This window comes from Escherichia sp. E4930, from assembly GCF_005845405.1.
Lineage (GTDB): Bacteria > Pseudomonadota > Gammaproteobacteria > Enterobacterales > Enterobacteriaceae > Escherichia.
On sequence record NZ_VCDZ01000013.1, the window covers coordinates 1 to 57,671 of the forward strand.

At 49.3% G+C, this 57,671-nt stretch carries 44 protein-coding genes, 1 tRNA gene and 8 pseudogenes (1 of these 53 running past the window's edge); 24 read left to right on the top strand and 29 right to left on the bottom strand.

Annotation, left to right across the window (positions count from 1 at the left end; all coding sequences use genetic code 11):
• Positions 1-391: 391 nt before the first annotated feature.
• Positions 392-1,903 carry a leucyl aminopeptidase gene (pepA, locus tag FFT88_RS15170; RefSeq protein WP_000397144.1) on the bottom strand — a complete coding sequence of 504 codons (1,512 nt, stop codon included), beginning with the start codon at positions 1,901-1,903 and terminating at the stop codon, positions 392-394.
• Between the two features lie 153 nt (positions 1,904-2,056).
• On the opposite strand from pepA, the gene ytgA reads away from it, so the two are divergent.
• The 3 genes from ytgA (at position 2,057) to lptG (ending at position 4,352) form a co-directional block, all read left to right on the top strand.
• A complete protein-coding gene (gene ytgA, locus FFT88_RS25620) occupies positions 2,057-2,107 on the top strand; it encodes a protein YtgA (protein WP_211180521.1) in 51 nt (16 codons plus the stop codon).
• 62 nt (positions 2,108-2,169) lie between these two features.
• Positions 2,170-3,270, top strand: a complete 1,101-nt coding sequence (gene lptF / locus FFT88_RS15175; RefSeq protein ID WP_105290081.1) for an LPS export ABC transporter permease LptF — start codon at positions 2,170-2,172, stop codon at positions 3,268-3,270.
• Positions 3,270-4,352, top strand: a complete 1,083-nt coding sequence (lptG, locus tag FFT88_RS15180; RefSeq protein ID WP_105290080.1) for an LPS export ABC transporter permease LptG — start codon at positions 3,270-3,272, stop codon at positions 4,350-4,352. Before lptF ends, lptG begins: the two co-directional genes overlap by 1 nt.
• A 125-nt stretch (positions 4,353-4,477) precedes the next feature.
• Here the strand turns inward: lptG and FFT88_RS15185 are convergent, their stop codons facing one another.
• Complete coding sequence (locus FFT88_RS15185) at positions 4,478-5,980, bottom strand: helicase HerA-like C-terminal domain-containing protein (RefSeq protein WP_130206088.1); 1,503 nt, start codon at positions 5,978-5,980, stop codon at positions 4,478-4,480.
• A gap of 109 nt (positions 5,981-6,089) precedes the next feature.
• Positions 6,090-6,276: pseudogene (locus FFT88_RS15190) on the bottom strand (alcohol dehydrogenase); the annotation flags it as partial.
• A 193-nt stretch (positions 6,277-6,469) separates the two neighbouring features.
• Here FFT88_RS15190 and FFT88_RS15195 point away from each other — a divergent pair.
• From FFT88_RS15195 to FFT88_RS15225, 7 genes and pseudogenes are all read left to right on the top strand, one after another.
• A tRNA-Leu gene (locus FFT88_RS15195) sits at positions 6,470-6,553 on the top strand.
• Positions 6,554-6,742: 189 nt separating this feature from the next.
• Positions 6,743-6,850 (top strand): annotated as a pseudogene (locus FFT88_RS15200) (Arm DNA-binding domain-containing protein); the annotation flags it as partial.
• A gap of 248 nt (positions 6,851-7,098) precedes the next feature.
• Complete coding sequence (dptF, locus tag FFT88_RS15205) at positions 7,099-8,748, top strand: DNA phosphorothioation-dependent restriction protein DptF (protein ID WP_135404008.1); 1,650 nt, start codon at positions 7,099-7,101, stop codon at positions 8,746-8,748.
• Between the two features lie 4 nt (positions 8,749-8,752).
• On the top strand, positions 8,753-10,075 hold the full coding sequence (gene dptG / locus FFT88_RS15210; protein ID WP_135404009.1) for a DNA phosphorothioation-dependent restriction protein DptG: 1,323 nt from the start codon (positions 8,753-8,755) through the stop codon (positions 10,073-10,075).
• The gene (dptH, locus tag FFT88_RS15215; RefSeq protein WP_135404010.1) at positions 10,056-15,161 is read left to right on the top strand and encodes a DNA phosphorothioation-dependent restriction protein DptH; all 5,106 of its coding nucleotides are present in this window, start codon (positions 10,056-10,058) and stop codon (positions 15,159-15,161) included. The genes dptG and dptH overlap by 20 nt, the downstream gene beginning before the upstream one ends.
• Complete coding sequence (locus tag FFT88_RS15220) at positions 15,161-15,664, top strand: hypothetical protein (RefSeq protein ID WP_135404011.1); 504 nt, start codon at positions 15,161-15,163, stop codon at positions 15,662-15,664. The genes dptH and FFT88_RS15220 overlap by 1 nt, the downstream gene beginning before the upstream one ends.
• Before the next feature lie 2 nt (positions 15,665-15,666).
• The gene (locus tag FFT88_RS15225; RefSeq protein WP_135404012.1) at positions 15,667-16,875 is read left to right on the top strand and encodes a DGQHR domain-containing protein; all 1,209 of its coding nucleotides are present in this window, start codon (positions 15,667-15,669) and stop codon (positions 16,873-16,875) included.
• A gap of 49 nt (positions 16,876-16,924) precedes the next feature.
• On the opposite strand, the gene dndE is transcribed toward FFT88_RS15225, so the two are convergent.
• Genes dndE through dndB form a run of 4 tightly spaced genes read right to left on the bottom strand, consistent with a single transcriptional unit; the run spans position 16,925 to position 21,999 of the window.
• On the bottom strand, positions 16,925-17,284 hold the full coding sequence (gene dndE, locus FFT88_RS15230; protein WP_135404013.1) for a DNA sulfur modification protein DndE: 360 nt from the start codon (positions 17,282-17,284) through the stop codon (positions 16,925-16,927).
• Positions 17,284-19,293 carry a DNA sulfur modification protein DndD gene (dndD, locus tag FFT88_RS15235; RefSeq protein WP_135404014.1) on the bottom strand — a complete coding sequence of 670 codons (2,010 nt, stop codon included), beginning with the start codon at positions 19,291-19,293 and terminating at the stop codon, positions 17,284-17,286. The genes dndE and dndD overlap by 1 nt, the downstream gene beginning before the upstream one ends.
• On the bottom strand, positions 19,283-20,917 hold the full coding sequence (gene dndC, locus FFT88_RS15240; protein ID WP_135404015.1) for a DNA phosphorothioation system sulfurtransferase DndC: 1,635 nt from the start codon (positions 20,915-20,917) through the stop codon (positions 19,283-19,285). Before dndC ends, dndD begins: the two co-directional genes overlap by 11 nt.
• Positions 20,914-21,999: a DNA sulfur modification protein DndB gene (gene dndB / locus FFT88_RS15245; protein WP_000179015.1), complete on the bottom strand. Its 1,086-nt coding sequence runs from the start codon at positions 21,997-21,999 to the stop codon at positions 20,914-20,916. The genes dndC and dndB overlap by 4 nt, the downstream gene beginning before the upstream one ends.
• A 299-nt stretch (positions 22,000-22,298) precedes the next feature.
• On the opposite strand from dndB, the pseudogene FFT88_RS15250 reads away from it, so the two are divergent.
• Positions 22,299-23,466: pseudogene (locus tag FFT88_RS15250) on the top strand (IS3 family transposase).
• Positions 23,467-23,502: 36 nt separating this feature from the next.
• Here the strand turns inward: FFT88_RS15250 and FFT88_RS15255 are convergent.
• Positions 23,503-24,609, bottom strand: coding sequence for an N-acetylneuraminate epimerase (locus tag FFT88_RS15255; RefSeq protein ID WP_135404016.1), 1,107 nt, complete (start codon positions 24,607-24,609; stop codon positions 23,503-23,505).
• 458 nt (positions 24,610-25,067) lie between these two features.
• Here FFT88_RS15255 and uxuA point away from each other — a divergent pair, with 458 nt between their 5' ends.
• The 4 genes from uxuA (at position 25,068) to iraD (ending at position 29,632) form a co-directional block, all read left to right on the top strand.
• On the top strand, positions 25,068-26,252 hold the full coding sequence (gene uxuA, locus FFT88_RS15260) for a mannonate dehydratase (RefSeq protein ID WP_000438591.1): 1,185 nt from the start codon (positions 25,068-25,070) through the stop codon (positions 26,250-26,252).
• Between the two features lie 80 nt (positions 26,253-26,332).
• A complete protein-coding gene (locus FFT88_RS15265; protein ID WP_023486721.1) occupies positions 26,333-27,793 on the top strand; it encodes a fructuronate reductase in 1,461 nt (486 codons plus the stop codon).
• Positions 27,794-28,061: 268 nt separating this feature from the next.
• Positions 28,062-28,835, top strand: coding sequence for a Uxu operon transcriptional regulator (gene uxuR, locus FFT88_RS15270; protein ID WP_130216613.1), 774 nt, complete (start codon positions 28,062-28,064; stop codon positions 28,833-28,835).
• 413 nt (positions 28,836-29,248) lie between these two features.
• Positions 29,249-29,632 carry an anti-adapter protein IraD gene (gene iraD, locus FFT88_RS15275; RefSeq protein ID WP_033555723.1) on the top strand — a complete coding sequence of 128 codons (384 nt, stop codon included), beginning with the start codon at positions 29,249-29,251 and terminating at the stop codon, positions 29,630-29,632.
• Between the two features lie 47 nt (positions 29,633-29,679).
• On the opposite strand, the pseudogene FFT88_RS15280 reads toward iraD, so the two are convergent.
• From FFT88_RS15280 to FFT88_RS15300, 5 genes and pseudogenes are all read right to left on the bottom strand, one after another.
• Positions 29,680-30,051 (bottom strand): annotated as a pseudogene (locus FFT88_RS15280) (putative PEP-binding protein); the annotation flags it as partial.
• Positions 30,052-30,057: 6 nt separating this feature from the next.
• Positions 30,058-30,969, bottom strand: a complete 912-nt coding sequence (gene hypT, locus FFT88_RS15285) for a hypochlorite stress DNA-binding transcriptional regulator HypT (protein ID WP_135404017.1) — start codon at positions 30,967-30,969, stop codon at positions 30,058-30,060.
• Between the two features lie 64 nt (positions 30,970-31,033).
• The gene (gene iadA / locus FFT88_RS15290; protein WP_135404018.1) at positions 31,034-32,206 is read right to left on the bottom strand and encodes a beta-aspartyl-peptidase; all 1,173 of its coding nucleotides are present in this window, start codon (positions 32,204-32,206) and stop codon (positions 31,034-31,036) included.
• A 12-nt stretch (positions 32,207-32,218) separates the two neighbouring features.
• Entirely contained in the window at positions 32,219-32,680 is a 462-nt protein-coding gene (locus FFT88_RS15295) for a YjiG family protein (protein WP_000211971.1), read from the bottom strand.
• Positions 32,677-33,360 (bottom strand): nucleoside recognition domain-containing protein, encoded by a 684-nt coding sequence (locus FFT88_RS15300; protein ID WP_135404019.1) that lies wholly within the window; start codon positions 33,358-33,360, stop codon positions 32,677-32,679. The genes FFT88_RS15295 and FFT88_RS15300 overlap by 4 nt, the downstream gene beginning before the upstream one ends.
• 250 nt (positions 33,361-33,610) lie before the next feature.
• On the opposite strand from FFT88_RS15300, the gene kptA reads away from it, so the two are divergent.
• Complete coding sequence (gene kptA, locus FFT88_RS15305) at positions 33,611-34,165, top strand: RNA 2'-phosphotransferase (RefSeq protein WP_135404020.1); 555 nt, start codon at positions 33,611-33,613, stop codon at positions 34,163-34,165.
• Positions 34,166-34,192: 27 nt separating this feature from the next.
• On the opposite strand, the gene FFT88_RS15310 is transcribed toward kptA, so the two are convergent.
• The 6 genes from FFT88_RS15310 to FFT88_RS15335 all read right to left on the bottom strand — a co-directional run bounded on the left by FFT88_RS15310 (position 34,193) and on the right by FFT88_RS15335 (position 39,928).
• Positions 34,193-35,356 (bottom strand): MFS transporter, encoded by a 1,164-nt coding sequence (locus FFT88_RS15310; protein WP_135404021.1) that lies wholly within the window; start codon positions 35,354-35,356, stop codon positions 34,193-34,195.
• A gap of 76 nt (positions 35,357-35,432) precedes the next feature.
• Positions 35,433-36,272 carry a YjiK family protein gene (locus tag FFT88_RS15315; protein ID WP_135404022.1) on the bottom strand — a complete coding sequence of 280 codons (840 nt, stop codon included), beginning with the start codon at positions 36,270-36,272 and terminating at the stop codon, positions 35,433-35,435.
• 75 nt (positions 36,273-36,347) lie between these two features.
• Positions 36,348-36,605, bottom strand: coding sequence for a DUF3343 domain-containing protein (locus tag FFT88_RS15320; RefSeq protein WP_135404023.1), 258 nt, complete (start codon positions 36,603-36,605; stop codon positions 36,348-36,350).
• Complete coding sequence (gene yjiL, locus FFT88_RS15325) at positions 36,602-37,369, bottom strand: putative 2-hydroxyacyl-CoA dehydratase activator YjiL (RefSeq protein WP_135404024.1); 768 nt, start codon at positions 37,367-37,369, stop codon at positions 36,602-36,604. Before yjiL ends, FFT88_RS15320 begins: the two co-directional genes overlap by 4 nt.
• Before the next feature lie 9 nt (positions 37,370-37,378).
• Positions 37,379-38,530: a double-cubane-cluster-containing anaerobic reductase gene (locus FFT88_RS15330; protein WP_135404025.1), complete on the bottom strand. Its 1,152-nt coding sequence runs from the start codon at positions 38,528-38,530 to the stop codon at positions 37,379-37,381.
• A gap of 117 nt (positions 38,531-38,647) precedes the next feature.
• Positions 38,648-39,928: a DUF445 domain-containing protein gene (locus FFT88_RS15335; RefSeq protein ID WP_135404026.1), complete on the bottom strand. Its 1,281-nt coding sequence runs from the start codon at positions 39,926-39,928 to the stop codon at positions 38,648-38,650.
• Positions 39,929-40,112: 184 nt separating this feature from the next.
• Between FFT88_RS15335 and FFT88_RS15340 the strand changes: the two genes are divergently transcribed.
• A complete protein-coding gene (locus FFT88_RS15340) occupies positions 40,113-41,057 on the top strand; it encodes an Rpn family recombination-promoting nuclease/putative transposase (RefSeq protein WP_135404027.1) in 945 nt (314 codons plus the stop codon).
• Positions 41,058-41,298: 241 nt separating this feature from the next.
• On the opposite strand, the gene FFT88_RS15345 is transcribed toward FFT88_RS15340, so the two are convergent.
• Positions 41,299-42,711, bottom strand: coding sequence for a PLP-dependent aminotransferase family protein (locus tag FFT88_RS15345; protein ID WP_135404028.1), 1,413 nt, complete (start codon positions 42,709-42,711; stop codon positions 41,299-41,301).
• Positions 42,712-42,887: 176 nt separating this feature from the next.
• Here FFT88_RS15345 and FFT88_RS15350 point away from each other — a divergent pair, with 176 nt between their 5' ends.
• The 3 genes and pseudogenes from FFT88_RS15350 (at position 42,888) to FFT88_RS25630 (ending at position 45,242) form a co-directional block, all read left to right on the top strand.
• A complete protein-coding gene (locus tag FFT88_RS15350; RefSeq protein WP_097291447.1) occupies positions 42,888-43,052 on the top strand; it encodes a DUF1127 domain-containing protein in 165 nt (54 codons plus the stop codon).
• 96 nt (positions 43,053-43,148) lie between these two features.
• Positions 43,149-44,031 (top strand): annotated as a pseudogene (locus FFT88_RS25625) (DUF262 domain-containing protein).
• Positions 44,032-44,078: 47 nt separating this feature from the next.
• Complete coding sequence (locus tag FFT88_RS25630; RefSeq protein WP_135404029.1) at positions 44,079-45,242, top strand: DUF1524 domain-containing protein; 1,164 nt, start codon at positions 44,079-44,081, stop codon at positions 45,240-45,242.
• A gap of 43 nt (positions 45,243-45,285) precedes the next feature.
• Here FFT88_RS25630 and FFT88_RS25635 read toward each other — a convergent pair.
• Positions 45,286-45,420 (bottom strand): annotated as a pseudogene (locus FFT88_RS25635) (hypothetical protein); the annotation flags it as partial.
• Between the two features lie 92 nt (positions 45,421-45,512).
• Here FFT88_RS25635 and FFT88_RS25640 point away from each other — a divergent pair.
• Positions 45,513-45,625: pseudogene (locus FFT88_RS25640) on the top strand (cell filamentation protein Fic); the annotation flags it as partial.
• Positions 45,626-45,697: 72 nt separating this feature from the next.
• Here FFT88_RS25640 and FFT88_RS15370 read toward each other — a convergent pair.
• The 8 genes and pseudogenes from FFT88_RS15370 to FFT88_RS15405 form a co-directional block, all read right to left on the bottom strand.
• Positions 45,698-47,548, bottom strand: a pseudogene (locus tag FFT88_RS15370) (3'-5' exonuclease).
• Between the two features lie 331 nt (positions 47,549-47,879).
• Complete coding sequence (yjiA, locus tag FFT88_RS15375) at positions 47,880-48,836, bottom strand: GTPase (protein WP_135404030.1); 957 nt, start codon at positions 48,834-48,836, stop codon at positions 47,880-47,882.
• Between the two features lie 10 nt (positions 48,837-48,846).
• Positions 48,847-49,050, bottom strand: a complete 204-nt coding sequence (locus FFT88_RS15380) for a YbdD/YjiX family protein (protein WP_000467859.1) — start codon at positions 49,048-49,050, stop codon at positions 48,847-48,849.
• Between the two features lie 49 nt (positions 49,051-49,099).
• Positions 49,100-51,250: a pyruvate/proton symporter BtsT gene (btsT, locus tag FFT88_RS15385; RefSeq protein WP_135404031.1), complete on the bottom strand. Its 2,151-nt coding sequence runs from the start codon at positions 51,248-51,250 to the stop codon at positions 49,100-49,102.
• Positions 51,251-51,751: 501 nt separating this feature from the next.
• Positions 51,752-53,017, bottom strand: a complete 1,266-nt coding sequence (locus FFT88_RS15390; RefSeq protein WP_135404032.1) for an FAD/NAD(P)-binding oxidoreductase — start codon at positions 53,015-53,017, stop codon at positions 51,752-51,754.
• On the bottom strand, positions 52,998-53,261 hold the full coding sequence (locus FFT88_RS15395; protein WP_135404033.1) for a 2Fe-2S iron-sulfur cluster-binding protein: 264 nt from the start codon (positions 53,259-53,261) through the stop codon (positions 52,998-53,000). Before FFT88_RS15395 ends, FFT88_RS15390 begins: the two co-directional genes overlap by 20 nt.
• The gene (locus tag FFT88_RS15400) at positions 53,258-54,367 is read right to left on the bottom strand and encodes an FAD-dependent oxidoreductase (RefSeq protein WP_135404034.1); all 1,110 of its coding nucleotides are present in this window, start codon (positions 54,365-54,367) and stop codon (positions 53,258-53,260) included. The genes FFT88_RS15395 and FFT88_RS15400 overlap by 4 nt, the downstream gene beginning before the upstream one ends.
• Positions 54,364-55,311 (bottom strand): 4-hydroxyproline epimerase, encoded by a 948-nt coding sequence (locus FFT88_RS15405; protein WP_130221704.1) that lies wholly within the window; start codon positions 55,309-55,311, stop codon positions 54,364-54,366. The genes FFT88_RS15400 and FFT88_RS15405 overlap by 4 nt, the downstream gene beginning before the upstream one ends.
• A gap of 311 nt (positions 55,312-55,622) precedes the next feature.
• Here FFT88_RS15405 and FFT88_RS15410 point away from each other — a divergent pair, with 311 nt between their 5' ends.
• The 3 genes from FFT88_RS15410 to FFT88_RS15420 form a co-directional block, all read left to right on the top strand.
• Positions 55,623-56,450: an AraC family transcriptional regulator gene (locus tag FFT88_RS15410; RefSeq protein ID WP_130221703.1), complete on the top strand. Its 828-nt coding sequence runs from the start codon at positions 55,623-55,625 to the stop codon at positions 56,448-56,450.
• 151 nt (positions 56,451-56,601) lie between these two features.
• Positions 56,602-57,522: a dihydrodipicolinate synthase family protein gene (locus FFT88_RS15415; RefSeq protein ID WP_135404035.1), complete on the top strand. Its 921-nt coding sequence runs from the start codon at positions 56,602-56,604 to the stop codon at positions 57,520-57,522.
• Positions 57,523-57,536: 14 nt separating this feature from the next.
• Positions 57,537-57,671: the beginning of an aldehyde dehydrogenase (NADP(+)) gene (locus tag FFT88_RS15420; RefSeq protein WP_135404036.1), read on the top strand. It continues 1,476 nt past the right edge of the window; 135 of the gene's 1,611 nt are visible here — the first part of the coding sequence; its start codon is at positions 57,537-57,539; the stop codon falls past the right edge of the window.

The window sequence follows — 57,671 nt, forward strand, 5'->3', positions numbered from 1 at the left end:
GTGGTGTCATTGTCCAGGTAGAACGTTGCGTTTTCATATATGGGGCTTCTTGTGGTGGATTTAAATATGCATCTGGTAATACACAGCATTGCCTGATGCGACGCTGCCGCGTCTTATCAGGCCTACGAGTTCAGTGCTGTGTGTCGGTCGGATAAGGCGTTCACGCCGCATCCGACAATAATAGCGTTGCCTGATGCGACGCTGCCGCGTCTTATCAGGCCTGCGAGTTCAGTGCTGTGTAGGTCGGATAAAGCGTTCACGCCGCATCCTACAATAACAGCATTGCCTGATGCGACGCTGCCGCGTCTTATCAGGCCTACGAGTTCAGTGCTGTGTAGGTCGGATAAGGCGTTCACGCCGCATCCGACAATAACAACTTTGCCTGATGCAATTACTCTTCGCCGTTAAACCCGGCGCGATTCAACAGGAACTGTGCCAGCAACGCCACCGGACGACCGGTTGCGCCTTTTGCTTTACCAGAACGCCAGGCGGTTCCTGCAATATCCAGGTGCGCCCAGTTGTACTTGCGGGTAAAGCGCGACAGGAAGCAACCTGCGGTAATTGCCCCACCAGGACGACCGCCAATGTTCGCCATATCGGCAAAATTGGACTCCAGCTGTTCCTGATACTCGTCACCCAGCGGTAAACGCCATGCGCGGTCACCGGATTGTTCAGACGCGGCAATCAGTTCATGGGCCAGCGGATTGTGGTTCGCCATCAGACCAGTAATATGATGACCCAGCGCGATCACGCAGGCACCGGTCAGCGTCGCCACGTCAATCACCGCTTCCGGCTCAAAACGCTCAACGTAAGTTAACACGTCGCACAGTACCAGGCGGCCTTCGGCGTCGGTATTCAGCACTTCTACGGTTTGACCGGACATGGTGGTTAACACATCGCCCGGACGATAGGCACGACCGCCAGGCATGTTTTCGCAGCCTGCCAGCACGCCGATAACGTTAATCGGCAGTTGCAGCTCTGCGACCATCCGCATCACGCCGTAAACCGCTGCCGCGCCGCACATATCGTACTTCATCTCATCCATGCCTTCGGAAGGCTTGATGGAGATACCGCCGGAGTCGAAGGTTAAACCTTTACCGACCAGCACGATTGGGCGTGCATCTTCCGACGCGTTGCCTTTGTACTCAATCACCGACATCAGCGATTCGTTTTGTGAACCCTGACCGACCGCCAGATAGGAATGCATCCCCAGCTCTTTCATCTGCTGTTCGCCGATAACGCGGGTGATAACATTCTTGCTGTAGCTGTCAGCCAGCTGGCGCGCTTGTGAAGCGAGATAAGCGGCGTTACAAATATTCGGCGGCATATTGCCGAGATCTTTTGCTGCTTTAATCCCGGCGGCAATCGCCAGACCGTGCTGGATCGCGCGCTCCCCGCTGGTCAGTTCACGGCGGGTCGGCACGTTGAACACCATTTTACGCAGCGGACGACGCGGTTCGCTCTTGTTCGTTTTCAGCTGATCGAAACTGTAGAGCGTCTCTTTTGCCGTCTCGACAGCCTGGCGCACTTTCCAGTAGTTGTTACGGCCTTTAACGTGCAGCTCGGTCAGGAAGCAGACCGCTTCCATCGAGCCAGTATCATTCAGCGTATTAATGGTTTTCTGAATCACCTGCTTATACTGGCGCTCATCCAGCTCACGTTCTTTACCGCAACCAATAAGAAGGATGCGCTCAGAAAGCACGTTCGGCACATGGTGGAGCAACAGTGTCTGCCCCGGTTTTCCTTCCAGTTCGCCCCGGCGCAGCAGGGCGCTGATGTACCCATCGCTGATTTTATCGAGCTGTTCTGCAATCGGAGAAAGGCGACGTGGTTCGAAGACGCCCACGACGATGCAGGCACTCCGCTGTTTCTCCGGGCTACCGCTTTTTACACTAAACTCCATGCACTACGCTCCTGAATCTTAAAGACAACGGCGGTGGCTACAGATAGAATTGCAAGCTTTCGTAACTCATGTCCGCTGTTGCGATGACTTCGTGTTAATCTTAACGTTATTACGGCATTGGCACGTCAGAACAAAATCTGAGAGGTGAATCCGTTGAGTATAATTATCTTAGCGACGATTTCGACGACTCAAGAGAATAAATGACGTTTAAGCCATGAAACAAGCTAAAATCCTGCAAAAGACGAGTTTTTACGGGCGTATTTAAAGTGATAATCATAAGATATCTGGTGCGGGAGACGCTCAAAAGCCAGCTGGCGATACTCTTCATCTTGCTTTTGATCTTCTTCTGTCAAAAGTTAGTGAGGATCCTCGGCGCAGCGGTTGACGGCGATATTCCGGCGAATCTGGTGCTCTCCCTGTTGGGGCTGGGCGTGCCGGAAATGGCGCAGCTTATCCTGCCATTAAGCCTGTTCCTCGGGCTGCTGATGACGCTGGGCAAACTGTATACCGAAAGTGAAATTACGGTAATGCATGCCTGCGGCCTGAGCAAAGCGGTTCTGGTGAAAGCGGCGATGGTTCTCGCGGTGTTCACGGCGATTGTCGCGGCGGTTAACGTGATGTGGGCGGGGCCGTGGTCATCGCGCCATCAGGATGAAGTGCTGGCAGAAGCGAAAGCTAACCCAGGCATGGCGGCGCTGGCGCAAGGGCAATTCCAGCAAGCGACTAATGGCAGCTCAGTGCTGTTCATTGAAAGTGTTGATGGCAGCGATTTCAAAGATGTGTTCCTCGCGCAAATTCGACCAAAAGGTAACGCGCGTCCTTCTGTGGTGGTGGCCGATTCCGGACATTTAACGCAACTGCGCGACGGATCCCAGGTCGTCAGCCTCAACCAGGGAACGCGCTTCGAAGGCACTGCACTGTTACGTGATTTCCGCATTACGGACTTCCAGGATTATCAGGCGATCATTGGTCACCAGGCGGTGGCGCTCGACCCGAACGATACCGACCAGATGGACATGCGCACATTGTGGAACACCGACACCGATCGTGCCCGCGCAGAACTGAACTGGCGTATCACGCTGGTATTCACCGTGTTTATGATGGCGCTCATGGTTGTGCCTCTGAGCGTGGTTAACCCGCGTCAGGGACGTGTCCTGTCGATGCTGCCAGCCATGCTGCTATATCTGCTTTTCTTCCTGATCCAGACCTCCCTTAAATCGAACGGCGGTAAAGGTAAGCTGGACCCGACGCTGTGGATGTGGACCGTTAACCTGATTTATCTGGCTTTGGCGATTGTTCTCAACCTTTGGGACACCGTGCCGGTCCGCCGCCTGCGCGCCAGTTTTTCGCGTAAAGGAGCGGTGTGATGCAACCTTTTGGTGTTCTTGACCGCTATATCGGTAAAACCATTTTCACCACCATCATGATGACGCTGTTCATGCTGGTGTCGCTCTCCGGCATTATCAAGTTTGTCGATCAGCTGAAAAAAGCCGGGCAGGGGAGTTACGACGCGGTAGGCGCGGGAATGTATACCCTGTTGAGCGTGCCGAAAGATGTGCAAATCTTCTTCCCGATGGCGGCCCTGCTGGGCGCGTTGCTCGGACTGGGGATGCTGGCACAGCGCAGCGAACTGGTGGTGATGCAGGCTTCTGGTTTTACCCGCATGCAAGTCGCGTTGTCAGTAATGAAAACCGCCATTCCACTGGTTTTGCTGACGATGGCGATTGGCGAATGGGTCGCGCCGCAGGGCGAACAGATGGCGCGTAACTACCGCGCGCAGGCGATGTACGGTGGTTCGTTGCTCTCTACTCAACAAGGTTTATGGGCCAAAGATGGTGACAACTTTGTCTATATTGAGCGAGTAAAAGGTGACGAAGAGTTAGGTGGTATCAGTATTTATGCCTTTAACGAGAATCGTCGTCTGCAATCCGTTCGCTATGCCGCTTCCGCGAAGTTTGACCCTGAACATAAAGTCTGGCGTCTGTCGCAGGTTGATGAATCTGACCTGACCAATCCAAAACAGATAACCGGTTCGCAGACGGTGAGCGGCACCTGGAAAACCAACCTCACGCCGGACAAACTGGGCGTGGTGGCGCTGGATCCGGATGCGCTCTCCATCAGTGGTTTGCACAACTACGTGAAGTATCTGAAGTCGAGCGGTCAGGACGCCGGGCGCTACCAGCTTAATATGTGGAGCAAAATCTTCCAGCCGCTATCCGTGGCGGTAATGATGCTGATGGCGCTGTCATTTATCTTCGGCCCGCTGCGCAGCGTGCCGATGGGCGTGCGCGTGGTCACTGGTATTAGCTTCGGTTTTGTGTTCTACGTACTGGACCAGATCTTCGGCCCGCTGACGTTGGTTTACGGCATCCCGCCGATTATTGGCGCATTGTTGCCAAGCGCCAGCTTCTTCTTGATCAGCCTGTGGCTGTTAATGAGAAAATCGTAACCTGATGAACGAATAAAGGGAGCATAAGCTCCCTTTATTATTGTTAGCAAAGTGGCGTAGGCCTGATAAGCGTAGTGCATCAGGCAAAGGCAAGCTGGTGTGAGAGAACACAAACAGCGCCTGACTTACCTTTTTCTCCCCCCAAGCAAACTCCCCAGCACACCGCGTACAATCTGATTCGTCACCTGGCGGGCGGCGCTTTTCGCCATTGTTTGCACCACGCCATCTTTCTTCCCGCCGCGTGGTCCGGTAGTGCCAAACAAAATATCCTTCAACCCACCCAGAATACCGTCATCTTCACTTATCTCTTTCCCTTTGGCCGGAGGGGTATTTTGCTGCTCGGTGCTTGCCTGTACGCCTTTTTGCAACATCTCATAGGCGGATTCCCGGTCCACGTCATCTTCATACTTGCCATACACCGGGGAGTGATTAATCAAGCCATTACGCTCATCTTCTGTCACCGGCCCCATCCGTGAACAAGGCGCGATCACCATCGCACGCTCCACCACAGAAGGACTTCCTTTCGCATCCAGAAAAGAGATCAACGCTTCGCCGGTTCCTAGTTCCTGAATCGCCTTTTCCGTATCAAATGCAGGATTAGGTCGCATGGTTTGCGCTGCCGTCTTCACCGCTTTCTGGTCTTTCGGTGTAAAGGCGCGCAGAGCGTGCTGAACGCGATTACCCAACTGCCCAAGCACGTTGTCCGGAATATCAGAAGGGTTTTGCGAAACAAACCAGACGCCCACGCCTTTTGAACGGATAAGCCTTATTACCTGTTCAATCTTATCCAGCAGCACCTGCGGCGCATCGTTAAACAACAGATGCGCTTCGTCGAAGAAAAACACCAGTTTCGGTTTATCCAGATCGCCTGCTTCCGGCAGTTGCTCATACAACTCTGAAAGCATCCACAACAGGCTGGCGGCGTACAGTTTAGGCATCTGGTAGAGTTTTTCGGCGCTAAGGATATTGATAACACCCTTACCGTTGGCATCAGTACGCATCCAGTCTTTGATATCCAGCATCGGCTCACCAAAGAAATGCGTTGCCCCTTGCTGTTCCAGCGTCAGTAATCCGCGCTGGATGGCACCAACCGATGCGCTACTAATATTACCGTACTGATTCTGGAATGATTTGGCGTTATCACCGATGTATTGGGTAATCGCCCGCAAATCTTTAAAGTCGAGAAGCAACAATCCCTGATCGTCAGCAATACGGAAAATGATATTCAGGACGCCAGATTGCACATCGTTGAGATTCAACAAACGCGCCAGCAACAACGGCCCGAGATCCGATACCGTTGCCCGCACTGGATGACCTTTCTCACCAAAAATATCCCATACCACCACTGGATTCGCATGTGGTTGCCAGTCGTTGACGCCGATATTTTTCAACCGAGCGAGCAGTTTTTCCGAGGTCGTACCTTCTGCCGCAACTCCGGTCAAATCACCTTTTACATCGGCCATAAACACCGGAACGCCGATTTCTGACAGAGATTCCGCCAGTTTTTGCAGCGTGACAGTTTTACCTGTCCCCGTTGCGCCAGTAATCAGTCCGTGACGGTTAGCCATAGCGGGTAGTAAAAACAGTTCTGTGTCCGGCGTGCGGGCAATTAAACGTGGTTCGCTCATGAGATTTCCTCCAGTTCCCTGTCTGGAGTATAGGCACGGTTAAAAAGTTTTCACCACTAAATTCAGCCGATTGCGAGATATCTTAAAGGCCTGGCAGAAGTGAACCAACAAAGCCTCCACAATTCATAATTGTAGGCACCGCACCTTGCCAGAAGTTGATTTGATTATCGCGAATACAGGCGCCGCAGTGACCACGGCTGCGCGGCGCTACCCTGGGCAACCACGCGGCGAATCACCTTATGTTCGGTAATTAGCGGATATTGCGAGAATCCCTAATCGTTATTGATTATCGACATGCTTTTGTCGTTCACTGGTGTTGCCCGGGAAGTGTAGAGCATGGTAGGGCGGGGCCTGGAGTGTGACAAAGGTTACACATCGCTGTATGCAATGCTGAAAATTTCAGCACTTAGCGAGGTGCGAGCAAGCTGGCGCTTGCATGGTGGCGTGCGACAGGTATAATCCACAACGTTTTCCGCATACCTCTTCAGTGCCGAAGTGGCGAAATCGGTAGACGCAGTTGATTCAAAATCAACCGTAGAAATACGTGCCGGTTCGAGTCCGCCTTCGGCACCATATCGTATGCAAATCGAGTCGCTCAAGGGCGACTTTTTTTGTGTCTGGAATCCAGCAGTTATCTACCTTTTTCGCTATTTTAACTCTCTCAGGGGCAACCTATATCAACGTACATCTACCAACACATGTTGGTATAGATGATGGTATTTCCGGTTCGATAATGCTTGTACCAACAGGGAGGGGATAAGCATGGCGTTAACAGATATAAAAATCAGAACAGCCAAGCCAACGGATAAGCAATACAAACTGACCGATGGCAGCGGTATGCACTTGCTTGTCCATCCTAATATTAGCCGTTTGACTATGCAAAAATCAGTCTGGGTAATATTTAGCGTATATGTTTAATTAATATACAACTAATCAACCAGCTTCCAACGTGGAGCTGGTTGATGGATTTGACCCGCCATCTCTGGATGTGTTTTGTGTACGGATAGGCAAAGATACAATTTTCAAATTGCTTGTAATAAATGTCTCAAAGAGACTATAGATATCAGCGGATTGCTTTTATAGAATAGGTGTAATCTTACTTTTGAGAACATGAAGTTATGAGCGCAATCACATTACGTAAAGCGTTGGGTGTACTTGCGAAGTCATCTTCGTTTTCCGTCACCACCGTTACACATCGCCAGAAGGACGAGTTCGACCAGTTGAAAGAACAACTCTTTGTAAAACAAGAGATTGAGACTGAATTACAACGTTATTTAGAAATTGCTAAGTCTGGCGAAATCATTTTTCTGTGCGGTAGTAGCGGGGATGGGAAGTCCGAGATTTTAACCCGTTGCCAATCAAATCCGCGTTATCAGCGGCGATTTAATTTTCATCTGGATGCAACGCATAGCTTTGCCCCGCGACAATCAGCCATTGATGCTTTGAATGATTTATTTGCGAATCATCATCAGCAATCATCTCCATTGCTCATTGGTATCAACACCGGAATGCTCGCTAATTTTGCTAGAGAAGGAGCTAAATGCCATCAGGTGATCCGATCGGCTATTGACTCATTTTTATCGGCGCAGCACGACGCAAGCCGCCCTTACCGTAACGAGAATTGTTCTTTTTTTGATTTTGAACACTACCCTAAATTTCAGTTTAACGAAAATAAAAATTATTCACCATTTATTAAAACTTTATTAGATAACTTAACTCGCGATGATGACAATAACTTATTTCAGGTTATTTTTCGGCGCGATGAATCAGTTAATCCAGAGCTAAAAGAGGTCGTGAATTTTAAATTGCTTTGCATGCCTGGCGTGCAGAATGTATTAATTACACAACTCTTTAAAGCTCGATTAATTAAAGACCAGTTCGTAACTACCAGAACACTGTTGGATTTTTTGCATCACCTGCTGATGGGACCTGGCTACTTATTTGATAACCTCTTCACCGGTGAAGAAAATGATTTGATTGAAAAAGTTTGCGATTTTGATCCCGCTAGATTGCACACTTATGAACTTGATCAGTTTGTTCTGCGCTATGAACTGGGACTGGTTGACGCTGAGCTAGATGATTTTTTAGTCGCACTTGAGTCGTTGCATATTAAGTTTGATCGCCAGTGCGTTAAGCCAGGCGATGCAACTTCATTGATCCGGCTTTTTTGGCTGCTACAACACGAATCATTGGGAAATGATTATCATCGGAAATTTTCCGCGTTCTTTAACGAGTCGGTGTTTGAACGTTACTCAGAAATCTGGCACTTGCATAGAAATTACACAGCAGATCCAGAGCAAAAAAGATCACTGAATCGCTTCTATGCATTTGAACTCATCGCGGGTATCCAGCGTTATGCGAACCGCAAAGCGCCTGAATTAAGTATGCAAAAAGAAGAGTTCTTTTTGGGTGAATTTGGTGGGGTTAAAATAACCGCGCCGGTAGAGGTTAAGCCTAATTGGGATGCCATCCGCAATAAACATACTGCCCATCCAACCGGTTTCGATGTCTATTTAAAAGTGGGGGGAAATCCACTGCCGCATATCCATATCGGACTTAATCTTTTTGAACTATTGGACAAACTGAATAATGGCTATCGTCCGAATAAATACGATAAAAACGCTATTGTGTTACTCGATGAAATTGTTGAGTTGATTGCAGGGCAGGCTAAATTCAGCCGCGAAATCAAATTTTATGACGGCGGACAACGGGTTTATCGTGCAAAGGCTGATGACGATATGATCACTATTAGCGGTATGGAGGGTTAGCAGAATGTACCCTATCGCAACTGAGTTAAAGGTGGGTAACAATCAACTGGATAGCTACCTGCCAGTACGCAATAAAAATAATGATGTTAACTGGCAATTTGTTACTGGCCTGGTCCTTAGCTATGCCCTGAAACGCAAAATCGAAGCCTACGATCCTGACCAATTCCGTGAAGATTGTAAAATACATATGCAGGAGTTGCTTGATGAGCCTGCATTCTGGTCCGTGCTGGAACGGATGTATTTTTCCAGTCAGGATATTTTCCGTGTCTCCCCACTTTTTTTACTTTTTCACGCCCAGTTTAATGGTGAAAAAATAAGTGCGGGCTCAACGGCAGATAAACGACTTGGCACGTTGTTTGCCAATTTAATGGGCGATTTCAGCCTTCGTTACCCTATACAGGACAGACTGAATTTCATTGAGCAGCAAATGCTGAATAAGCTCAATGAAAAGATAATGCTGTTGGGGAAAGGACCGTTTGCCGAAGAGCAACCGTATCTTCCGTATATGGTAAAGTGTTTTCAGTCTGATCTGGCATTTCTGGCAGAACATCCACAGTACCTTTTACAGGAATTGACCAACACCCTACGCTTGTACGCTTTTAGCTGGTGCGCTCAACTGGCGCTCAATATTGACAATTGGCAGGATGGCGAACCACAAAGCAAATCACTGTTTTTTATTCTTGATAGCGAAAAAGCGAGCTCCGAACGGGAAAAGGTGAAACGTTATGGCTATAAGCTGTTCGCCAGCCAGAGCGAAAAACTGTTCCCGGTGCTCTCTGCTCTAGAGGTTTTGCAGTGGGGAAAAGGACAGAAAAAGCGTCCGTTATGGCAGATTTATCAAGACACTCTGAATGATTCAGACTCATCTGCCCGAGTACTAAATGACCTTAATGTTTATTTGCAGGATTTTATTGTGGATCGAGGCCTCCCGCTTCGTGACCGCGCAACAAACCTAGAAAGTGCTTTCAAACAGCTATTATCCGTTGCGGTAGAGCAATTCCAAGATAAAAAAACTAACCGTGCGGATATAAATAAGAACTACGTTAAGGAGCTGGAAAGCCAGATTTGCACTGACTTCATTCAGGTCCGTGGTCGGTCAGGGAAAGTGTTGGTGCTGAATCAGGATCGTCTTCTGTTGCTGACCAATCTCACTGTGGGCAAAAATGACAAGCTCCGCCTACACGAACTGCTGCGTGGTTTTGAACAACGCGGTTTTTATCTGGATAACCAGTCGTCGCAAACGCTGGTGGCGTTTTATGAACGCATGGGAAATGTAGAGCGAATGAGTGATAGTGGAGACGCCGTGTATGTCCGTAAAACAGTATGAAACCTATCTGGCAGAAACTTTTATTGAATGGGTCGGTGGCATCATTCAGCCCGGCGAGCGCTACCAGTTCAAATCTCCCGATCCCGATAATGCCCTAAAACTGTGGGAAGCATTCGTCTCTCTGGCGGACGGCAATCAGTTGGAAATTGCGCCAGGGCAATATATTGATTGCCTCTCCTGCAATGGTGTTCAACTTATTCCTGTGCTGCACGGAGTCGAGGCTCCAGCATTCACAGAAAACTACATTTCTCATTTGCGCGATGAAGTTGCAGGGCGCAGCGGCGTGTTTGCCCAAACAGCGTTGTTGATTATTCACAACAGTATGCTCGATACCCTGATTAATAGCACGAAAGATGTGGCTGCACCAGATGCTATCTGGTATCCAGAAACTTTCAGTCATCAACTGGAAAAGCTCATTACCACTGACAGTAACCGTTCGGAATTGTCCCGCTGTTTGCTGGAGGATCAACTGGCAACGGTACTGGATGAAGGCGCGACCGTATTTGGTTTCTCGTCTTTGTATCGCTTGCTGGATGATGGAAATCTGGATTTCTCCGAACTTCATTTGTTTAAAGATGATGAACTACTGAACTATAGCCGGAAGCAACTACGCACCCGACTGAATGAAAACCGGAAATTGTATCGGCAGATAGACGATTGTGTTGAACGCTATAGTGGACAGCTGGAGAATGTGCTGCCTGAGTTTAGTACAAAATTTATTCAGGAGCATTTTTACGATAAAAATGACTGGCGTGAGCTCGATTTCTCTGACTACAGGAAAGAGAAAGAAGAGAACATCAAACAAAAACTGGTGCTGGAGGACGTTTCCGTCAAAAACGGCGAGATTTGGCAACGGGCGAAAAGCTCTAGTAAGGCAGGTAAACGTGACATCAGTCTGCTGGTGCAGGTGCAGCCGGGGAAATCAACTGCTGAGCTGGAGTTCCGTTTTCAGGGTAGTGATCTTCAGGATCATCAGATAAAGATTGCCCACAATCGCCAATTAAAGAATGTACCTTTCTGGAGCACCAGTCGGGCGGGCGGCAAGATTTCCCGCATTAAGGCATTGGTGCCTTTTGACGGGCATCCCTGCTTCTTTAGTCTCGAGCTGATCAACCGCAATCATTCAGCCGAAGAGTATAAATTTCGCCTGTTGTTAGTCGAGCAGGGACAATTCTGGCTAAACGATATTCAGCACTTCTACCGAGTTGAGCCAGGTAAAGATCAAATAACCCTGCAACTGGAAGATAACACGCTGCGTATTGCCGAGTCTGGTAACCTGATCTATACGTTGGATGACGGGAATGAAGACATCGACTGCCAGCATTATGCTCAGGTGAATTTTGAGACGCTGGCAAATCAAAGTGACTTGGTTCAGTTTGCGCTCGTTTCCGGTGATTCCCGTCTGTCATTTAACGTCGAGGGACCGGGAGCAGAAGAAGGGTTAACGCTGCCGTTGCTTTTTGACCAAAGTCGTTTCAATAAGTTGTTCAAAGAAGAGGGCAATGCAACCTGGAACCGATTAAAAAGTCGCATCATACTCGATAATACTGAACACAAGGTCGTCGGAGTACGCCAGCAGTTGTTGATGCAGGAAGCCTTATTAATTGAGCAACGTTTGCTGGGGACGGGAAATGACGATAGCGAGTTTGCGCTGGATGAACTCCTTGCCAGCTATCCTGATCTCCATAACGCCTATGAGCAGTTATTTGCCTACTATCATCGTCGTAACACCCTGCCGAGTCTGGTATCGTGGTCAGCGGAATATCGCACACTGGTCAGGTACATTGTTACTACGTTTGAACAGTCACTCCAGCAAATCGGCCTGAGTAGAGCGCTAACAGCGCAGGAAAAGCGTCTTCTGCATCTTGGAATCTGCCGCAATGATAGCCATGAGCGCATCTCACCACTGCACCCATTAGTGCTGGCCTACCATCTACAACTGGCAGACGCTATCGTTACTGAGTCGGAACAGAACGATTCGGCTTCATTTGCCACACTACCGCCGATCACTCTTGATCGCCTGATGGTTTCCGGTTTAATGCCGTTTGTTTACCACAGTGAACATGAATACGCGCAACTACAGCCGGTGGAAGAAAACCGCTTCTGGATTGATGTGGTTCCTCAGCGGAAAGTTAGCCATGACTATGTTAAACGTCTGGTAAAAGACAAACTCAATGAGTTCACGGACGCTTACGCCCGATTGTTCCAGAGCACTGAAAACAGTGCATTGATTATTAATGCCATTAATCAAGGGAACGCCAAAGAACTGTTTCTGGGATTAGTAGAATATTTTAAGCAAGAAAAAGAGCACGCTATTTCGGTTCATGTGAACTGCTACGATGAACGTTTGCTACCCAATATGTTCGATCACTTTGCCGAAAGTGGTAGTTATGAGCAGCTTAAAAACGATCTCGATCTGAACAGTGGCGTATGGCGAGCTGAAGCCGATATGTTGATCGATCTGCTGCGTAGCCGGTTAACGTTCAGCAAGTTTGTCCTGCCGTCAGAAAGCGACAAGCTGGCCTATGCTCATCTGGCATTTTTCACTAATACAGTACCTGTGGATTGTCGCCAGATCCGCATTGAAGATGCGTCCAGCGGAGTATTGTGTCATGGGTTGATTGCTGGGGAAGGTGCTGAAACACAGGGGGATGCTTACTTTACCGCGTTTGGACTGCGTGATGTGGATACTGAGCCTTACTGCGCCCTGCGTCTTGCCCGACTAATCGGTTGCCTGTGGCAACCCGCACGTCAAAGTAACAGCCAATATCATGGACAAGGGATCGGTCTGGCTGTGAGTGGCAATTTTAAACAGCTACTCAATTACTCCTACAATAGCGCGCTCTGGACCACCATTATTGATCCAAAAGTCACTCTCGACTTTTTCACCAGTCAGAAAGATGTGGTGCTTATCCACTATTCTGACCAGTACACCAGTTGCGCAGGCTACGATGCCGTCACCGTCACGAAGCAGGTTGATTTGTTCCTGCGGTTGCTCCAGACCGGAAGCCCGTCAGGGCAACCTGCTATTGATAGTCAGCATTTGCTGGCTGAATTTAATGCCTTTAACGGCGAATGGCTGCTGAAAATGCTGCGCTCCAGTGAAAGAGAGCGTAAAGAGAAGCACGGCATTATAGGTGCGTACAAATTTGTGCAATCTATGTTGCAGCAGTCCGATATTTGCTGGATTCCGTTATCGGTGGCCGAAATGATCCGCGTGTCCGGGAATGTCGGACTGAAAATGAAAGAGAGCGATTTGTCGAGAAATTTACAGGGTTATCGTAAAGGTGCGATCTCTGATGATGTGCTCTTTGTTGGTTTCAAAGAAAACCGCCTCTATCTGTTGCCGCTGGAAGTTAAAACTGGGGCGCGGCCTGACTACAGCTATGCGGGCCAACAGGCTCGTGAGCTGAAACGTTATTTACAGCAGGACATTCTGGAACCACAAACGCTGGCATCACAATTGTACCGGGCGCTCTTTATTCGTCAGGTGCTGATGCAGGTGGAGAAACTGCGTCTGTATGGTGTGCTGGACAGCAACAAACTGGCTCCCTTGCTCGAGCGACGCGAATGGTGGTTAACGGGCGACTATCAGTTAGGTGAGTTGACCAATTATGCGGACGGCTTCGTCGTGGCGCATGTGGACAGCGCAACCTGCTTCGATCTCTCTTATAAAGAGACAGCGGAGAATATCTTACAGATCGAAATCCCTTATTCACTGCTGCCTTCGTTGATTGCTGCTCAGGGGGATGAACCACCGCTGGCAGAACGTTACCGGGTGCCGGAAAAATACCGGCTTAAGCCAGAGTGTGATGCCAGTCCGACACAACCCGAAGCCGTGGTAGAAGTCACCACGCCAACTACTGCACAACTCGTTTCGGAACCAGAGTCGTTACCGCCTGCTGTACCGGCGGCAACCCCTGATATTAGCAATACTCCATTACAGATCCTGTTTGGTTATGATGCTGCGCGTCAGAGCCCGTTACATTGGGAGCCAACCAACACCGCGAAGTTCATGAATACCAATACCGGCATTATTGGAACGATGGGGACCGGTAAAACCCAGTTTACTAAATCGCTGGTCACACAGTTGATGCGTAATCAGTCCTGTAATGTTGATGGTAAACCTATCGGTTTGCTGATCTTCGACTACAAATCAGACTATGTGGATGAGGCTTTTCTTGATGCAACGGGTGCTAAAAAGTACAAGTTGTTTAAGTTGCCTTACAACCCTTTATCTCTATTTGGCGACACGCCAATGCTACCAATCCACACCGCTGGTGGACTATCGGAAACGATGGCGAAAGCCTATGGACTGGGCCATAAACAGCAGCTCAAATTAGAAAATCTGATTTTAGAATGCTACGAAGCGGCAGGTATTTCGCCGGAAGATCCGACTACATGGTCACGGACTGCGCCGACAATTGAAGATGTATGGCAGCGCTTCCTCGATCAGGAGAAGGTTGAAGAAGATTCGCTTTACGCAGCACTTTCTAAACTGGCGCGTTACAAGATATTCGAGACCATCCCGGAAAAGATGACCAGCTTGTACGAATTGATTGAAGGCGTCACCGTGATCGAACTAGCTGGTTACCCGCCAGAAGTGCAAAACTTGGTAGTCGCACTTACGCTGGATCTGTTTTACGCGCAGATGCAAAAGCGCGGTAAACCGGTGGTGCGGGGGGACTATCGTCAACTCACCAAAATGATTCTGGTGGACGAAGCCGATAACTTTATGCGTCAGGATTTTTCTAGCCTGCGTAAGATCCTTAAAGAAGGTCGTGAGTATGGCGTTGGAGCGATCCTGTCAACGCAGGAGATAACCCATTTTAAAACTGGGGAAAATAATTATGCCTCATATATTTTAACCTGGGTGATCCATCGTGTTTCTGAGATTAGGAACGCGGATATCAAGGCGGTATTTAACGTCGATGATAAAGGTGAGCAGGAGTCTTTGATGGGGCAGATTCGGCAGCTTGAGAAGCACTTTAGCCTGTATGTTGATGGGGATAAAAAGGTTAAAAAGATGCGTGATAAGGCATTTTGGGAATTGCAATTTGAATTGCATACAAAGGGGATTGAATAATGATAAAAAAAAGGCCTAACCCTTGGGGGGACGTTTTGGATGAGTTTTCGTCTCGTTTATGCAATGCTATAAAAAGCCCTGCGTTTTTAGTTTATTTTTTTATTGGTGTCATTTTCATTGGTGGTGTTGGTATTTGGTTACCATACTTCTCTTCAGATGACCCGAATCCAGTTTTTATGGAAAGTCAAAATGTATTTACTTATTCTTTTGCAATATTGGGCACCTTAGCTATAGAGGTTATGCTAAGTTCGTCTGTTAGCAAGTATTTGAAATCATTGGGACTGTTAATCGGAGCTATAGCATTATTTTTTTGTGGGCTTGGATATTATGATATAAAGCATGGTAATTCAATTTCTCTGAATATTGGAGCATTTTTAACATTGCTCCTTTTTTTGTTGGCAAATGTTAATGATGAGAAATTTGATCATGATGATTCTCCTTCCCCAGCCTCCCCAGTAGGTTTTGAAAGTGCTAGAAAAGACCTGATAAAAGATAAGGAATAACGATGAATAATTATCCTTTGCGCTTGCCTGCATTGAAAATAGTACAGCCACTAGGTGAGTTTTATGTTACGTCAATAAGTGCAGAAACACTATTGGAAGTTACTTATACAATTAAAGCTGAAATATTGGATGATGAAGATGAGGCATCCCCTGGTTATTTAGGTGGGGTGATTAATAAATTGGTAGGTAATCAACGGAAAAGAACTCCAAAACGATTGGAGGAAATTCGGGCCTATACAGAAACAGTTGATGCAAGTTTTCCAAATTCTATTATTCTAGGGGTTAATTATCTCGAAGATGGTGGGCTGGAAACAAATCCTGAAGAAAGATGGTATGTAGAAAGCGTTGGAAATGATTTTTATAATATAGTTATTCCATCTTCTAAGAAATTAGCCTCAATAATTGATGGTCAGCATAGAGTATTCGGTTTTGAAAATTCAAAAGCGAAAAATATGGAGCTATTATGCTCAGTTTATCTAGACTTGCCTTTAGCATATCATGCTCGAATATTTACGAATATAAACATCAATCAAAAAAGAGTTGATAAAAATTTAGCTTATAATTTATTTCAATTTGATATAGAGCAAGGAGAACCAGAAACTTGGTCGCCGGAAACTTTAGCAGTCTACTTTGCTAGGGTTTTAGAAAAAGATGTAGATTCTCCTTTTAAAGGGAAAATCAAACTTGGTGTTGAAAACTCATCATCATCAACATCTATATCAATGGCGTCAGTAATAGATGGGATTCTATCGTTGATTACAAATAATCCTAAGTCAGATAGAGAGTTACTTCATACTAAAAAAATAGGTGATGGACGTAACAGAGCTATGCTTTCTGGAGTTAAAAGTAATGCACCATTAAGAGAGCTTTATATAAAGAATCAGGACAAAACCATCTTCAATATAATTAATGGTTTTTTCTTGATTGTAAGTAAATATTTAGGTGAATATAAAGTTTTTAATAAAACATTAGGAGTGCATGCAGCATTTGATTTCTTAAGGATAATTTTGAATAAAAATATTGAATTTACTCCGACTATGGCTGTTCGCTGTGCTAATGTTAATTTCAATGATTCATTTTTTGGTGTTCAAACGAAACTAAGAGTTAGGCTAAAGAACATTTTGTTGCTTGCTTCAGGTGTTGTTGACATTGTAGAACTTGAAGTAAAAGATCCAGACGAGTTACAAGAATATATTCGTGTCCTGAAGTAAAGAAAAATACGACAGTCATTGTAAACGTGTACAATGACTGTCGATATATTTAATTTTTTAACGCAAGCGCTATATCTTTTATGCTTTTATAATTTCTCAATGCAGCAATCCCATCTTCAACATGCGCCGCCCACGCCTTAATCATCGCCTTCTGATCCAATTGCGGATAAAGCATCTTTAACACCAGCTCTGTAGCTTGTAGTGTTTCCCCCAGCCACGTAATTTTATCCAGCACTAGTGAACCATCCAGCTTCTTACTATCCCGCTCAGGCGAATAACGAAACTCACTCTCCACCGAGCGGAAAAATGCCAGTCGAGCAGCGACATTGGGCGTAATCCCAGTATATCCTTTTAACTTTTTGAGCTGGTCTTCAGTCTGACGACTAAGCACCATTCGATTCGGGAGCATCAGACAGCCTCCTTGGTTAATTCCCAGAAATAGCCAGGTTTCAGCGCAGATGATTTGGTATGTGCATTAAACACAATCTCATAAGCATGAGAAATATCATCACGCAGTCGATCGACGAAATAACGCTCGTCCACTTCAGTATCGGTGGATAGCAGCACAACCTGATGGCTGGCCTCCGGGAAATAATGATTAATCAATTTATCCCGATGCTGAGAATCCAGACGCCCTAACGGTGTATCAATAATCACCGGGAAATCACGCCCAGAGGTTTTTGCCAGCGCCTCAAGAATGGCAATCGCATAAATCTGCTTTTCACCCGCAGAAAGTAGCTTACGATTAATCACCGAACCCTTTTCATCCACCAGTTCAACATCAAATGTCTGCGGATTTATGTGCGCATTAAGCTGTAAATCCTCTTTACGAGCCAGCTTGTGGTAGGCAATTTCAAAGTTAGCAGATAATTTTTTCACTCGCGCCTGCGTAAGTACATCGCTGTAGTAATCGAGCAGGTTAATGGTTTCCTGCGCATTTTTAAATGCGCTGCTCAAACCATGTTGGCTACGGGTGATGTCATGTGCTTTCTGTACCTGACGAACACAGTCCAGTTGCTGCTGTTTCGTCCGTTTAGCCTCTTCCAGCAATGAGCGGTATTTTTGCCGCTGTTTTTCACGCTTATGGTCGAGCTCGCGTAATGCTGCAAAGAGATCCATTAACTGCTCGTCTTCCGGGGCACGAGCAATATTAGCTGCGGCCTGCTCCAGTTGTTGTTCAATATCCGCTAATTGTTGGCGGTACATATCAAAACGCTGCCATGCTTTTTTGCTGTCTTGCTCAATGGACTGCTGGAGCATACCGGCTTCACGTTCAGAAATATCAAACAGCAAATCACCTTTTGGTTTGGCTGCCATATATGCTTCCAAAATATTGGTAATCGCTTCGGTAGCAATGGCTCTTGTACTGCTTTCACTGCTGGAACGGAACGCAATATCATTTTTGAGTTGAGTTAAAAATTGATTTAACTCCGTCTCAAAATTTTTCGCCTGCTTGATCTGCGCTTCAATGGCAATTTTTTCCAGCAACCGCGACAACGTATTAGGCGCTAACGCATAGGGCAACGATCCATCGCATTCCTGTCGTAACGCTTTTTCCAGACGCTCTTTTTCTTTTAACAGCGTTTCAACTTTCTGTTTTTCCTGTGCTTTGGACTGGGCAAATGCACCGCCCTGTGCATTTAACAATCCCTCATGGCGAATAATGTCTTGGGATAAAAATTCAATCCGCGAGTTGACGAAGTCGGCCTCTTCCAGCAATTTCTCAGCCTGACCGGCAAGCGTTTTAATCTTTGTCTCAAGCGCTTCGACCTGCTGTTGCTGGGAGCCACCTAACTGTGCGGTTTGTTGGCGTTTGACAAAAATCATCAGGTCATTTTGCAGTCTGGCGATCAGATCCAGTCCTAACAAACGACGCACTGCTGTACGCAGAATATTGCCGGATTCATCTTCCGCCAACTCCGCAATCTTCTCTCCATCAAAAAAGAAAAGATCGGCAACACCGTGAGGAATTAATTCATTCAAAAACCCTTGGCACTGGTCATAACTGAGTTCACTTCGCGGTTGTCCATCCTGCTGCAAAGAGAGGCGATCTTTCTTTCCTTTCTTCCAACTACGCGTGACGGTGAATTCAGTCTCATGACCGTTTTGATTGTAGGTAAAGGTCAGTTCTACTGCGGCCTCATCCGGACGCTCTGCTGTATACGTCCCGTTGTGCACCAGTGCTCCGAGTTGTTCAACATACTCCTGCTGCTGCATTGCCGGGCCAAACGCTAAACGCCCATACAGTGCCAGTCGAATTGCCGACAAAATAGATGTTTTCCCTGCACCATTTAAACCACCAAATAGAACAATCGGGCGAGGATTTACTTCATGCGGACGCTTTCTTGGAGCAAGGTCAATTGTGTGAGTACCGTTAAATACTCGAAAATTATGTAACACTAATTGTTTAATGAGCACGTTCGTTTTCCTCCTCGACCAAAACAGAGGATTCACTGGCGTCTACAATTCTGCGCTGTAGAACCTGAAGTTCAGCTTCCAGCTTGGTGACTTCTTCCTGATGAATATCCCGGTCGTTACGTTTTTGTAGTGTTGCTTGTTGCTGTTGGATCTCTTCGAGGCTGCCCCAGTCCTGTTTTAGAATGGTACCAAGCTTGTCAAAAATCCCCTGACGACGGCTTAACCCTTCCATTGATACTTCCAGTTCAATTAGCTTCATGACCATCTCGGGTGCAACATCAAACCCCTGAGCTATCTGTACCAACAAATCTGCATCGCTGGCATCAAAGCGTGATTGATCATCAACTACCCAGTCCAGATCCCGTTGATACACCTCGCGGTAAATCCCCGGCAACGTATCGTACCAGTCTGGCTCATTAGGATCCTTCAACCACTCTTGGCGGATAGCGTGCAGTTCCGGCTCGGTGATTAACGTAATCGTGTGGCCCTGGGCGTTTAAATCACGCTCAATTTCCAGTAAGTCTTTTAACCATTGCTGGCGATATTTGAGCCAGTAGGGGCCAGGAACATGCTTACGCTCTGCACTGCGATCTTCACCGTCTTTAGCGTACTGATAGCTCACCTTACCGGTACGGCGTTTATAGTTGCGATAGGTGTCTTTATTCACCGGATCGGTGGTAAACGCCAGCAGATCACGATATTTCAGCAATGGCGACATCCACTCTTCGCCATTTTTGATCAGACTTTCCATCGCTTTATCTTTGGTGACTACGGTACAGGTCCAGCATCCAAAGCGAGAGTTCCCGCAAGAGGGAGTACTTTCGTCTATTACCAAGGGACACTCACCCTGTGCGGAAGAGTCCATATACAGCGTCCACAGAGGACGATTGTTTCCACCCCACGGGCTTTCCCATTCGTCGATATCTTCAGGAGCATAGCGGAACGCGCCGCGCAGCAGTTTCCAGACGTCTTCTACATCCCAGGTATCAATAGGGGTATAGATAAACGCATTTGCCAGTGTGGTATGCCGGGCCAAGCGTGAGCCATCAATTTTGTGCTTTGCGATGACCTGCGCACGGGAGGCACTCTCACTACTACGTGAGCCGAGGACAACAATCACTTCATCAAACTGGCTGATCTTTACTTTAATAAAGTCGCTCACCGGATTGATTTTCATACGCTCGGTACACCAGCGAAAACTACGGGTTGGGGCCGGATAACCTTTCCCCAGTAAATTGACCCAGAAGGTTTCATTAGTTTTAGGCGTTACTGCATGTTGAGTGATCGGCAGGCCATTACGTTTTGCGCCTGCCTCAATCTGCAACATCGTTTTCTTAATTAAATCTACTACTACTGGTGTTTCCACCAGCGTATCGGATGACACTACAAAAACGTCTTTGCTGCGCATTTCCGGGGGCAGGCCAAGCAGGGCCAGATACACTAGCGTGATCACGGCGGAAGAATCTTTCCCACCGCTATAGCCAATTACCCACGGACGCTTATCCGCACAATAAATTCTCTGAACCTCGGCAACATATTCGGCCAGAGGGCGTCCAGCGAACTGCTCCTGATTAATAAAATCTTCGTATTCGGCCAAATCATAGGCCTGAACTAATTTACTCATAAGACAACCATTTGAGCTTCAAGCTCCTGTTCTTCAGGAGTGAGAGGAATTGAGAGTGCGTTTTTTAGCGCATTGCAGGTGAGCTGGATCGCCGTACTGGTTTTGCTCAACTTGCCGTGCTGCATCGCACGTTTGATAAGATCCGGATTGTTTCTGCGCCAGTTAAACGCTTTGAGTGCAGCAATTTTATCAGGCCACTGCTCAGGGTAATCTGTCAGCAGTGTATACCCCAGTTGTCCGAGTGCCTGCAAACCAATACCGTGAGCATGAACATAGTCCTGACGTAGTTGAACCGGTGAAACTTCCTTTTTTGCGGCTAACTGCCAGTCCGGCATTACATGATAAATAGCCTGCCAATAGCGAGTTGCTATCTGGGTACATTCTTCAAAATCGCTCTCTTTAGGATCTTTTCCCAGCAACGCACGGGTAGCTTGTTTGATGCTGCTTAATGTAAATAATTTATTTGACCGCTGACTTATACTGGATTTTTCCAACTCAGTCATTCCGACAAACGGCTCTACGGACATTGCCAGATAACGCGCCAGATTTGAACTGGCATCCCGATGATCATACAACGATGCCAACGATGGGCTGGGACGAATAGCATATTTATTCAGATCGGCAAACATCTGTTGGCTGCGTTTTAATCCTTCATCGACAAAAAACAGCACAGGAATGTTATCCTGCCCCAGTTCCGGGCGAGCGTCTAAAGCGTCTTCAATCGCTTTACGACGATGCTGACCGTCGTTGATCAAGATTTGCGCGTCCATCGGTACACATAACGTCCCTAGATTATTCGTGCCGGGAAACTCATCAAACTGGACGTCAACGGCAATGGATGCTGTTAGTGCAGAGAATACATAATCTTTGGGGTTTTCAAGAAGATACCGCACCATTTCGGGGATGCGAGATTTATTGAGGGTGCGTTGCGCCCGCAACTCCGGGGGGACATCATTTTCATCAAAGCTAAAAATTTTGGGGATGATACGCATCGGGCATGTGGCAATGTAGAAGGGGCGACCCGCCTGAATGCCACGTATAGCCGGAAACGAGTAGCAGTAGTCTGCATCAACACTAGCCATGCTGTAATCCGTAAAAAATTAAATGAATTTGAGTTACGTAATATTTTACGTAACACTGGATAAAAATTACAGCTTTTTTACGTAATAAATTGCGTACTATTTTCAGATATACCCGCTAATTAGCTTTATACTTAATACACTCGTACAGATACGGTGTGTTCTGCAGAACACTCTCTTTTCCCTAGGGGCAATGGCTGTTGTAACTCACCCAGCAGTTTTGTCAGCACTGAAGTGGCACACTGAATTTGGCCACCTGAACAGAGGTGATATGCTCACCTCAGAACAACACAGGTGCTCCAATGAAAAAAAGAAATTTCAGCGCAGAGTTTAAACGCGAATCCGCTCAACTGGTTGTTGACCAGAACTACACGGTGGCAGATGCCGCCAAAGCTATGGATGTCGGCCTTTCAACAATGACAAGATGGGTCAAACAACTGCGTGATGAGCATCAGGGCAAAACACCAAAAGCCTCTCCGATGACACCAGAACAAATCGAAATATGTGAGCTGAGGAAAAAGCTACAACGCATTGAAATGGAGAATGAAATATTAAAAAAGGCTACAGCGCTCTTGATGTCAGACTCCCTGAACAGTTCTCGATAATCGGGAAACTCAGAGCGCACTATTCAGTGTTCACACTCTGCCATGTGTTCGGGGTTCATCGCAGCCGCTACAGATACTGGAAAAACCGTCCTGATAAACCAGACGGCAGACGGGCTGTATTACGCAGTCAGGTACTTGAGCTACATGGCATCAGCCACGGTTCGGCCGGAGCAAGAAACATCGCCACAATGGCAACCCGGAGAGGCTACCAGATGGGACGCTGGCTTGCTGGCAGGCTCATGAAAGAGCTGGGCTGGTCAGCTGTAAGCAGCCGACTCACCGCTATAAACGTGGTGGTCATGAACATGTTGCTATCCCTAACTACCTTGAACGGTAGTTCGCCGTGACCGAGCCAAATCAGGTGTGGTGCGGTGATGTGACCTATATCTGGACGGGTAAGCGCTGGGCGTACCTCGCCGTTGTTCTCGACCTGTTCGCAAGAAAACCAGTGGGCTGGGCCATGTCGTTCTCGCCGGACAGCAGGCTCACCATGAAAGCGCTGGAAATGGCATGGGAAACCCGTGGTAAGCCCGGCGGGGTCATGTTCCACAACGATCAGGGCAGTCATTATACGAGCAGGCAGTTCCGGCAGTTACTGTGGCGATACCAGATCAGGCAGAGTATGAGCCGGCGCGGAAACTGCTGGGATAACAGCTCAATGGAACGCTTCTTCAGAAGTCTGAAGAACGAGTGGATGCCGGTGGTGGATTACGTAAGCTTCAGCGAGGCAGCTCACGCCATAACGGACTATATCGTTGGATATTACAGCGCACTAAGACCGCACGAATATAACGGTGGGTTACCCCCACACGAATCGGAAAATCGATACTGGAAAAACTCTAACGCGGTGGCCAGTTTTTGTTGACCACTTCAATTTTCAGGCAATGGATACCCTGAAAAGTTAGTTTTGCACAGTAACTTTATTATCTCTCACTGAGAGCAACACTGAATCTGCCACAGCTTTACCCCCCGCAGTTTCACCGCCAATAATCAATAGACTATTATTCCAGGGCAATGATACTCCGTAGGCCCGACTTTGCGTCAGTTCGCCAGATTTCTCCCATTTCCCGTTATGCCACAGATAAATATCAGCACTATATGATTTTTTCAGGCCTTCATGCGCATAGTTCTTACCGTTCTGATAATTTTCCCGTGAACCTTTGAATCCGGCACCTCCGGCAAATATAAGAAAGTCATTGCTTATCCCCGCAAAACCGCCAGCGACGCCATCTGGTGATGAGACGGGAGGAAGCTTATTCCATTTTACGTTATTGCCGGTAAGATCAAGTTCAAATACGGCATCCGTTCGCAATCCTGGTTTGGCTTCGCCATTAATAAGCCAGGTTTTATCACCTTTATTCACAACCGCCGCACCAGCCGTCCCGTACCAGGGCGATTCGCCAGCGTAACTCCATTGCTGTGTTGAGGGATCAAAAGACAACAGAAACTTATTGAAGAAATAATCTTCTGCTTTTTTGTCAAAATAGTGGCCGTTGATTTTATCTATAGCTTTTGAATCTTTTCCAGCTTCTTTGAGATCTTCAAAATAGCCATTGAAGATATTCTGGTTAACACCGCCAGTAACATAAGCCTTGCCGTTGTGCACAAAAGTCACATGACCTGCCATGCCCATCGGCGCGTGTGACATCAATTTAATCCAGGTATTAGTTGCTGGGCTATATTTGTACACATCGTTGAACACCCTGGTTAAACCTTGTTGGTTTTTGCCAACACCGCCAAATACATACAAATCACCATCAATAAATGCGGACGTTGATTGATCTCTTGCGCCACCGGGGAATTCAGCCAGAGCTGTCCATTTTTTATCTTTGGCTTGCGTATCCAGCTTGTACCATGCCGTACCAGCGCTACCTAAACCAATGTAGACAGTGTCGTTATCAATTGCACCAGTACCACTTTTAAATGGCACTGGAATTTCCGGTAATACAGACGCGTTCGCGGCAAATGATGCCATCATGATAGCAAGCGCCGTTATTGTTCTCTTCATTGTGAATTACTCCTGCTCGCTGGGATTCAAATGTTTCACCATGTGCCTGTATACCTTTTATACCAAAACTAAATAGCAATCTTTGCAACAACATCAGTTTTGTTGTGTCGGTCACAACTTATGCAATGGGAGAGCAGGTTAATCCATTGTTATGTTGGACGACACGTTATGTAAATTGGTCAACCATTATTGCGATGAATGTCACATCCCCCGCTCACTAACTGCCGTTCTTCCTTTGTTGTCATTTGCGTCAACCGGCAGGAGAGTAGATTTCTTGTGATGTGGTTAACCAATTTTAGATTTCAGGTTGACATGTATTACCAAAAGGTAGAACTTATACGCCATCTCATCCGATGCAACGCCACGGCTGCGGTCTGGTCGTTCATTCGGATACCTAAACAACTCCGGGGTTCCGCGTCTCTTCGCTGTTGAACCCACTACGTGAAAGAGGAATAAACATGGAACAGACCTGGCGCTGGTACGGCCCTAACGATCCGGTTTCTTTAGCTGATGTCCGTCAGGCGGGCGCAACTGGCGTGGTTACCGCGCTGCACCATATCCCGAACGGTGAAGTATGGTCCGTTGAAGAGATCCTCAAACGCAAGGCTATCGTTGAAGATGCAGGCCTGGTGTGGTCTGTCGTAGAAAGCGTGCCAATTCACGAAGATATCAAAACCCATACCGGCAACTATGAGCAGTGGATCGCTAACTATCAGCAGACTCTGCGCAACCTGGCGCAGTGCGGTATTCGCACCGTGTGCTACAACTTCATGCCGGTGCTCGACTGGACCCGTACTGACCTCGAATACGTGCTGCCAGACGGCTCCAAAGCTCTGCGCTTCGACCAGATCGAATTCGCTGCATTCGAAATGCACATCCTGAAGCGTCCAGGCGCGGAAGCGGATTACACCGAAGAAGAAATTGCTCAGGCTGCTGTTCGCTTTGCCACCATGAGCGACGAAGACAAAGCGCGTCTGACCCGTAACATCATTGCTGGCCTGCCGGGCGCGGAAGAAGGGTATACCCTCGACCAGTTCCGTAAGCACCTGGAGCTGTACAAAGATATCGACAAAGCGAAGCTGCGCGAAAACTTTGCCGTCTTCCTGAAAGCGATCATTCCAGTTGCCGAAGAAGTTGGCGTGCGTATGGCTGTTCACCCGGACGATCCGCCGCGCCCGATCCTCGGCCTGCCGCGTATCGTTTCCACCATTGAAGATATGCAGTGGATGGTTGATACCGTAAACAGCATGGCGAACGGTTTCACTATGTGCACCGGTTCCTACGGCGTGCGTGCTGACAACGATCTGGTTGATATGATCAAGCAGTTCGGTCCGCGTATTTACTTCACCCATCTGCGCTCCACCATGCGTGAAGATAACCCGAAAACCTTCCACGAAGCGGCGCACCTGAACGGTGACGTTGATATGTACGAAGTGGTGAAAGCGATTGTTGAAGAAGAACACCGTCGTAAAGCGGAAGGCAAAGAAGACCTGATCCCGATGCGTCCGGACCACGGTCATCAGATGCTGGACGACCTGAAGAAGAAAACCAACCCTGGTTACTCCGCAATTGGTCGTCTGAAAGGCCTGGCCGAAGTTCGCGGTGTCGAACTGGCGATCCAGCGCGCTTTCTTTAGCCGTTAATATCCACCGGCATGGCTGCGCGCCGTGCCGGTTCCTTCTTCCTTGCCGTCACTCTCTGAAGACGGATTCTGGAGTTTACGATGACTACTATTGTTGACAGCAATCTGCCGGTTGCCCGCCCGTCATGGGATCATTCTCGTCTGGAATCACGCATTGTGCATCTCGGTTGCGGGGCGTTTCACCGCGCGCACCAGGCGTTGTATACCCATCACCTGCTGGAAAGCACCGACAGCGATTGGGGTATCTGCGAAGTTAACCTGATGCCAGGCAACGACCGCGTGCTGATCGAAAACCTGAAAAAACAGCAACTGCTGTACACCGTGGCGGAAAAAGGCGCGGAAAGCACCGAACTGAAAATTATCGGTTCGATGAAAGAAGCCCTGCATCCGGAAATCGACGGTTGCGAAGGTATTCTCAACGCGATGGCGCGTCCGCAAACGGCGATTGTCTCCCTGACGGTCACGGAAAAAGGCTACTGCGCTGATGCGGCGAGCGGTCAGCTGGATCTCAATAACCCGCTGATCAAGCACGATCTGGAAAACCCGACTGCGCCGAAGTCCGCGATTGGTTACATCGTAGAAGCCCTGCGCCTGCGTCGTGAAAAAGGGCTGAAAGCGTTCACGGTGATGTCCTGCGACAACGTACGTGAAAACGGTCATGTGGCGAAGGTTGCGGTTCTGGGGCTGGCTCAGGCGCGCGATCCGCAGCTGGCGGCATGGATTGAAGAGAACGTCACCTTCCCGTGCACCATGGTTGACCGCATCGTTCCGGCGGCTACCCCAGAAACTTTGCAGGAAATTGCTGACCAGCTGGGCGTTTATGACCCGTGCGCCATTGCCTGCGAACCATTCCGTCAGTGGGTAATTGAAGATAACTTCGTTAATGGTCGTCCGGACTGGGATAAAGTCGGCGCGCAGTTTGTTGCCGATGTTGTGCCGTTCGAAATGATGAAACTGCGTATGCTTAACGGCAGCCACTCTTTCCTGGCATACCTCGGTTACCTCGGCGGCTATGAAACCATTGCCGATACCATGACTAACCCGGATTATCGCAAAGCGGCCTTTGCCCTGATGATGCAGGAACAAGCACCAACGCTGTCGATGCCGGAAGGGACTGATCTGAACGCCTATGCGACGCTGCTGATCGAGCGTTTCAGCAACCCGTCTCTGCGTCACCGTACCTGGCAGATTGCGATGGACGGCAGCCAGAAGTTACCGCAGCGTTTGCTGGACCCGGTGCGTTTGCACCTGCAAAACGGCGGTAGCTGGCGTCACCTGGCGCTTGGCGTAGCGGGCTGGATGCGTTACACCCAGGGCGTGGATGAGCAGGGTAATGTCATTGACGTGGTAGACCCGATGCTGGCCGAGTTCCAGAAGATCAATGCGCAGTATCAGGGCGCAGACCGCGTGAAAGCGTTGCTGGGCCTGAGCGGTATCTTTGCCGATGATCTGCCGCAAAATGCAGACTTTGTTGGCGCGGTGACTGCGGCATATCAGCAGCTGTGCGAGCGCGGCGCGCGTGAGTGTGTGGCTGCACTGTAACTGACTGATTACCCTACAGACTTACTGGTCAATCAAAAACATATTTGGTTGACCAGTTTTCGTTTTTTGCCCACCTGTACGTGCCAACTTCCAGTGCTAATGGTATAGTTTGAAATTAACGGTCAACGTAAAATTGCCCGGTAAGCAAGCCTGTCGGGCCTACGGATCAATCGCAATTTATTGAATACGCACTCTTTGTAGGCCGAATAAGGCGTTCACGCCGCATCCGGCAATAATTTGATTAATCGCATCTAACGGACACAACATCATGAAATCTGCCACCTCTGCGCAAAGACCTTACCAGGAAGTTGGGGCGATGATCCGCGATCTGATCCTTAAGACGCCGTACAATCCTGGCGAACGGCTACCGCCGGAACGTGAAATCGCAGAAATGCTGGATGTCACCCGCACGGTGGTGCGTGAGGCACTGATCATGCTGGAGATCAAAGGACTGGTAGAAGTACGACGTGGTGCCGGTATTTATGTTCTTGACAGTTTACCCAGCCATAATGCAGAGAGCGCAGAGGCCAACGTCTGCAATGACGCCGGTCCTTTTGAATTGTTACAGGCGCGCCAGTTGCTGGAAAGTAACATCGCCGAGTTTGCCGCTTTGCAGGCTACCCGCGAAGACATCGTTAAAATGCGTCAGGCATTGCAACTGGAAGAGCGTGAACTGGCCTCCAGTGCGCCGGGCAGCAGCGAAAGCGGCGACATGCAGTTCCATCTCGCCATTGCCGAAGCGACGCATAACAGCATGCTGGTAGAGTTGTTCCGTCAGTCCTGGGAGTGGCGGGAAAATAATCCAATGTGGATCCAGTTGCACAGCCATCTCGATGACAGCTTGTATCGCAAAGAGTGGTTAGACGATCACAAACAGATTCTGGCTGCGTTAATCAAAAAAGATGCCCGCGCGGCAAAACTGGCGATGTGGCAGCATCTGGAGAATGTGAAGCAGCGCTTGCTGGAGTTCTCTAATGTTGATGACATCTATTTCGATGGTTATCTGTTTGATTCTTGGCCGTTGGATAAAGTGGACGCCTGATCCCTCATTTCTGGTGCAAAGTTGAACCGCTTTGCACTATGTATGTTCCCTGAATAATTAATTATGTTCTGCAGAATATATTATGCGTAATTTAATCATTACGTACGATATATTGTTTTGGAATAATTATATATCAGTTTAACGCTGAGAAATTATTCGGAATAATCAGAATATGTTAACGTATTTCCGTTATGTTTAATGACTTTTGTCAAATGATACCTTTTTAAATAAAAAGTCAGTGGATATTCTTTTCTGTACAGTGTTTTATCTTTGGCGGATCTTATAAATCCCTTATGAAAGTGCCAGGGACGCAATGAGCATAAAGGAATGATTATGGAATATGAGCATCAACCCAGTGGTGTCCAGCAGCCAGGGCAGGATACAGATGCCACTAAACGTCAGGAGTGCGCAAAATGATGCGCCAATCAGTTCAGACGGTATTACCTGAAAGTACAGGGAACAATACGTTATCGCTGCGTGATTCCGTATGCCGGGATCTCTTTCAACTTTTTAGTTCTCCCCATTCACCGCTACCAATATTACTTGTTTCAGGCATGCCTGAGTGGCAAGGGCATAATCAGAGCGACAAGCTTCTCCAGAGTTGGTATTGCCGCCAGTTACGTTCCGCGCTTTTATTTCATGAGCCACGTATTGCGGCATTGCAGGTCAATCTGAAAGCAGTCTATTGCCACGAGTTGGTCATTAGTCTGGAGATGATGCTGTACCACGATGATGAGCCGCTAACGTTTGACCTGGTCTGGCAGAAGGGGAGCTGGCATCGCACGATGCCGCAGTAAATGACGGGAAACGCGATACGCGCAAGACGTATCGCGTTAGGTCACAATTAGTGGGAGGTTCTGATTGCTGCTTTCAAGGCCGGAAGCCGGGATGGACTGGCACTGAGCTTATCAATCCCCATAGTGAGCAGTCGTGCTGTTTGCTGGGTATCTCCAGCCATTTCGCCGCACATACTGACCGGAATTTCATTATTACGTCCGGCCTGACACACCATAGCAATAGCGTTAATCACCGCGTCATTACGATAATCGACCAGTTCCGCGACGGTACTATTTCCTCTGTCTGCCGCCATAATATATTGCGTCAGATCGTTGGTGCCGATGGAAAAGAAATCGACTTCACTGGCTAATTTGTCTGCAATCATGACTGCGGCAGGAACCTCAATCATAATTCCCAGCGCCGGAAGATTTTCTGCAGAAAACTTTCAGCCAGGTTCAATCTCCAGCTCGCGCAGTTCACGCCAGAAACGCTCTGCAACGGGATTCATCCGTGTGTTCATCCGGTATGCGTAGGCCTGAATCGGGATAACTAATTCGTCTCGATTCAGGACAATGAGCTGCCCGCTGCGAATTTCTTGTTGTATGGCGTACTCCGGTAGCCAGGCAATCCCACAGCCGTCGAGGGCAACCTGCTTTAATAACTCGCTCATTGAAGACACGAAAAAGGTGCTGAAACTTAACTCGCCGTGGCGCGTCAGGGTGCGGTTAATCAATCGCCCCATGTAGGAATTACGACTGTAGTTGAGTAGAGGAAAGTGCGGCTGCGCGAGGCTAAAAAGCGCTTCCCCCAGTTCGTTAACGGCGCAGACGGGGAACAGACGAGATTCAAACAACCGAATGTGGTCGAACGGCGCTTCCAGTAAGTCTTCGTCGTGAAAAGAAAAAATACAATCACTTTGCCCTTCGCGCAGTTTATCGACCGCTTCATCGACATCAATAGCTTCAATCGCCCAGGTAAAGAGCGGTGGCATCTGGCTGATAATGGACGGTAACAGCCCGAGGGAAAGAGAGTGTGCAGCGGCTATTTTAATTTTGCGTTGCGCGTAATCGCTGCCACCACGGAGTTCTGCAAGGTTGCTCTCTAACTGTTGCAACAGATGACGGATCTGCGAATGGAATATTTTCCCTTGTTCCGAGAGTTGTAGCGGCGTTACCTGGCGATTAAATAACTCAACGCCAATCGCCTGTTCCAGCGCGCGTATCCGGCGGCTGAATGCCGGTTGTGAGACGTTGCGACTGACTGCCGCCTGGGAAAAGTTACGGCATTTTTCCAGCGTTAAAAAATCGTAAAGCCATTTGGTTTCAATATTATGCAAGACCGAACCATTGTCATCCATTGCGTTTTACTCTGTCAGCCGCCCTTGCGGGCATTCTACGTCCATTCGGGCGGCTGACAACTGCTTATGCAGTTTCAAACGTTCCTTTCACACACGCTTTGCCGTCTTTGACCATCAGTTTGCCGCGAGCGTATACCTGCTCAATACGCAACTGCGGTGTCATCACTAACAGATCTGCATCATTGCCTGGCAGAATTTCGCCTTTCCCGGTCAGGTTGAGGAAACCAGCGACGCTGCTGGTGAGTGGACGCAGGGCATCGCTAAGGCTGAAGCTATAGTCTTTGACCAACACTTGCACCGTTTCCAGCAACGTCTCAAAACCCGCAACACCGATATGCGTTAAATTCCCTTCATCGTCAAAGAACGGCTGACTGCCGTTGCCGTCGGAGCTAAGGGTAACGCGAGCCAGCGGAATACCCGCCTGAACGGCGCGGGCAATACCTTCGGCAGGGGCGACCGGTTCGTCAATGCTGCTGGTGATATCGATGGTGCCGCCTTTGCGCGCGAACTCCAGCGCCTGCTCAAACAACGGAACGTTGCGGTTAACGTGGGTCGGCAGCAACTTGCTGATGGGTACGTCGCAGTTCTCAAGAAGGTCATAGATGGGCTGTAACGCCTTTTTGCTGTCGCCCATGTGGAACACGGTGACGCCAGGTTTACCGCCGAGCAAACCTCCAACGCGGGATTCCGCCGCCATATTGGCCAGGTGATAAACGTCCGGCGCGGCAGAACGGTGGTCAGAGATGGCGCATTTCACGCCAATCACGCGATCGATAATCGCCACATCTTTTTCCACCGAGCCTGTAATGGTACGGGAAGGCACATGATAAGCACCGGTCAGCATCCAGGCGCTGATGCCTTCTTCATTGAGCGCACGAGTCTTGGCGAGTAAGGATTCCGGGTGGCGAGAGATAGAGTCGGTGCCGAGCAGACCAACCACTGACGTGACGCCCGCTTCTGTCAGACGACTTAATGCCACTTCCGGCGTACGTGTGGTAGGGCCAGCTTCGCCGCCGCCGCCAATTAAATGGACGTGTTGATCAATAAAACCTGGGCAGAGGATCTGCCCGCTGAGATCGACAACCGTGCAGTCCGGTACGATGTCAGAAGGGATGTTGCTGGCAACGGCAATAATCTTGCCGTTAGCGACGAGGACATCGCAAATTCCCCGATCTTCGGGCGCATACAAATGCGCTCCCTGCAACAGGGTAAAACCGGCTGCGGAATAATCAATCATGGTAACTCCTTGTTAAACAATAAGCTGCATAACCCAGATCGACAGCAATGCGTTAATCACGCAGACCGTAATGATATGCGGGTAATATTTGGCATTCACTTCGGCTGTTCCCAGGCAGCGACCAACATTTTGCACCGGGTTGCCCATTAAATACATCGCGGGAAGTAATACCGTGACATCGTGGCCGGTTAATGCGCCAGCGGTCGCCAGGCTGGCGGCAACGCCGACTGCGCCGCCCATACTCATCAATGCGGCTAAAAGGACAGTTGCCGCTTCGCCGGGCAATCCCCACAACGCCATCACCGGTTCACAGATATGTCCCACCCAGTCGAGCAGACCAGTAATTTTCAGTGCCTGAATAATGACAAATGCCATCACCACGTTCGGCAGCAGGTTGGTGGTGGCGATAGTAAAGCCACGGCGTGCGCCATCGATAAACATATCCATGACATTTTTGCGGACCTGAGTTGTCATGCTTGCGCTCCTTGCGTTGGGTTGCGACGTTCTTCGAAGTTAAGCCAGACGCGCAAAATGTTGGCACCGACAAATTTAAACACCAGGATGACAGCTAAAGGTACGATTACGGACGTCCCCAGAAAGGCAAATACGGCGACGCCAGAAGAGAAATAGTTGGTGATGATGGCGCTACCGCTGGTTTGATAAGCGGCGAAAATCACTTTATCGCGCTCGGTAATTTCCCCTTCCTGCGCCAGTTCTTTAGTCATACCAGCGGCGGCATCGGTGTTTTGCAGATTGGCGATGAGCGCCAGTGAACAGATGCCTGGAATGCCCAACAACGGTTTTAGCACGGGCGTCATTAACTGCTGCGCGGCGCGCAATCCGCCAAGACCATCAGTAATCGAGATAATTCCCAGCGAGAGAATCACTGACGGTGCCAGTTCCAGCGCGAAGAGAAAGCCATCTTTAGCTCCTGTGCCACCTGCGCCGCGAAACGAGGTGGTAGCTCCATTCGCACCAGGCAGTTGCCCAAACGTTCCGTTCAGAACGGAAAAGTCAAAAACGCGCCACCAACTGTCTGTCCCGGAAAAAACTCCGGAAAAAAAGATAATCGTGAGAAAAAAGGCCAGATACCCTTTAACACCCACTTTTTCTGTCGCCAGCTCCCCAGCTACAGCATCCCCTTGTTGTGTCATAACAATCCCCATTGTTTTTTTGTGTATGTGTGTTGTGACTACCAGGAAAATTCCTGGAGCTGAAAAACCTTATCAGCCATGTGGGTATGGGGAAAATGCAAGTATGTTTCTGGCTATGCGTTTTTTGCATAGTGGAAAAATTACGCTGCGAGGAGAACCTTCCTGTAAGGATTGAGTTGCAGAAAATTCATAAACACAGTGACAATAACGGTTAGTGAGTAAAGGCGGCGAATACAAGGACGAATGCAAAATGGCAAAATACAACGACAAAGAGCTGGCAGAGACGAGCAAGTTTTTAAGTTTTGTCCTCCGACATAAACCGGAGGCGATTGGCATCGTGCTGGACCGTGAAGGATGGGCGGATATCGATAAGCTCATACTCTGTGCACAAAAAGCGGGCAAGCGGTTAACCCGCGCATTACTGGATACTGTGGTCGCCACCAGCGATAAGAAGCGCTTTAGTTATTCCAGTGATGGTACGTGTATTCGCGCCGTTCAGGGGCATTCGACTTCGCAGGTCGCCATTGCCTTCATCGAAAAAACACCGCCACAATTTCTCTACCACGGTACGGCAAGCCGTTTTCTTGAGGCGATAAAAAAACAGGGGCTGATTGCAGGGGAGCGTCATCATGTGCATCTCTCTGCTGATGAAGCAACGGCCCGCAAAGTCGGGGCAAGACACGGTTCGCCGGTTATCTTAACCGTCAAAGCACAGGAAATGGCGAAACGAGGGATCCCTTTCTGGCAAGCGGAAAACGGGGTCTGGCTGACATCAACGATTGCGGTTGAGTTTCTTGAGTGGTAAGGGAAACTGCCCTTATGAAGCGACCACTTATCGCTTAAATAATTGCACTGTGCTGATAAGCGCAGCAATAAACAACGCCGCCGCGCCGCAGAGAGTGGCGCTGGCAAGCGCCGATGTTCCATTGCCGAGCATACTGGTCAGCGCCGGGCCGAGGATTTGCCCAATGCCGTAAATGAGCGTCACAAAGCCTAAAAGATTGAGATTTCCCGGTACGCTCAGTTGGCGGGCGATAGTCATCACCAGAGATGTCGTGCCCATAAAGGTACCGCCAAAACCGATACTACTGATGATAAGCAAGAGAGGCGAGTTGCTGGCGAGAGTAAGCAGCACACAGATAGCCTGCACCAGTAAATTCGCCGTCAGGCAGGGTAAAGCCCCCCAACGTTTGGCTGCCCATAGCCAGCCAAAGCAACCAGGCACAATTGATAAGCCGACTAACGTCCAGAGATGGGCGGTTAACAATGGCGAGCCTGCATCTTTCGCCATGAGCGGCAGGTAAGTCGCGACGATGATATAACCAAATCCCGCCAGGCCGTACAGAATAGCCAGTAACCACCAGCTCATTATCTGTTGCTCCGTTTTTGCCAATGGCGTTGGTGCGATGGCGTGTTTTTTCGAGGGCATTAAAAGCGTAAGTGCAATCAGCATCATGCCAGAAAGCGCCCCGGCGCCTTGCCATAACGTTTGCGAGGAGAGGGCAAAATGCAGGCCAGCCAGAACATATTCATTGCCCAGTGCGATGCCAATGCCAACGCCAGAAAACAAAGCTGCCAGCACAAAAGGATGGCGCGTGTGCTGCATAATCAGCGTCGAACCAAAAATCAGCATTCCGGCGCTGGCGACACCCGCCAGGAAGCGAATCAATAACACCAGAAAAAACGACGGCAACCATGCCATTGCGAGGATCAACAATCCGCTCGCCAGGGCAGAAGCCAACAGAAATAGGCGCAGGCGCGACGGCTGGTGAAATGCGCCAAACGAAAATAGCAGACTGCCAGCCAGATACCCCGCGTAGTTGCCGCTGGCAATCCACGAGAGCTGGCTAAATGAAAACGCCCCTTCCGCCATCATGACGGGCAACATAGGTGTATAAAGGAAGCGACCTAATCCCATACCTAAGGTCAGAACCAGCATCCCGAAAAGCGCGGTGCTGAAAGAAAAGCGTTCTACGGGATGCGAGGACGGGGGCATGTTTAACCTTGTTTGTATTTTTTGCAATTAACAAGTTAATAACAAAAAAGTGAAACATGCCAGCCTGCTAATGTGATTATTTAGGGGTAAAGCGATAAAAATGATTTGGTTCGCTAACGATATAAATATTACCAGAGGCATCCATCGCAACCCCTTCGGCCTGTTTGATGTTATGCGACAAACCTCGACTGCCTTTGGTTAGTGACATTTCACCGATAACCTCGCCAGCCAGCGTTACTTCCTGGAGTGCGCGTGATTCATGAGACAGCACCAGAAGCGTATTTTTTTGTTGGTTAAATTCTGCGCCGGACACATCATCTAAAGTAAATTGCCGTTGTAGTGCCTTGTCTTTGCTGATGTGCAATTCATTGCTACTTAACAGCCCGTTAACTTTGTAGACCTCAATCGGGTTTTTCTCTTTAAAAAACCAGAAAGTGTGATCCTGGCGAGAGTAGGCTAACCCTTCAAAACCGCAATTGGTTGGGGATTCCTGCAGCGGGATTTTTATTTTTTTGAGGATTTTTACTTCCGAGTTTGGGGTTAGTGAAATCACATAAATGGCATAATCGCGCTCATCGCTAATGACAAACTGATTATCGCCAATGTATTCGATCGTCTCGAGATCTTTAACAAAATCCAGAGGAATAGTGCGGATCAAATCGCCATTGGTGGTCATTTCAACAATGGCGGCAGGTTTGTTGATAGTGCTAAACAGGGTATTGCTCTGTGCCGACCAGGTCAGCGAGGAGATATTATTCGTTACGCCTGCAATTTCTTTGCCATCAATGGTGGCGTGGTAATTCTGAAATGATGCTGCATGATTGCTTTTACGGGCGCAAGATTGCACGAAGAAAGTACACACTGCCACAATGGCAAAAAGAATCACAATAACGGAGATGCGTTTACTTAACGAAATACTTTTGTCACGGTAATCCCTTTAAGGCAAATCAATAAGATATCGAGAAGTATACGTAGCGATCTTAATGAATCCTTAACGCGGAGAAACCCCGTAATGCGCAATGCAGCGCCAGCCACCATCCTGCTGGCAATAAACTGATTCCGTATAACCGGGGATTACCCATTGTGTTTCTTCGCCAGGAAGACAGGTCAGCCAGATGCATAACCCACAGCCGCCGCGTAACTCTCGGGGAATATCGGCGACGCGAAAAGTCATCCCTGCTGCCTGTAACGCCTTACGAGTTTGTACAACGCCGACGGTTGAGTGAAATAAAAACAGATACTCTTTCATGTGCGTTTTCTCTGCCGCTGACCAATCACCGCCGCGCCAATTGCGCCAGCGAATTGCGCATCAGGGTGAGTTTGTACCGGCATTCCCAGATGGCTTTCCAGCATGTGGGTAAACCTCTGACAGTGACTCACGCCGCCAGTGAACAGAATCGGCGCTTCACAAGAGAGGCGGCCAATGAAATTGGCGCTGCGCCGCGCCATAGCGTTAATCACTCCGGCGAGAATCGATTCCGCTGGTACGCCCGCAGAACGCAGACTGATCACTTCCGATTCGGCAAACACAGTACACATGCTGCTGATGGCGTGCGGTGGTACATTTTCGGTGATGCTGTCGAGTTCCTCGACGCTGGCGCCCAATGTGCGGGAAATGACTTCCAGAAAACGCCCGGTGCCTGCCGCGCATTTGTCATTCATCAGGAAGTCGCACAGGTTACCGTCGGCATCAAGCTGAATGACTTTGCTGTCCTGACCGCCGATGTCGATCACCGCGCGCGTTGCTGGCGCAAGAAAGCGTGCGCCCAGCCCGTGGCAGGAGATTTCCGTCACCTGTTTATCGGCAAAATCCACCAGTTGCCGCCCGTAACCGGTCAGCGTCAGAAACGGCACTGTCTCTAACCCTTCACGCAGAGTTTCCCAGGCTTCAGTAATTGCCGTTGCCGGACGAAATGGCGTAGGAGCAAGGAAACGGCGCGTAATCACGCCGTCTGCCAGTAAGATCCCTTTGGTGGCGGTAGAACCAGAATCAATGCCAATCGAATATGTCACCACCGCTCCTTACAACATCTCAATAAAGGCTGCGACGCGGGTACTGAGTTGTCCGATATCCGATGTGGAGTAGTCTGTTTCTATGGCGATGTAAGGAACGTTATGCTGCTGACGAACGTGGCGTTTAATCGCCAGCGATTCCACCGCGTAGGTATGGCACGCCTGTAAAATTACATCGACCACGCCATCGACCTGATACTCCTTCACCATCTGGCTGAGCATTTTCAGGCGTTGATCGTTTGGCGAAACACAGGAACAGCCAATTGCCAGATATTTATCCGCCAGCGCGTCATACACATCGCCCGTTTCCGCCACGCATTGCTCGGTCGCTTTCGCGCCGGTGCAGTTTTCATAACCAACCACCCAGCCACCGTTTTCTTCAATCGCGCGCACGACTTTCTCTGCCGCACCACCAATCGGGCAACCGGTAATTAAAATTCGTGGCCGCGGGTCCAGTCTCTGGCCCTCTTCCCATTGCTGATGAACGCGGGAAGTCATCGCATCCAGTTCATTGATCAACGCCTCTTTATCGAACCGGAAAGTTGCGCCATAAACCACTTTCAGAATGTCGCCGCCACTGAGTGCCGGAGGATTTAACTGCCCCAGATGATAAAAGTTGGCCAGTGCGCGACGTTCGCGGTTTTTCAGTGCAATGGCATCGCGCAACGCGTCTTCGGTGATCTCGTGCCCAAAACGTTCTTCCACCGCTTTTTGTAAGCGAAGCATCTCGGCTTTCCATAACGCACGCGAGGCATCGTCTTGCACGCTGTTTGGTAATTGCATGACATGAACGGGCTTAAACTCCGCCATGTATTCGTACATTTTCTTTTTGCCGTCGCAGGTGGTTTCACCAACCACCAGATCAGAAAAATAGAAGTAGGGGCATTTGTCGGTTTTGCCGAAGCCGTAGCTGCTTTTAATCAGCGGGCAAAGATTGCGCGGCAGATCTTTCTCGGCTTCTTCAATGGTTTCATCAGAGGTGGAACAGAGCGAAACAACAACTGCACCAGCAGCCATCGGGATCTCTTGCGGCATAAACGTACAATAGGTGCCAACCAGCGGAATGCCGCGCTCTTTGAGATCCATGACGGTGAGAAAGCCTTTCTGGCGAGCTTCGGAGAACTGATCGAAAATGGCGGGTAGATCGGTGACAAGTGACATGATTTTCCTTCCCCGTAACACGGGAGATAATGAAAAGAGGCCACATTATTACCATGTTTTAAGTGTGGTTTATTTGATCTCTCTCGCGGTTAGCCATTTAGCTTTTATCATCGATTTCTAAAAGTTGCCGAGGGGTAACAAGGCCGGAATTTGCGATAAAAGATACAATATCAGCCCAATACAACCGCCGACCAGCGTGCCGTTAACGCGGATAAACTGGAGATCTTTGCCGATATTTAACTCGATTTGCCGGGACATATCCCGCGCATCCCAACTTTTTACCGTATCGCTAATGTGGCGAGTCAGGAATGCCGAAAACTCTGGCGCGACGCGGTGCGCGGCCTGTTCCAGATGACCATTTAACGAGGCGCGCAGGGCATCATCGGCAATTAACGTCTCGCCAAACCACTGTCCCGCTCGCGCGATGCGTTCCTTCACGCGAGAATCTTCGCTGCTGATATCCGCTTTCAACCACTCCCGCAAATCTCCCCACAATTCACCAAGATAGCGGTTAAATGCTTCATCTTCTTTCAGATAACTTTTCACGGCGTCGGCCCGCGCCGCCATTTCCGGATCGTTTTTCAGTTTCTCGATCAGCGCGAAGGTAGCGCGATCAAACGCATGGCGGATCTGATGTGCGCGATCGCGGCTGATATCATCAAGCAAAGAATTCACGGCGTCAGAAACCAACTCCGCACTGTGTTCGCCCAGCCATTCGGTAGGCAAAATTTTGGCTTTCAGCGGATGCTCGCTCTCCAGCCAGCGAACAATTTGCTGGGCAATAAACTTGCGCGATTTATCGCGCTGGAGAAGGGCGATCAGTTGTGCGATCAACGTATCGAGCAGTACCTGATGACGATCGTTTTTGGTCATGCTCTCCAGCATCAATGCACTGGTGCCGGAAAGATCCACTTTATCGATCGCCTTATGCACCGCGCGCTTAAGCAGACGCTGAATACGCGCATCATCGGTCAGTTCGAGAAAACCACTCATGATCTGCAACAGATGCTGCCCAACGCGACGGGCGTTTTCCGGCTGACTAAACCAGTTGCCGATTAACAACGCCGGTTCATGACGTCGGATTAGCGCTACCAGCGACTGAGTATCGAGAAATTTTTCCTGCACGAACTGGCCGAGATTTTCGCCAATCCGGTCTTTATTACGCGGAATAATCGCCGTATGACGAGAAATAATCGGGATCGGCACGCGGCGAAACAGTGCCACCACCGCAAACCAGTCCGCCAGCGCGCCGACCATCGCCGCTTCGGCAATCGCCTTCACGCCGCTCACCCAAAAATTGGGCGGCAAAAACAGCGTAACGATAAAAGTCGCGGCAGCAACGAGCAGCAAAGAGAGCGCCAGCATTTTGGCGCGTCGGAGTTCAATGATTTTATTCATATCGTAAGAATAGAGCCTGACGGCAGGTTCACGCAAAAATCGAGATATCTTCCATAAAAATGTATCGCTTGCAGGAGAACAAAAATAGCCTGGAAAGCGCCTCGGGGAACGGGAAATTGCCGGGTGAGAATGGTTTTGTTAGTCGCTAAAGTCGGGCCATCTTATCAACAGGTGACGGATCGCCATGACAAACTTCACGAGCAGCACGCCGCATGACGCATTATTTAAATCCTTTCTCACGCACCCTGACACCGCGCGGGATTTTATGGAGATCCACTTACCTAAAGATTTACGTGAGCTGTGCGATCTCGACACCTTAAAACTGGAATCAGCCAGCTTTGTCGATGAAAAATTGCGGGCGCTACATTCCGATATTCTGTGGTCGGTAAAGACCCGCGAAGGCGATGGCTATATTTATGTGGTGATTGAACATCAGAGCCGCGAGGATATCCATATGGCGTTTCGCCTGATGCGCTATTCCATGGCGGTGATGCAGCGCCATATCGAGCATGATAAACGCCAGCCGCTACCGCTGGTCATCCCGATGCTGTTTTATCACGGTAGCCGTAGTCCTTACCCCTGGTCTTTGTGCTGGCTGGACGAATTTGCCGACCCGACTACCGCACGGAAGCTTTATACCGCCGCGTTCCCGCTGGTGGATATCACTGTCGTGCCAGACGACGAGATTGTGCAGCACCGCAGAGTCGCCCTGTTGGAGTTGATCCAAAAGCATATTCGCCAGCGCGATCTAATGGGGCTTATTGATCAACTGGCAGTATTACTGGTTACAGGGTGCGCTAATGACAGCCAGATAACCGCGCTGTTAAATTACATTTTACTGGCTGGCGATGAAGCGAGTTTTAAAGAGTTTATCAGCGAACTAACCAGTCGAATGCCACAACACAGGGAGCGAATAATGACGATTGCAGAGCGAATTCATAATGATGGATGGCTGTTGGGAAGGGAGAAAGGGAAAGAAGAAGGGGAACAGCGCCTCCTCCGATTGTTGTTGCAGAATGGGGCAGATCCTGAATGGATACAAAAGATTACCGGACTTTCGGCAGAGCAAATGCAGGCATTAGAGCAGCCCTTGCCTGAAAGCAAGCGCGATCCATGGATCGAGTACTAATCAGAGGCTGATGACAAACGCAAAGCTGCCTGATGCGCTACGCTTATCAGACCTACATTATCTCTGCAATCTATTGAATTTGCGCGGTTTGTAGGCCGGATAAGGCGTTCACGCCGTATCCGGCATGAACAAAGCGCACTTTGCCTAAGCCATGCCGGAACGTGGCGATGTCGCTATAAAGATAAAACGAGTTACAGGTGATTCGTGAGAGTAAATCAGGCGCTTCGCCAATAATTCGAAATTATTCTATTGCCCGATACACGGCCTCGCCAATTTGCTTCAGTGCTTCGCGATAGGTTTCGCTGAGCGGCAAAGCGCAGTTGATGCGCAGACAATTACGGTATTTGCCGGAAGCTGAGAAAATCGAGCCTGCCGCCACCTGGATTTTCATGCGGTACAGTTGCCGCGCGACGCAGACCATATCGACCTGTTCAGGCAATTCTATCCACAGTAAAAATCCGCCTTTCGGGCGCGTAATACAGATTTCGCAGGGAAAATATTCCCGTATCCAGCAGGTATAAAGCGCCATATTGCGCTGATAGTTCTGCCGCATCCGCCGGATATGGCGATGATAGTGACCTTCAAGCACAAACGTTGCCGCCGCCATTTGCGTGGACGGTACATTAAAGCTGCTGGTGGCATATTTCATATGCATCAGTTTATCGTGATAACGTCCCGGCGCGACCCAACCCACGCGCAGGCCAGGCGCAATGCTTTTACTGAACGAACTGCACAGCAGCACTCGCCCGTCGATATCCCAGGAATGAATGGTCCGCGGGCGCGGATACTCCGTTGCCAGTTCGCCGTAGACATCATCTTCAAAAATCACAATATCATGACGCTGAGCGAGAGAGAGAACGGCCCGTTTGCGCGCGTCCGGCATAATAAATCCCAGCGGATTATTACAGTTTGGCACCAGAATGATGCCTTTAATCGGCCACTGTTCCAGCGCCAGTTCCAGCGCTTCAACGCTGATGCCAGTTTCTGGATCGGTTGGGATTTCAATCACTTTCACGCCCATACCGCGCAGCATCTGCATCGAACCGTAATAACAGGGGGATTCGACCGCGACAATATCGCCCGGTTTACACACTGCCATTAACGCCAGCGACATCGAGTTATGACAGCCGCTGGTGATGATGATGTCATCGGCGGTGACCACCGAGCCGCTGTCGAGCATCAGGCGGGCAACCTGCTCACGCAATACCCGCTGACCGGCTAACAAGTCATAACCGAGAACGGTTTGCAGATTATGCTGCACCACCCGGCTTAGCTCCCGCCACAGCGGTTTCAGGCTGGGCGTTTCGACATCCGGCGTGCTTTTGCTTAACGGAACAATGGAACTGTCGCTATGCGCCTCCAGCATATCCAGTACCTGATCCCACTGGGTAATTTCCACCGGGCGCTGCACCGGACGCGTCATCGGCGGCACTGGCGGCTGGGCTTTACGTTGTGCGACAAAATACCCCGAACGCGGCTGCGGAGTGATGAGCTTCATCGTCTCCAGCGTCTGATACGCCTGCTGCACGGTGCTGATGCTGACGCCGTGCTCCTGACTTAAGCTGCGCACCGACGGTAATTTCTCCCCGTGACGATACAGCCCTTGCTCAATCCGCTCGGCAAGCAAAGTCGCCAGATGTTGATAACGCGTCATGTTGTACTCCTTATTTGGACCATACAGAGAGAAAAACCGGTACAGATGAGGCTAAAAAACCGGATGCAGATGCTGTTTTAACCTGTCTGTATGTTAAATAAAAGTAATATTTGAATCTGTATTGTGAACTGCCAAAAGGCGGATGATGAAGCCTCTGAAAGATGAGGAGGCAGCAGATGGAATTTCACGAAAACAAAGCCAAAGCGCCGTTTATCGGCCTGGTGCAACTCTGGCAGGCGGTGAGGACCTGGTGGCTGAAAAAGCAGACCCGGCGCGTGTTACAGCAGATGAGTGATGAGCGGTTGAGGGATATTGGGTTACGCAGGGAGGATGTGGAGTGAGGGGGCAGTTCGTCGCGGATAAACAGGATTTCTCTATAACCTCCACAAGGAAGTGGTTATTATTGCGAAATCATCGCTTCACGGAAAGACGTCAGAATGAAAGCAACAGAAGCCCGCTTACTCGATTTTTTAAAACGTTCGCAGCAGTTTGTTATTCCCATTTATCAACGCACTTATTCATGGACGGAACAACAATGTCGGCAACTTTGGGACGACATCATTCGTGCCGGAAAGCGTGACGATATATCAGCGCATTTTATCGGTTCGGTTGTTTATATAGAGCAGGGGTTGTATCAGGTTTCTGGTATTTCTCCGTTGCTGGTCATTGATGGTCAACAACGGCTGACGACCGCAATGTTGCTGATTGAGGCTTTATCGCGCCATCTTGGCGAAGACGAAGTGTTTGATGGCTTTTCGGCAATGAAATTGCGTAATTATTATTTGCTCAATCCTTATGAGTCCGGCGAGAAAGGATTTAAATTACTGCTGACCGAGACTGATAAAGACAGTTTGCTGGCGTTAATAAAACAAAGACCAATGCCAGAAAACTATTCCCATCGAATAATGGAAAATTTTACTTTCTTTGATGAGCAAATTGCCAAACTCGGTGATGACTTGATCCCCTTATGTCGTGGGTTAGCAAAGTTATTAATTGTCGATGTGGCGCTTAATCGTGGTCAGGATAATCCGCAACTGATTTTTGAAAGTATGAACTCCACCGGTAAGGCGTTAAGTCAGGCCGATCTGGTGCGTAATTTTATTCTGATGGGCCTCGAACCAGAGCATCAAACCCGGTTGTATGAAGATCACTGGCGACCAATGGAAGTCGCTTTTGGTCAGCAAGGTTACAGCGAATATTTTGACAGTTTTATGCGTCATTATCTGACGGTAAAAACGGGGGAGATCCCTCGGACAGATGAAGTCTATGAGGCATTTAAACTACATGCCCGCAGCCAGAGTGTTGCTGAAAAAGGCGTAGATCGGCTGGTTGAAGATATTCACATCTACGCGGAGTATTACTGCGCAATGGCATTGGGAAAAGAAAGTGACAAATCGCTTGCTACGGCTTTTCTGGATTTGCGCGAGTTAAAAGTCGATGTGGCGTATCCTTTCTTACTGGCGCTTTATCATGACTATAAAAATGGCGTTTTGTCTCACGAAGATTTCCTGAGCATAATTCGTTTAATTGAATCTTATGTTTTCCGCCGTGCAGTATGTGCGATTCCGACAAATTCTCTTAATAAGACGTTTGCTACTTTTTATAAGGTCATTAATAAAGAAAATTATCTGGAAAGTATTCAGGTACATTTTCTGAATCTGCCTTCATATCGTCGTTTCCCCAACGATGATGAATTTAAACGGGAATTAAAAGTTCGCGATCTCTATAACTTCCGCAGCCGCAGTTACTGGTTACGACGACTGGAAAACGATAAACGCAGAGAGCGCGTGGAAGAGTTTACGATTGAGCACATTATGCCGCAGAACGAAAATCTGTCGGCTAAATGGCGTGAAGAGCTGGGAAGCGACTGGCAGCGAGTGCATAAAGAACTGTTACATACGTTGGGGAATCTCACTTTAACGCGCTATAACTCCCGCTACAGTGACAGACCTTTCGCGGAAAAACGCGATATTGAAGACGGCTTTAAACATAGCCCGCTCTATTTGAATATCGGTCTTGGACAGTGCGAAAAATGGGATGAAGCTGCCATTCGCGCCCGTGCCGATCGTCTGGCCGATCTCGCGGTTCAGGTCTGGCAAGCGCCTTCTCTTCCTGAAGAGGTTTTAGCTGTTTATCGGGGGCAGCCTGAAAACAAAACCAGTTACAGCCTGAGTGATTATCCTTTTCTTGCTGATGGTTCGCATAGCCGGGTGTTATTCGATCATCTTCGCGATGAAGTTATGCGCCTGGACGCAGGGATCACGCAGGAAGTTTTAAAGCTGTATATTGCGTTTAAAGCTGAAACGAATTTTGTTGATGTTGTGCCGCAAAAAAGCCGACTGCGGTTGTCGCTTAATATGCAGTTTCATGAACTGGTCGATCCGAAAGGTATTGCCAAAGATGTGACAAATCTTGGGCGCTGGGGCAATGGTGATGTGGAAATTGGTTTCAGCGACCTCGCACAACTTCCTTACATTATGGGATTAATTCGTCAGGCATTTGAAAAACAGATGGAGAGCGCGTTGGTCTAACGCGGCGAATAATACCCGGTAGCACTGGCGCTACCGGGTCAATTTATCTGGCAACTTTCTGTTTACCTGTAATTACCCCAATAAATTCCTGCACCTGCTTTTGTTTACGCGTCGACAGTTTGCACACCTGGCGCAGCGACTGCATCAGTTCGCTCTCTTCGACGGCGGGTGAAGTTAATCCCTTGCAACTGGTTCACTTTCTTGAAGTCGCTGATCGCTTTTTCCAGTAATTTTTGTAATAACTGGATCTTCGTTGCCGGAAGTTTGATCTTGTTAATTCCAGCGGCTAAGGCGCTGGAATTAACAGCAAAATGGTACGCTTTTATCACAGCAAAGACGCGACGGAGATGATGGCGTTTTTAGTGGAGTGCTATCAGGTATGAATAAGATATTAGAGATTCATTTATTTCACCCGGTGCAGAGCCACCGGGCGTTATGGAGATAATTTAGTATATCTACATATATTGTGGGCTTTGCTCATAGGTCTTTAGTAGATGCTCATTTAACGCACCTTCACCGTGCAAGGTTACCAAGAGATTGCAACGTGCTCGGGTAAAACCTACATAGAGTCTCTTTATATCCTCACTCAAATCATCGCTATTATTCCGTGTTCTCGCTGCATCAATAATGACAACTGAGTGAAACTCAAGCCCTTTGCTGCTGGGTAATGGCATAACAGAAATACGCTCTTGTTCCGGCGTCCAGGACTTTTTATCTGCAGAGCTTACAATAAGATTAAAGGGGATGTTTTTCGATTCAAGTACAGAACTTAGAGAGTTAGAAAGGGTATGAGTTGATGGACTTAGTATAGCAATTTCAGACCACGGAATCCCTTGTTCATTTTGCTCTGTAATCCACTTGACTGCTCTTGCTATTTCTTCGTCCAGTGTGTCGAAATGCTCAAGGTTGGGATAATCGCCATTCATTCCTCCCGCAGCAGGTTTATGATAGGTTAAAGAACTATCGATATGGCTATTAAGATAATTAAATGCAATACAACTGGCAAAGTGTAGGATTTGCTGTGTGTTTCTATAATTTATATTAAGAATAGTTGTGCGTCCTGTCGCTTTAATATCTACGCTGGACAGTGTAAAGTCTAATGCTTTCTTTTTTTGGTAAATTGACTGAGCATCATCATAAAGGAATAGCAAATTCTCGTCCTGAGAGTCAGTCATTTTTGCCAGGATTTTTAACCATTCGGGCTTAAAATCATGTCCTTCATCAATTAATACAGCGCTGTATTGTTCTGGTTTTATTTTTCCTGTGTTGAAACCATCAGTCAACGCTTGCTCCATATTTTCAAAAATATTATCCCCTTCTGGAATGGTGATCTTGTTTTCTTTAATTTGTTGGAAACACCATGCATGAAAATTTTTAACCTTTATTTTCTCTGCAAAGGGATGATTGATGAACATCGACCGAAGTTTTTTGGCTAAAGTAATATTGTAGCAAATGACAAGTATTGGCTTTTCGCTGTCATTTTTTTTCGCTAATTCCTGACAGCGATGATAGAGGATCAATGTCTTCCCTGAACCTGCAACACCATGAATGATTCGGTGGCCATCTCTCATACTTCTGGCAAGTTGTTCCTGTTGAGTATCCAGGATAGAAATGATGGTTGGTGCATCGACACTAAATTCATCACGGTTTTTACTTCTCTTTTCCCTTTCTATTCTGACATCGGGGTATAAGTGCCATCTAATCCTGTTCAACTGTTCTTGTGTAGCATGACATTTGAAGTCATATTTAATCAACGAATGTATTTTGGATGAAACATCCTCTTTTGACATAAATTCATTAAGTTCGTCTTTGCAGATAACGAGATCCGATGGGAAAATTCCGAGCAGTTCCTCTTCGGTAAATTTATTATTTAATGCTTCTCGCGTAATATTACTAAAGTATACGCCATATCCATAGGGGAACAGAAGATTGCCATTGTAACGCTCCTCCTATTGGCATAATAAGGGGTCTTTTTTTAACTGGTTTACAGCTTCGAAAGCATATTGCCTGACTTGTTCTATCGGATTCTTTAAAGATTGAATACCATTTTGTGTCTCATACAACACATTAGACTTGTTGGCTTTTTTTATTTTAGTAATAAACCAATCTTTTACCTCGAGAAAAATAATGCCTTTTTCTGGCGAAAGTATCATAAAGTCTGGGTGAAGATGCTTATCACCTGTAGGAATGTCATACCAACAGCAGCACTCTTCGCCAAGTCCTCTTTCAAGAATTCTTGCCAGCCTTTTCTCTCCGGCAGTAATTTTATCGTTGCAGCTACTGATTGTTGGGATTATTGTTGCCATATTAATCTCTTGTATTCGTGTTGATTATAATTAAACTGCTATTAATTTATTTGCTGATTGTTTTGGTTGACGATTTTTCTTTTTTGGACTGTACCAGAATGTTTGCATATTTGGAAATTAATACATCTATTACGCCTCAATAGGACGTCTATCATATAGATTGCTTTTAAAAGTATGAGTGGTGGCAATGTAAGTACATCTGTATTTAGGGGATTATGGCAGAATTATATTTTTAATTTGAATGGGCATTGGAAAGAAAATAAAATAATGAAGCGAACGGAAAATGATAGGATTTTATCCTCGTCCGCTTCGTATGAGTAGGTTAAGGTGATTACTTCCGCAACCCCACAAACGCCGCCCGAATCTCATCCTCCGGCAGTTGAATCCCGATAAACACCATTGTGCTATGCGGTTTTTCATCGCCCCACGGGCGGTCCCAGTCGGCGCTGTAGAGGCGCTGGACGCCCTGGAACAGCAGGCGGTTAGGTTCGCCGTCAATCCACAGCATCCCTTTGTAACGCAGCAGTTTATCCGCCGATTCCAGCAGCAGGTTTTCCATCACCCGGGAAACTTCGCTGATATCTACCGGGTAATCCAGTTCCACCACAATCGACGAAATATCGTTTTGTTTATCCGCGATAAAGTGGAAACGCGGTTTGGTGCTGACGACGTTTTCTTCCAGCATAAAACCGTTAGTGTTGAACAGCAGGCCCAGGTCGATGTCGCCGTGGGTGACGGTGTAGACCGGTGCACGGGCGTTGATGCGCGCCAGACGTTCGCGCAGTTTTTCTGCTTCGCCTGCGACGTCGGTTTTCGTCAGCAGAATACGGTCGGCGTAGCCAACCTGTGACTGGGCGATGGTGAACTGGTTCATCTGCTCATCGGCATGTACCGCATCCACCAGCGCAATCACGCCGTCCAGCAGGTAGCGCTGGCATAAAATCTCATGGGAGAAAAAGGTCTGAATAATCGGGCCGGGATCGGCCATGCCGGTGCATTCAATGACCAGACGATCGAACTGAATATTGCCCTTGTCGAGATTATCCAGCAGGTCGAGTAGTGCGTCTTCCAGCTCGTTGGAGCGCGAACAGCAGATGCAGCCGTTGGTCAGCGTTTTGATCTGGGTGGCGCGGTCGCCAATCAGTTGATCATCAACGGAGACTTCGCCGAATTCGTTTTCAATCACGGCAATCTTGTAGCCGTGTTGTTCGTTAAGAATATGGCGCAGCAGGGTGGTTTTGCCCGCGCCTAAAAAACCGGTGAGTAGGGTAACTGCAATCGGGTTCATGCTCTCTCCATTAACAACAGCGCATACCGCCTTTACCATCGCCGCCGTAGCGCGCGTTCTGGCGTTCGCGGAAGAATTCTTCATAGCTCATGTACGGCTTGTCGGGATGGTTGGTCTTCATATGCTCGACGTAGTTGTCGTAGTCTGGAATGCCAATCAACATCTTCGCCGCCTGGCCGAGATATTTTTTTGCCTGTCCTAAGTTACCAAACATAGTTCACTCTGATAAGAACAAAGCCCCGCCGAAGCGGGGCTAAACACGGTTAGTGGTGCGAAGAGATCTTCACGCCGCCTTCCGGGATTGGAACGTACGGTGTTTCTTTGTCAGTACGTTTGTCGCTGTTACGCACCGCAAGCCAGGTTTTGAAACCGTAGAAGATGATGCTGTACACCACAATCAGGAACAGAATACTCAGACCTGCGTTGGTGTAGTTGTTCACAACGATGTGGTTCATGTTGGCAATCTGCTGCGCCGTCAGGTCAGTACCGTTAGCAATCTTCTCTTTGTACTGGTTTGCCATGTAGAAGAAGCCTTCCATCTGCGGGTTGGTGCTGAACAGTTTCAGGCCCAGCGCCCAGGTGGTGCAGATAAGCAGCCATACAGCCGGAACAACAGTTACCCAGATGTATTGGGTGCGCTTCATCTTAATCAGCACAACGGTACCCAGGACCAGCGCCACGGCTGCCAGCATCTGGTTGGAGATACCGAACAGCGGCCACAGGCTCTTAACGCCGCCCAGCGGATCGACCACGCCCTGATACAGCAGGTAGCCCCACAGACCCACACAGCCCGCAGTACCGATGATACCGGCAACCAGAGAGTCGGTTTTTTTCAGGAACGGGATGAAGTTACCCAGCAGGTCTTGCAGCATAAAGCGGCCAGAACGAGTACCCGCATCCAGCGCGGTCAGGATGAACAGGGCTTCGAACAGAATACCGAAGTGATACCAGAAGCCCATGTCAGCCATCGGCAGCACTTTGTGGAACACGTGTGCGATACCTACCGCCAGCGTCGGCGCACCACCTGCACGGTTCAGGACAGAAGGCTCACCAATGTCTTTCGCGGTTTGCAGGATCTGCTCTGGCGAAATCACGAAGCCCCAGGAGCTGACGGTCGCCGCCGCGTGTGCGGTAACGTCTTTCAGCTGCGCCATGATGATCGGCGCGTTCTCGCCACCCATTTCATGCAGGTTAGGCATGGTGATGCCTAGGCCAGCAGGCGGGGTATTCATCGCGAAGTAAAGACCTGGTTCGATGATGGACGCAGCAACCAGCGCCATAATCGCCACGAAGGACTCCATCAGCATTGCGCCGTAGCCAATGAAACGCGCGTCGGTTTCATTAGCCAGCAGTTTCGGCGTTGTACCGGAAGAGATCAGCGCGTGGAAGCCAGATACCGCACCACAGGCGATGGTGATGAACAGGAACGGGAACAGAGCGCCTTTCCACAGCGGGCCAGTACCGTCAATGTACTGGGTCATCGCAGGCATTTTCAGTTCCGGGTTCAGCACCACGATACCCAGCGCCAGGCCGACGATAACGCCGATTTTCAGGAAGGTTGCCAGATAGTCGCGCGGTGCGAGGATCAGCCACACTGGCAGCAGTGCGGAAACAAACGCATAGCCAATCAGCGCGAAGGTAATGGTGGTGTCTTTAAAGGTCAGTGCCGGACCCCAGTACGGATCGTGAGCAATCACGCCACCGAAGTAGATAGAGGCAACCAGCAGCACGATACCAATAACAGAGACTTCACCCACACGCCCCGGACGAATAAAGCGCATGTAGATACCCATAAACAGCGCAATTGGTACGGTTGAGCAAACGGTGAAGACACCCCACGGACTTTCGGCCAGGGCTTTAACCACAATCAGCGCCAGAACGGCGAGGATGATGATCATGATTAAGAAACAGCCAAACAGCGCGATAGTCCCCGGTACTGGCCCCATCTCTTCTTTGATCATCTCACCGAGAGATGCGCCGTTACGGCGAGAGGAGATAAACAGCACCATAAAGTCCTGAACCGCACCGGCCAGCACTACCCCCGCCAGCAGCCACAGCGTGCCAGGCAGGTAGCCCATCTGCGCGGCGAGAACCGGACCAACCAGCGGACCAGCACCGGCGATAGCGGCGAAGTGGTGACCAAACAACACGTAACGGTTGGTCGGAACATAGTTCAGACCGTCGTTGTTAATAACCGCAGGCGTCGCGCGCGTGGGGTCGAGTTTCATCACCTTCTGGGCGATATACAGACTGTAGTAGCGATACGCCACCAGATACACCGACACAGAGGCGACCACGATCCACAGGGCGCTGACGTGCTCCCCCCGACGTAATGCAACTACCGCGAGGCAGAATGCACCGATGATTCCGAGAATCACCCAGGGTATGTGCTTGAATAGTTTTTTCGTATCCATAGTAAAACCTGGCATTTTACTCGTCGTCTTTTGGCTTACAGTTGCGGCAGCTGCGTTCGTTCACCCCTGTCACTTACTGTTGTAAGCTCCCGGGGATTCACTCACTTGCTGCCTTCCTGCAAACCAAAATCCATAGAGTAATTTGTTAATCATAGGCCGAAGCCGTTCTAGGTTTGCGTTGCGTTTGAGGAGGTAAATTGACCGCTATCCTGCAGTGATGTTGCCAGAGTTACGCGCGCGTAAAGTAAGGTAAATAACTGAGTGGTTATATTAGGGACGTAAGCGGTCAGGAATGGCGGTGAGCGGTTGGGCAAGAATTATTCATTAGGCTAATATGTGATTGAGATCACGAATTTTTTTGCCAGGATAGATTTCTCGTTTGCGCCTCAATAATTGCCAGATGCGCCACGCTTATCTGGCCTGGATAGATTCTGCAATGTATTGAATTTGTAAGATTTACCAGACCGGATAAGCCATTAACGTCAAATCCTTATCAGGGATTTAATGTGGTGAAGGTGGCTGGTGCGCCAGGGCAATTAACGTTTCGCTGCGAGAGGGGGAAAGGGGTTCTCGCGGTTGCGGTAATGGCCAGCCGTATAACCATCGAGCGGTAGCGGCGCAGGTTCTCCCCTGACAGGCTCCCATGCCGCAGCGGGTCGTTAATTTGGCCTGCAGCCAGCTTTGTGCTTGCGCTACATCGCTACAGCGAATGTCTTCGCAGCGGCAAAGCAGCGTTTCTGGTGTCGCAACGCGCTTGAGACTTTCGGGCAGGGCAAAGGTTTTATGAAGTGCAAGGGCGAAGCGCTGCCACCCGGCACGTTTTTGTTGCAGAAACCTGGTTTCATGGGCGCGATCGGCCGCACAAAGCCCGGCTATCTCACCTTCTATCAGCGCCAGTTCACTGCCACCAAATCCAGTACATTCACCGGCTGCATAGATGTTTTTAACCGAGGTTCGCTGAAGTTCATCCACCTGCACGGCATCATTGCTGATGACACAACTGAAGAACAACCCTGGTTCAAGATTAGGCACCAGACCATAGCCAATAGCCAATTTGTCGCATGGCAGTGTGATTTCCCTACCATTGTGTCGGAGGGTGACAGCACGCAATGTTGCGTCGCCGTGAGCAGCGATAACCTGGCTTGCACTGAGATAACGACGAGGAAATAGTGTCGCCAGTTGGCGCAGCTTACCCGGCCAACGCCATAGCCCGAGGCCAAAGCGCAATAGCGCTGCGCGTGGGGCTTGTTCCACAATCGCCACCACTTCGCCTCCGGCACGGCGAACGGTGTCAGCAACGGCCAGTAATAGTGGCCCGCTTCCGGCAATAACCACTTTTTGATTTGCCATGTGCAGCCCCTGTTTCACTTGTGCCTGTAACCCACCCGCGCCACTGACACCGGGCAGCGTCCAGCCTGGAAACGGTAATGCAAGTTCACGTGCACCGCAGCAGAGAATCAGCTTATTCCAGCTTACTGTGCCGTAGTCTTCTGCGGTTTCGAACAGTACACAATTTTCGCTGCGGCGGGCGATTAACCTCGCTCCGTTGAGCACACGAATCCGCGATTCGTTGGCAACGGCATCACGGTAATGGCGGGCCAGTGGAGGAAGCTGACTTTGTGGGCCATCGCGCCAGATTTGACCGCCAGGACGCGGATTATCATCAAGAATGATGACCTGCTTATCGCACTTTGCTGCGGCCAGAGCAGCTGATAGCCCCGCCGGGCCTGCACCGAGTATTAAAATGTCACACTGTAAGGTCTGCATATCCGCTCCTTTCAATCTGCATGTCTGGCTGGCAAAGGGTCTGACAACCTGGTACCCGACGACCATTAACGCTCACCCGACACTCCTGGCAAATGCCCATGCCGCAGAAGGGCGTACGTGGTTGCCCGCTCACCGAAAGGCGCGTAATGGGGTTATCAGTTAAGGCCAGTGCCGCCGCTACGCTAATACCCGTCGGGACAAACCAGGGCTGTCCGGCAATAAAAATTCGAATGGTGCCACTCATGCGCTGGCCTCCAGGGAGATAAGTCTGGCGGGTAGCCAGGGGGCAGGAGATACGAGGCTACGTTCACCCAGCAACTGTGCGGCTAACAGCGACGCGCTGGCGGGGGCAGTGGTCACGCCAAGCCCTTCATGACCAAGAGCCAGCCAGACGCCAGCACGGGAAGGATGCGGGCCGAGAAGGGGATTGCCATCCTGCGAGGCGGCGCGAAAACCGCTCCAGCAACGAATAATATTGAGCGTTGCCAGAGACGGCAGAAAGTGTTGCGCTCTGGACAGCATCGCGGCCAGGAGTGGAAGGTCCAGTTCGCGATCCTGGTTATCGAACTGACGCGAAGAGCCAATCAGCAGTTGGCCGGTGGGACGAGGCTGCACATTAAAGGCCACTGACGTGCCGCCGCCGTGAGCACTGGCGCCGTAGCCAAGTTCAACCAGTTGGTGATTGACCAGTGGACCATAGCGATCAGTAATCGCCAGTTGGCCTTTCTTCGCGCGCAGCCATGGCTCCCCCAGTAACGTATTGGCCCCCAGACCACTGGCGATGACGATCGCGTCGGCGCGTACCTGGCGACCGCTCTGTAATGTCACTGTTGGTTCTTCCAGACGAATGGCGGGATCAACCAGATGTGTCAGCTTATCGCCCGCATTGGCAATAAACCAACGGGCAACGTTTGGGGCGTAGACGATGCCATCGCCCGGCACCCATAACCCGCCGGATAACCCCGGGCGTAGCATAACTTCTCGCTCGGCCAATTGTGCGGCGCTTTGCATTTCGCTGTTTACTTTCTGCGATGCCAGACGTCGCTGCTTCTCTCGGGCAATTTCCAGTTCTTCTGGTGTTTCCGCCAGCCACAATGTGCCACAGCCGCGCCAGGCACAGCTTTCCGGTAACTGAGGCGTCAACGTGCGCCACAGTTCCAGCGACCAGGCAGAGAGCGTCAGTTCTGCGGGATCATCATCCATACAGACCAGATGCCCCATTCCTGCAGCTGTAGCTCCGGCTCGGCCGTCGTCAATTAACGTGACTCTCACCCCACGTTTTGCCAGTTGCCATGCGCAGGCGGCCCCGATGATGCCTGCGCCGATGACAATGACCTCCGTGCTGTTCACAGGCTAATCCCCCAGCAGAAGGGATCGTCCGGATTAAGGAGCAGGCGATTGTCGCCGCATACCCAGGCTTCTCCACGAATGGTGGGGATAATCTTCTCGCCATGGCGGGTATAGTGAGCCGTAAACTGGCTACCAATAATACTGGCCTGGCGCCAGATATCGCCGGGGGCGAGTTTTCCGTCCTCTGCCAGACAGGCCAACTTGGCGCTGGTGCCTGTGCCACAGGGAGAACGATCCCACGCTTTGCCAGGGCAAAGGACGAAGCTACGGCTATCCGCCTGATCGTCATCGGCAAAAAGTTCGATATGATCGATAATGCCACCATTTTCACCGACGATCCCCGCATTATCGAGTCCTTCCCGTACCGCCCAGGCGTATTCAGTTAACTGCGGGATCTGTTCCGGCACAATATCAAATGGATGATCATTAATAAGAAAAAACCAGTTGCCACCCCAGGCGATATCACCTGTAACTGTACCCACCGCCGTTTCCACACTTACCTGCTTTTGCCAGCGCCAGGCCGGAACGTTTTCAACTGACACACTGCCATCGTCATGCAATGTGGCGTTTACATCTCCAACAGGGGTTTCAATGCGATGAATGCCTGGTTTAATACGACCTAACCAGGCCAGTGAAGCAACAAGCCCGATAGTGCCGTGCCCACACATATTCAGGTATCCGGCATTATTGAAAAAGATGACACCCGCCGTGGCATGAGGGGAAACCGGCTCACACAGTAGCGCGCCGACCAGCACGTCGTTGCCGCGTGGCTCAAGAATTATGGCTTTGCGCCAACTGTCAAATTCCCGGGCAAAACGTTCGCGCCGTTCGGCCATGCTGCCGCTACCGAGATCGGGAAAGCCATCAATAATCAACCGGGTCGGCTCGCCTCCGGTATGGGAGTCGATAGCCCTGAGTTCAGTGATTTGGTGAGGAACATGCATGCTCTGGCTCCATGTGGTTAACGAAATGTTTCTAAATGCTGGCGTAATTGCAACTTTATCGCTTGAAGGGTTTCTGCAAGGGAAATGACGAAATCAGCACAGTGAATTATTTCGCGACACCAGGAGTGGTCATATTTTTTTAATATTAATCATCTTGTTAGTGATGTGTTAGACCAAGAACAAGCGTTCGTCAGTAGTGAGAGCAACGGAAAGTGGAAATACACGGAAGGATCGCAAAATGCGCTTTCAGTACTTGTCATGTTAACCAAAGGTTAATAAACATTCATCCTCAATCGCTATGAGGAACAGCTATGTCCAGCATATGTCATCAGACTATTGAGTTTTCCCCTTGTGAAGAAACTGCGCTGGCCGTTGATGAACTTAGTCAGATTTGCGAGGGGCTGGCGCGGCAGCGTCCACAAAATATTCAGGCATTGTTAAATGCGCTGGCGCTGATTGCGCCACTTCTTAACGCCATTCCTAATGTGGTGTTTTTTATTAAGGATGTGCAGGCCCGTTATCTGTTAGTCAATATGACATTGGCGCGACGCTGCGGGTTTAAAAACGTGACATCGCTACTGGGGAAGACATCGGCAGATGTTTTCCCTTCTGCGCTGGGACGAGGATATACCGAACAGGATCTGCGTGTGCTACGCGAAGGGGTTGCGTTACGTGATCAACTGGAGATGCATCTCTATAACGGGCGCGAACGCGGCTGGTGCCTGACGCAGAAACTGGCACTGCGCGATATGCAGGGGCGTGTGATCGGAATGGCGGGGATCTCACATGATCTCCAGGAGGCACATGCGCGTCATCCTGCCTGGCAACGTCTGGCGATCATCGATGAGCACATTCGCAATCACTACCACCGCGCGATCTCTATGGAAGAGTTGACTGAAATGAGCGGAATGTCTGTGGCGCAAATTGAACGTTACTGTAAGCGGATTTTTCACCTGACTCCTCGCCAGATGATCCACAAAGTTCGACTGGAAAAGGCCACGGAGTTGCTTGCAGGAACTACGCCGATTACCGATATCGCTTTGCAGTGCGGTTATACCGACCACAGTGCGTTCAGCCGTCAATTTAAGGCGATGACAGGCTCAACACCGCGTGATTTTCGGATGACGTTGGTCGGGTAGCACGACAAATCGCAACCGGGCATTGTGCTAATTTCGTCATCCTGGGGAAAGAAAATCGACAAGCCGCCAGCGCAAGGAGAGGTCAATCTGTTAATGAGAATTCACTTTTAATTCACATTAACGCAACAGGTTGACAATAAGGAAACCAAAGATGAGCAATAAAGCGATTAACTGGAGTGGCGTTTTTCCGGCGGTTAGCACTCAGTTCCGTAGTGATTACTCACTTGATTTGGATGCCACCCATGCGGTGATGAAAAACCTGGTTAAAGACGGGGTTTCTGGCCTGGTAGTGTGCGGTAGCGTAGGAGAAAACACGTCACTTACCACTCAGGAAAAACTGCAAATCATCGAAGTCGCGAAAGATGCTGCTGGCGGAAAAATTCCGGTGATTGCCGGGGTTGCTGAGTTCACCACCGCCTTTGCCCGGACGATGGCAAAAGAGGCCGAGAAGGTCGGTGTTGATGGCGTTATGGTGATGCCTGCTTTGGTTTACTCGTCTAAGCCTCATGAAACTGCAGCGCACTTCCGCAGTGTGGCAATGGCGACCGACCTGCCGATCATGGTCTATAACAACCCACCGATTTATAAAAACGATGTCACCCCTGATATCCTGGAAACACTCGCTGATTGCGAAAATATTGTCTGCTTTAAAGATTCCTCTGGTGATGCTCGTCGCTTTATCGATCTTCGCAATGCGGTAGGAGATCGCTTTGTGCTGTTTGCAGGGCTGGATGATGTCGTGGTTGAGAGCATTGCGGTGGGCGCTGAAGGCTGGATTTCCGGGATGTCAAACGCCTTCCCACGCGAAGGTGAGACGTTGTTCCGTTTGGCAAAACAACAGCGTTTTGACGAGGCTATGGCGCTCTATCGCTGGTTTATGCCGCTGCTGCATCTCGATGCGCGTCCTGACCTGGTGCAGTGTATCAAGCTGTGCGAAGCCCTGTTGGGGCGTGGCAGTGAGGTTACTCGCCCGCCGCGTCTGGCGCTGGAAGGTGAAACGCGTGCCCAGGTTGTGGCGATAGTTGAGAAAGCGCTGGCGACTCGCCCTGCGCTGCCGGACGTGGGCCTTTGAGGTGGGGAGAGACTATGACTGAAACTTTCCCTTTCACCGGGCAACAGTTCATCGCCGGGCAACGTGTTGCCAGTGGTGAACCGTCGCTGGTCAGCCTGCGAGCGCAGGATGGCGAACCTACCGGGCAACGTTTTTACCCGGCCTCCGTG

What these genes read in the sequence shown, in the direction of transcription:
- iadA (WP_135404018.1), bottom strand. Translation starts at nt 32,206, where the DNA reads ATGATTGATTATTCCGCAGCCGGTTTTACCCTGTTGCAGGGAGCGCAT.
- FFT88_RS25630 (WP_135404029.1), top strand. Translation starts at nt 44,079, where the DNA reads ATGGCATTGGGAAAAGAAAGTGACAAATCGCTTGCTACGGCTTTTCTG.
- dptH (WP_135404010.1), top strand. Translation starts at nt 10,056, where the DNA reads ATGTCCGTAAAACAGTATGAAACCTATCTGGCAGAAACTTTTATTGAA.
- FFT88_RS15335 (WP_135404026.1), bottom strand. Translation starts at nt 39,928, where the DNA reads ATGAATAAAATCATTGAACTCCGACGCGCCAAAATGCTGGCGCTCTCT.
- FFT88_RS15330 (WP_135404025.1), bottom strand. Translation starts at nt 38,530, where the DNA reads ATGTCACTTGTCACCGATCTACCCGCCATTTTCGATCAGTTCTCCGAA.
- FFT88_RS15295 (WP_000211971.1), bottom strand. Translation starts at nt 32,680, where the DNA reads ATGACAACTCAGGTCCGCAAAAATGTCATGGATATGTTTATCGATGGC.
- dndB (WP_000179015.1), bottom strand. Translation starts at nt 21,999, where the DNA reads ATGGCTAGTGTTGATGCAGACTACTGCTACTCGTTTCCGGCTATACGT.
- uxuR (WP_130216613.1), top strand. Translation starts at nt 28,062, where the DNA reads ATGAAATCTGCCACCTCTGCGCAAAGACCTTACCAGGAAGTTGGGGCG.
- FFT88_RS15225 (WP_135404012.1), top strand. Translation starts at nt 15,667, where the DNA reads ATGAATAATTATCCTTTGCGCTTGCCTGCATTGAAAATAGTACAGCCA.
- iraD (WP_033555723.1), top strand. Translation starts at nt 29,249, where the DNA reads ATGATGCGCCAATCAGTTCAGACGGTATTACCTGAAAGTACAGGGAAC.
- FFT88_RS15320 (WP_135404023.1), bottom strand. Translation starts at nt 36,605, where the DNA reads ATGAAAGAGTATCTGTTTTTATTTCACTCAACCGTCGGCGTTGTACAA.
- FFT88_RS15265 (WP_023486721.1), top strand. Translation starts at nt 26,333, where the DNA reads ATGACTACTATTGTTGACAGCAATCTGCCGGTTGCCCGCCCGTCATGG.
- pepA (WP_000397144.1), bottom strand. Translation starts at nt 1,903, where the DNA reads ATGGAGTTTAGTGTAAAAAGCGGTAGCCCGGAGAAACAGCGGAGTGCC.
- uxuA (WP_000438591.1), top strand. Translation starts at nt 25,068, where the DNA reads ATGGAACAGACCTGGCGCTGGTACGGCCCTAACGATCCGGTTTCTTTA.
- lptG (WP_105290080.1), top strand. Translation starts at nt 3,270, where the DNA reads ATGCAACCTTTTGGTGTTCTTGACCGCTATATCGGTAAAACCATTTTC.
- FFT88_RS15415 (WP_135404035.1), top strand. Translation starts at nt 56,602, where the DNA reads ATGAGCAATAAAGCGATTAACTGGAGTGGCGTTTTTCCGGCGGTTAGC.
- dptF (WP_135404008.1), top strand. Translation starts at nt 7,099, where the DNA reads ATGAGCGCAATCACATTACGTAAAGCGTTGGGTGTACTTGCGAAGTCA.
- dptG (WP_135404009.1), top strand. Translation starts at nt 8,753, where the DNA reads ATGTACCCTATCGCAACTGAGTTAAAGGTGGGTAACAATCAACTGGAT.
- dndC (WP_135404015.1), bottom strand. Translation starts at nt 20,917, where the DNA reads ATGAGTAAATTAGTTCAGGCCTATGATTTGGCCGAATACGAAGATTTT.
- FFT88_RS15345 (WP_135404028.1), bottom strand. Translation starts at nt 42,711, where the DNA reads ATGACGCGTTATCAACATCTGGCGACTTTGCTTGCCGAGCGGATTGAG.
- FFT88_RS15350 (WP_097291447.1), top strand. Translation starts at nt 42,888, where the DNA reads ATGGAATTTCACGAAAACAAAGCCAAAGCGCCGTTTATCGGCCTGGTG.
- FFT88_RS15390 (WP_135404032.1), bottom strand. Translation starts at nt 53,017, where the DNA reads ATGCAGACCTTACAGTGTGACATTTTAATACTCGGTGCAGGCCCGGCG.
- FFT88_RS15405 (WP_130221704.1), bottom strand. Translation starts at nt 55,311, where the DNA reads ATGCATGTTCCTCACCAAATCACTGAACTCAGGGCTATCGACTCCCAT.
- FFT88_RS15340 (WP_135404027.1), top strand. Translation starts at nt 40,113, where the DNA reads ATGACAAACTTCACGAGCAGCACGCCGCATGACGCATTATTTAAATCC.
- kptA (WP_135404020.1), top strand. Translation starts at nt 33,611, where the DNA reads ATGGCAAAATACAACGACAAAGAGCTGGCAGAGACGAGCAAGTTTTTA.
- yjiA (WP_135404030.1), bottom strand. Translation starts at nt 48,836, where the DNA reads ATGAACCCGATTGCAGTTACCCTACTCACCGGTTTTTTAGGCGCGGGC.
- FFT88_RS15220 (WP_135404011.1), top strand. Translation starts at nt 15,161, where the DNA reads ATGATAAAAAAAAGGCCTAACCCTTGGGGGGACGTTTTGGATGAGTTT.
- FFT88_RS15380 (WP_000467859.1), bottom strand. Translation starts at nt 49,050, where the DNA reads ATGTTTGGTAACTTAGGACAGGCAAAAAAATATCTCGGCCAGGCGGCG.
- FFT88_RS15300 (WP_135404019.1), bottom strand. Translation starts at nt 33,360, where the DNA reads ATGACACAACAAGGGGATGCTGTAGCTGGGGAGCTGGCGACAGAAAAA.
- btsT (WP_135404031.1), bottom strand. Translation starts at nt 51,250, where the DNA reads ATGGATACGAAAAAACTATTCAAGCACATACCCTGGGTGATTCTCGGA.
- FFT88_RS15255 (WP_135404016.1), bottom strand. Translation starts at nt 24,609, where the DNA reads ATGAAGAGAACAATAACGGCGCTTGCTATCATGATGGCATCATTTGCC.
- hypT (WP_135404017.1), bottom strand. Translation starts at nt 30,969, where the DNA reads ATGGATGACAATGGTTCGGTCTTGCATAATATTGAAACCAAATGGCTT.
- FFT88_RS15310 (WP_135404021.1), bottom strand. Translation starts at nt 35,356, where the DNA reads ATGCCCCCGTCCTCGCATCCCGTAGAACGCTTTTCTTTCAGCACCGCG.
- dndE (WP_135404013.1), bottom strand. Translation starts at nt 17,284, where the DNA reads ATGCTCCCGAATCGAATGGTGCTTAGTCGTCAGACTGAAGACCAGCTC.
- FFT88_RS15395 (WP_135404033.1), bottom strand. Translation starts at nt 53,261, where the DNA reads ATGAGTGGCACCATTCGAATTTTTATTGCCGGACAGCCCTGGTTTGTC.
- FFT88_RS15410 (WP_130221703.1), top strand. Translation starts at nt 55,623, where the DNA reads ATGTCCAGCATATGTCATCAGACTATTGAGTTTTCCCCTTGTGAAGAA.
- FFT88_RS15185 (WP_130206088.1), bottom strand. Translation starts at nt 5,980, where the DNA reads ATGAGCGAACCACGTTTAATTGCCCGCACGCCGGACACAGAACTGTTT.